Raw genomic sequence first — 57,671 nt, 5'->3', positions numbered from 1 at the left:
AGTGACTGTTTAGGTTTTCTGTCAGGATTGGGCTCTGATGGCGTGCGTGGCAGTTCATCAGCGTGATAGATTATCGTTGGCTCAAGGAAAAAGCTATATCCCTTTCGATAATGTGTTTTTACCACAATCCCTCGCTGCTTGTCTGATTTTAGAATTTTCCTCAGCTCAGACATTGCACGATTTATCGCATTATCATCTACATAGTTTTGGTTCCATACATCATCAACCAAATCTTGCCGTGTGATGATTTGCTCATTATTAATAATCAGGTAACACAACAAACGAAATAATAGCGGTTCCAACTCTCGAGTTACTTCACCGTCGCAAATGTTCTGACGTTTAGGATCAAGTACCCACTCGCCAAACTTTACTTCCTTTACTTGCCTTGAAAATCTCACTTCATTCATGATGACTATTGCGCGAACAGGATCTCTACAAATCACTATTTTACTTAAAGCAATTTTTTACTCAAGCAAATATGTTAACCGTTGTAATGCATCACTCGTATTTATGCAACAAAGTATGTAGGTGATGTCACAACGACATTAATAGTAATTACGTATGAATATTACTTAACTCAACACCACTTACAACAAGTGTAAATTAAGGACGTATTTCAGCTACAAACATAACATAGAAGGGCTAAAAAAAAACAGAGGTAACATGTTCAAAAGTACGGACTTTAAAGTAACATAAAATGAATCGCTGCATGAGGCGCATAAAAAAACCCACATGCTTTTCAGCATGTGGGTTTCAAACCAGATAGGTGGCTGCTTATTTACGCAGCTGGCGAAGTAGTCGTAGCTGAGCAAGTGCTTCTTCAAGCTGCATAGCGGCACGCTGGTAATCCAGCTCGCTTGCAGTACCTGAAGCTAGCTGTGCTTCAGCTTCACGTTTAGCTTCTTCAGCAGCCTGCTCGTCAAGTTCTTCACCACGAATAGCAACGTCCGCTAGAACAGTTACTGTCTTAGGTTGAACTTCAAGCGTACCGCCTGCAACGTAGATGAACTCTTCAGCACCATCTTCTTTAACCAAACGTACCATACCAGGCTTTAGGCCAGTCAGGAGTGGCGCGTGGCCAGGGTGAATACCAAGTTCACCTTCACTACCTGTCACTTGAATTGTAGCCACAGCACCAGAGAATAAATTCTGCTCTGCACTTACTACATCAAGGTGTACTGTCATTGCCATAACAACCTCCTAAATTACATGTTTTTAGCTTTATCAACTGCTTCGTCGATTGAGCCAACCATGTAGAATGCCTGCTCAGGCATGTCATCGTAATCACCGTTTAGGATGCCCTTAAAGCCAGAGATTGTGTCTTTAAGAGATACGTATTTACCAGGTGCACCTGTGAATACCTCAGCAACGAAGAACGGCTGAGATAGGAAACGCTGGATCTTACGTGCACGAGATACAACTTGCTTATCTTCGTCAGATAGCTCGTCCATACCTAGGATCGCGATGATGTCTTTCAGCTCTTTATAACGCTGAAGTACAGTCTGAACGCCACGTGCTGTCTCATAGTGCTCGTTACCGATTACTTGAGGGTCAAGCTGACGTGAAGTTGAATCTAGTGGGTCTACCGCAGGGTAGATACCTAGAGACGCGATATCACGTGAAAGTACAACTGTTGCATCTAAGTGCGCGAACGTTGTAGCTGGTGACGGGTCAGTCAAGTCATCCGCAGGTACGTATACCGCTTGGATTGAAGTGATTGAACCAGTCTTAGTCGATGCGATACGCTCCTGTAGTACACCCATCTCTTCTGCAAGAGTTGGCTGGTAACCTACCGCTGAAGGCATACGACCTAGTAGTGCTGATACCTCAGTACCTGCAAGTGTATAACGGTAGATGTTATCTACAAAGAAAAGTACGTCACGACCTTCGTCACGGAACTTCTCAGCCATCGTTAGACCCGTTAGTGCAACACGTAGACGGTTACCCGGTGGCTCGTTCATCTGACCGTATACTAGCGATACTTTGTCTAGTACGTTTGAGTCGTTCATCTCATGATAGAAGTCATTACCCTCACGTGTACGCTCACCAACACCTGCGAATACTGAGTAACCGCTGTGCTCGATTGCGATGTTACGGATAAGTTCCATCATGTTTACGGTTTTACCAACACCGGCACCACCGAATAGACCAACTTTACCACCTTTAGCGAACGGACATACAAGGTCGATTACCTTGATACCTGTTTCTAGTAGCTCAACTGAACTTGATTGATCTTCGTATGAAGGCGCAGCACGGTGAATTGACATACGCTCTTCTTCACCAATTGGACCTGCTTCATCAATAGGCTGACCTAATACGTCCATGATACGACCTAAGGTCTTTGTACCAACTGGAACCTTGATTGGCTCGCCTGTGCCTTCTACTGAGATACCACGACGTAGACCGTCTGTAGTACCAAGTGCGATACCACGTACCACACCGCCACCTAACTGCTGTTGCACTTCTAGTGTCAAACCAGCTAGGTCGCCTTCTGTAACTTTTAGTGCGTCATATACGGCTGGCACGTTGTCTTGTGGGAACTCGATGTCCACAACGGCGCCGATAATTTGGACGACCTTACCTAAACTCATGTCTATTCCTCTCGTTAAACTTTGCCGAAGCGTTATACAGCAGCCGAACCGCCAACAATCTCACTGATTTCTTGTGTGATTGCAGCCTGACGTGCTTTGTTGTAAACAAGTTGCAGCTCATCCATTAGGTCGCCTGCGTTATCAGTTGCGGCTTTCATCGCAACCATACGGGCAGCCTGTTCAGATGCAGCATTTTCTACTACACCCTGGTACACCTGTGACTCAATGAAACGTACCAGTAGCGTCTCTAGGATCGCTTCTGGGCTTGGCTCATATAAGTAATCCCAAGCGTGGGCTGATACTTCTTCTTCAGCTTTTGGCAAAGGTAATAACTGTTCGATCGTTGGCTCTTGCTTCATTGTGTTCACGAATTTGTTGTACACAACGAACAAGCGGTCAATTTTGCCTTCAGTGAATGCATCTAACATTACTTTTACTGGACCTACTACGTCCTGTACTGAAGGAGCATCTCCAAGACCCGCTTTTTTAGCGAGTAACTCACCGCCAAAACGTTGGAAGAAACCAGCTGCCTTGCTACCTAAAGTAGCAAATTCGGCATCAACGCCTTTTTCCTTCCACGCTTTAACGTCTAGTGTAATTTTCTTAAACTCATTTGAGTTTAAGCCACCACACAGACCACGGTCAGTTGAGATAACAATGTAACCAACTCGCTTCACATCGCGTTCCTCTAGGAACGGATGGTTGAAGTCAAGATTTGCTTGAGCAATACGACCGATCACTTTGCGTAAGTTCTCAGCGTATGGACGGCTTGATGCCACACGGTCTTGCGCCTTCTTCATTTTAGAAGCGGCAACCATTTCCATCGCGCTGGTGATCTTCTGAGTATTCTTAATACTCCCGATCTTGCTTTTTATCTCTTTTCCGCTGGCCATGACTCTCTCTCCGAATCAGTGGTGACCGAAGTCACCATGAATAACTAAATTACCAAGTTTGCGTCGACTTGAACTTCTCTAGAAGTTCTTTAAGTTGCGCTTCAATCTCAGCATTGTAGTTACCAGTTTCGTTGATTTGAGTCATCAGCGCTGCGTATGTGCTGTTTGCGAAACCAATTAGGCCTTCTTCGAAATCACCAATCTTGTTGATTTCGATGTCTTGTAGGAAGCCTTTCTCAGCAGCAAATAGAGACAGAGACATTTCAGCAACAGACATAGGTGCATATTGCTTCTGCTTCATTAGCTCTGTTACACGCTCACCGTGCTCAAGCTGTGCACGCGTTGCATCGTCAAGGTCAGAAGCGAACTGAGAGAACGCCGCTAGTTCACGGTATTGAGCTAGCGCTAGACGGATACCACCACCTAGTTTCTTAACGATTTTAGTTTGCGCTGCACCACCTACACGAGATACCGAGATACCAGCGTTAACAGCTGGACGGATACCTGCGTTGAATAAGTCAGTTTCTAGGAAGATCTGACCATCGGTGATTGAGATAACGTTAGTAGGTACGAATGCAGAAACGTCACCACCTTGAGTTTCAATGATTGGCAATGCCGTCAATGAACCTGTTTTACCTTTCACTTCACCGTTAGTGAACTTCTCAACGTAATCAGCGTTTACACGTGATGCACGCTCTAGAAGACGTGAGTGAAGGTAGAATACGTCACCTGGGTATGCTTCACGGCCTGGTGGACGCTTAAGTAGTAGTGAGATCTGACGGTAAGCAACAGCTTGCTTAGAAAGATCATCATATACGATTAGTGCGTCTTCACCGCGGTCACGGAAGTATTCACCCATAGTACAACCAGCAAATGGCGCTAGGTATTGTAGCGCTGCTGATTCAGAAGCAGATGCAACAACAACGATAGTGTTTTCAAGTGCACCGTGCTCTTCTAATTTACGTACTACGTTTGCGATAGTAGATGCTTTTTGACCAACCGCTACGTACACACACTTAACACCTGTGTCTTTTTGGTTGATGATTGCATCGATTGCAAGTGCAGTTTTACCAGTCTGACGGTCACCGATAACTAGCTCACGCTGACCACGACCAACTGGGATCATCGCATCGATAGACTTATAACCAGTTTGTACTGGCTCGTCTACTGATTGACGCTCGATTACACCTGGTGCAATTTTTTCAACTGGCTCGAAACCATCGTTGTCTAGTGCACCTTTACCATCGATTGGTGCACCTAGTGTGTTAACAACACGACCTAGTAGACCACGGCCTACTGGTACTTCAAGGATACGACCTGTAGATTGTACTTTTACGCCTTCTTTAAGGTCTGCGTAAGGACCCATTACTACTGCACCTACTGAGTCGCGCTCAAGGTTTAGTGCGATAGCATAACGGTTGCCAGGAAGCTCGATCATCTCACCTTGCATACAGTCAGCTAGACCGTGGATGCGGATGATACCGTCAGTAACAGATACGATAGTACCTTCGTTACGTGCTTCACTTACAACTTCAAACTGCTCAATACGCTGCTTGATCAGTGCAGAAATTTCTGTGGAATTAAGTTGCATGCTCTTTTTCCCAATTACGATTGTAGCGACACTGCTAAGCGGTCTAATTTACCGCGTACGCTACCGTCAATTACGGTATCGCCAGCCTTAATAACCAAACCGCTTACTACGGTTTCATCGATGCTACAATTCAGCTTAACTTTGCGTGCGAAACGTTTTTCTAACGCAGCGCCCAATTTATCTTGCTGCTCTTGAGCAAGTTCAGTTGCAGAAACCACACTTACGTCGATCTCTTTGTCATACTCCGCTTTAAATTCAGCGAATAAGTCAGCAACTGCAGGGACTGCAGATAAACGCTCATTTTCGGCCATCAGCTTGATAAGATTTTGACCTTGCTCGTCGAGTTGTTCAGCACATAGCTTGATGATGATTTCAGACTGCTCTGCTTGAGTAGCAAGGCTACCTAGTAGTGTCTGAACCTGTTCATCGCTGGTCACTTGACCGGCGAAGAACAGCATTTCATTCCAAGCTTCAACTGTGCCTTTTTCAACAGCAAGTTCAAAAGCCGCTTTAGCGTATGGGCGAGCGATAGTAGTCAATTCAGACATGCTCATACCCTCCTAATTAAAGCTCAGCAACTAGCTTATCAACGATATCGCTATGTGCGTCTTGATTGATTTCACGCTCTAAAATCTTCTCAGCGCCAACTACGGCAAGAGTTGCTACTTGAGTACGTAGCTCTTCTTTTACGCGGTTACGCTCTGTTTCGATATCAGAGTGTCCTTGAGCAATAATCTTCTCACGCTCTTGTTGACCACGAGTTGTCTCTTCGTCAACGATAAGCGCAGCACGCTTTTTAGCTTGCTCAATGATTTCAGCCGCTTGAGTCTTCGCTTCTTTAAGCTGCTCAGCAGCTTGTTCACGCGCTTGCTCAAGATCTTTTTCAGCTTTATCAGAGGCAGCTAAACCATCTTCAATTTTCTTCTGGCGAGCTTCAATTGCACCATTTAGTGGTGGCCATACGTACTTCATACAGAAGATTACGAATGCCGTAAATGCAATTAATTCACCTATTAGAGTGGCGTTTAAGTTCACGACCGCTCCTCCTTACTTGACAGTTGTTCGATTCAGCTATTGTCTTAAAAATTAAAGCGCGAACAACATGTACATAGCGATACCAACACCGATCATCGCTACCGCATCGATTAGACCAGCTAGGATGAACATTTTAACTTGTAGTGAAGGCGCAAGCTCAGGCTGACGAGCACATGCTTCTAGGAATTTACCACCCATGTTACCGAAGCCGATAGCAGTACCGATTGCACCGAAGCCGATAAGTAAAGCAACAGCGATAAGCTTAAGACCTAATACTAGTTCCATTTTTTTCTCCAAAGTTTCATTTGTAAATTAAAGTTAAAGTTAAAAAATCTTTTAAAAATTATATTCTTAGTGGCTATCTTTAGCACTTGCCATGCTCAGGTATACGATCGTCAGCATCATAAATACGAATGCCTGTAGAACGATAACTAAGATGTGGAAAGTCGCCCAGATAAAGTGCAGCGGTAACTGCATCAAGCCGATTGCACCGATCAAGATGAAGATCATCTCACCCGCGTACAAGTTACCGAACAAACGTAGTGCCAGCGAGAAAGGCTTAGCAAACAACGCAATAGTTTCAAGTAACAAGTTACAAGGGATAAGGAAAACCATACCAAGCTTGTTTTTAGTGCTGAACGGGTGAAGCGTTAGCTCAGCAATAAAACCACCGATGCCTTTGATTTTAATTGAATAACCGATCATCAGAAGGAATACGCCGATTGCTAATGCAGCCGTCATATTTAAGTCAGTTGTCGGTACAATTTTCATGTATACATCGTGTGAGTCCATACCAAATGCAGTTTCGCCAACAAAGCCAGCAAATGCAGGTAGGAAATCAACAGGAATCAAGTCCATTAAGTTCATTAAGAACACCCAAACAAAGATTGTTAGGGCCAGTGGAGCAATTAACTTGCTGTTACCGTGATAAGTATCGCGTACGTTGTCGCCAACGAACTCAACAATCATCTCAATAAAGCACTGAAATTTGCCAGGTACACCAGTAGTGGATTTTTTAGCGGCGCTTCGGAAGATCCATAAAAAAACCAGACCTAAACCGATTGACCATGCGAGGGTATCTACGTGCCATGTCCAGAATCCACTATCCGCACATGCTTTATTGAAGGCAAGACCGGCATCGGTCGAGCACATCTTGGCATTGGTCAAGTGGTGCTGAATATGGCTTGATAGAGTAACTTCTTCTGCAGCCATGTTTTATCCCAAAAGTTAATGATTAAAAAAAATCGGTGCTAGCCACTGCGAGAACATCACGAGTATGTAACAGCAGAAAAATGGCAACGCCATGACACTCAAATGTTTAAACGCCAGTGCAAATATGCAAATGGTTAGCAAAAATTTTAATCCTTTGCCTCGTTTTAACGAGTCATACACTTGATTTGCTTTGCTCGCTCCGACAAATCGAAATGAATACAAAGCAAATACTAGGTTCGGAAACACAATTGCAACGCCGCCAACCAATGCTGACATGCCTGCATGTGCGCCCCAACCTACTAAAACTATTACTGCAGCTACTAATGCTACGATACCCTGAAGCAAGACACCTTTTAATGCGGCGCGTCTATACGGGCCAGCTAACGAATGAGTCACTTTATATTAACCTTAATGACGCTAAAATTTATCAGGGTATAAAAACTGGCGAAATTATACTGATTTCTGCTCAATTTGCAACTTGACGCGACGAAATGCAGCATAATTTAAGCGCGTATTTCGTCGCAATTTTGACCTTTAGGAGGGTTGTTGTAAATCTGGGTGGATCCGCCCAAGAATGCCGTCTAATTCGTCAAGATCAGCATAAGAAATAACCAATTTCCCTTTGCCTTTTTGATTGTAGTTGATCTCAACTTTTGCGCCCAGGTTTTCTGCAAGCTGTTGCTCTAACAGTTTGACATCTGGGTCTTTTTCTTTTGTTTCTTTTTTAACCACAGGTTCTTGCATAGCGCGTACTAACTTTTCAGTTTCACGCACCGTCAACCCTTTCGCCACCGCCGTACGGGCAGCTTCAGATTGAGCTTCGCCTTGTAGTGACAATAAGCATCGAGCATGGCCCATTTCGATATCGCCATGTTCTAACAAGATTTTCACATCATCATTGAGATTGATTAAACGTAACAAGTTAGTCACAGTTGTTCTTGATTTACCAACAGCATCAGCCACTTGCTGGTGGGTTAAATCAAATTCATTGAGTAATCGATCTAGCGCAACCGCCTCTTCCATGGCATTGAGGTCTTCACGTTGAATATTCTCAATCAGTGCAATGGCGACGGCGGCATCATCCTCAACATCTTTGATGATACAAGGCACCACATCTAAGCCAGCAAGTTGTGATGCGCGCCAGCGGCGCTCACCCGCAATAATTTCATATTGCTCACGCCCTAACTGCCTAACCACAATGGGTTGCAATACGCCTTGAGCGCGAATGGAGTTTGCTAATTCTTCTAAGGCTTGTTCAGACATATCTTTACGAGGTTGATATTTGCCTCGTTGTAAGAATTCAATCGGTAGACGCTGTAGCTCTTGATCCGATGCTTCAGATGGCTGACTAACAGGTTCAGATGCGAACTCTTCCGCTGGCGCGTTCGGCTCCACCGGCTGAGCAGTACCTGTTGGTGGTTTAGCAGAGCTCAATAATGCATCTAAACCACGCCCCAATCCTCTTTTTTTCACCGACATGTTGTTATTATCCTCTTATGCTACGGCAGCGGCTTGTTTTTCTTGACGACGCAACATTTCTCCAGCCAGTGCAAGGTAGGCTTTTGCACCACTGGATGCACGATCATAATACATAGCAGGTGCACCAAAACTTGGCGCTTCAGCTAAACGCACATTACGCGGGATCACCGTTCGATATACCTTGTCGCCAAAGTGCTGTTTGAGCTGCTCAGAAACATCGTTTGCCAATCGGTTGCGTGGATCATACATAGTTCGCAAGATCCCTTCAATTTGCAGTTCTGGGTTAACCAACTTAGACAGCTGTGTAATGGTATCCATTAATGCGGTTAAACCTTCAAGTGCATAATATTCACATTGCATAGGTACCATCACTGAGTCTGCCGCAGCCATGGCATTGACAGTCAACATATTTAATGATGGCGGACAATCGATAAAGATAAACTCATAGTCATCTTGCACAGACTCTATGGCGTTGCGCAGGCGTACTTCACGCGCAAACAACTCCATTAACTTGACTTCGGCAGCGGTTACATCGCCATTGGCTGCGATCAAATCATACTCACCTGATGTGTCTGTACAGATCACTTCTTTAATGGGGGTCTCTTCAATGAGTAGATCATAGATGGTGGCCACATCACTATATTTGTCAACGCCACTGCCCATCGTCGCATTGCCTTGTGGATCTAAATCTATCAGCAGTACTTTTCTTTTGGTCGCCGCCATCGAGGCAGCAAGGTTAACCGCAGTGGTTGTTTTACCAACACCACCCTTTTGGTTTGCAATTGCAATGACTTTAGCCACAGTATCCTCGAATTTAGTCTTTAGTAAGAATAATTAAATGGCGCTCACCTTCCAGATCTGGAACCTGTAAAGTGATATTTTGCTCCAAAGAAATGCCTTCAGGCAGACTGTCCAATTCATCTTGCGGATACATTCCTTTTAGTGCAACGAATCGCCCTGATGAGTCAATTAAATGTGTGCACCACTGAACCATGTCCTCTAATGATGCAAATGCGCGACTCAACACACCGTCTAATTTAACACTTGGCTGATATTCTTCAACACGAGACTGGACTGGCGTCACATTTTTTAATCCAAGCGCATGTTTTACCTGGGTTAAAAAACGTACTCTTTTTCCTAGGCTGTCGAGTAATACAAACTCAGTCTCAGGCAAGGCTATCGCTAAGACGATGCCAGGTAGCCCAGGGCCTGTGCCAACATCAATGTAATGTTTACCACTAAGATGTGGTGCAACCACCAAAGAATCGAGAATATGTTTTACCATCATCTCTTTCGGATCTCGCACCGATGTGAGGTTGTAAGCTTTATTCCATTTGTCGAGCAGCTCGACATAATCGACCAGCTGCTGTTTTTGATTTTCAGTCAGTGAAATACTCGTTTCCACTAACAAAGCATTGAGTTGTTCTAGTAACACAGTGTTCCATCGCTGTTACGCTGACTTGCGCAACAGCCCTTGCTTTTTCAGATATACTAATAATAGCGAAATAGCGGCTGGGGTGATACCAGAAATACGTGAAGCTTGGCCAATCGTCTGCGGGCGTGCATCTGTAAGCTTTGCAACCACCTCATTTGATAAACCACTCACTTGGCTATAATCAAACTCTGCTGGCAGCAAAGTTTCTTCGTGGCGCAGTTGCTTATTTATCTCATCTTGTTGACGCGCAATATAACCTGCGTATTTTGTTTGAATTTCAACCTGCTCTAAAGCTTGCCAATTTTCGTGCTCACTCGCTAAGCCATCAATTGTCATCAGTTCGCGATAGCTCACCTCAGGTCGACGGATCAGATCTTCTAAACTTGCCTCTCTGGTGAGTGGCGATTTAAGCAACGCATTGACTTGATCTAACGCTTCATGATCTTTGTGGATCCAGGTAGCACGTAAACGCTGTGACTCTTGCTCCATCACTTCTAATTTGTCGTTAAATGCAGCCCATCGTTCATCATTTACTAATCCTAGTTCGCGGCCTTTTTCAGTCAAACGTAAATCAGCATTGTCTTCACGTAACAATAGGCGGTATTCTGCACGGCTAGTAAACATACGGTACGGTTCTTTTGTACCTAAAGTAGCAAGGTCATCAATTAAAACGCCGGTGTATGCTTCATCTCGGCGCGGCGTCCAAGCTGATTCACCTTTCACTTGTAATGCGGCGTTCATGCCTGCGATCAAACCTTGAGCACCCGCTTCTTCATAACCGGTAGTACCATTAATTTGACCAGCAAAGAACAAGCCACTGATGAACTTAGTTTCTAAAGATTGCTTTAAGTCTCTTGGATCGAAGAAATCATACTCAATGGCATAACCTGGTCGACAGATATGTGCATTTTCAAACCCTTTGATTGAGCGAACAATCTCTAATTGAATATCAAAAGGTAGGCTGGTGGAAATACCATTCGGGTATAATTCATAGGACGTTAGCCCTTCAGGCTCAACAAAGATCTGATGTTTCTCCTTGTCAGCAAAACGCACTATCTTATCTTCAATAGACGGACAGTATCTTGGTCCAATCCCTTCGATCACACCTGCATACATCGGAGATCTATGTAGATTTTCACGGATCACATCATGTGTTTTCTCATTGGTATAAGTGATATAACACGGGATCTGTTGTGGGTGATCTGATTGCTTACCAAGAAATGAAAATACCGGTGTTGGTGTATCACCTGGTTGCTCTTGCATCACTGAAAAATCAACTGTTCTTGCATCAATTCTCGGAGGAGTACCGGTTTTTAATCGGTCTACACGAAATGGTAACTCACGTAAACGATGCGCAAGTGCGATTGAAGGTGGATCGCCAGCTCTTCCGCCTTTGTAATTTTCAAGGCCGATGTGAATTTGTCCACCTAAGAATGTACCTACAGTCAAAACAACTGATTGGGCACTAAAACGTAGTCCCATTTGGGTAACTACACCTTTGACTTGATCTTGTTCAACAATGAGATCATCACAACTTTGTTGGAAAACTTTTAAATTTTCTTGATTTTGCAAAGTATCTTGGATCGCCGCTTTGTAAAGTGCGCGATCAGCTTGTGCTCTGGTTGCTCTTACAGCGGGTCCTTTAGATGAGTTTAATGTTCTAAATTGGATCCCACCTTTGTCAATGGCTTGTGCCATAGCACCACCAAGTGCATCGATCTCTTTAACAAGGTGCCCTTTGCCGATCCCGCCGATCGCTGGGTTACAAGACATTTGGCCTAAAGTATCCATATTGTGAGTTAACAATAAGGTATTCATACCCATACGAGCTGCAGCTAATGCAGCTTCAGTACCAGCATGACCGCCACCAACCACGATTACGTCAAAATGTTCATGATAAATCATTTACGGGATCCTACTTAAAAACAACCAGCAAATTTCGAAAGGGTGCGTATTCTACCTAGAAAAACGCAGAAGTGAAACGATTAAATTTTAACCTAAGCTCAAAATGGATCACTTAAAATATATAAGGATCTTTTTAAAGATCTTTATTGATCTTATATTTAATGAAGCTCAGATCTGTGAATAAGGTTATATTCCTAATATGATCCATAGACTTAAGTCAGATCATATAGTGTGAATTAGATCGGATCTAAGGGCGTATAAGCTTTGATCAAAACGCCTATTTATTCACAGCCACAAAACCGATCAGATTTATCCAATGGATAACTTATGTTAGATCAGCAGTTAGATCAAAGGTTATCCACATATGGATTTTAAAATAACAAAAAATGTGGATATCTTATGAAAAACCGATCTTTATCAGTGGTTTGCTAGTGCTGCGCTTAATTGCGGCAACCATTCTAATGCCGTGTCTTCAGGCAATGCTTCATCTAACACGTCTATTTTTAATGTCGGCAAAAGTATTTTCGCGCCTTTTTCTATTAATAGCTGTTCGCCATTAATCGCGGCATGGTTATACGTATCATAACTAGAGTCCCCGATCCCAATCACAGCAAAGCGAATATGGCTTAGATCGCTTTGCTCATTGAGCTGCGAGATAAAAGGTAATAAGTTTTCTGGGTAATCACCTGCGCCATAGGTAGAAGTCACTAATAACCATATATTGCTTTGGCAGTCCGATAAATCAGGTTGCTCATGCACGTTGCATGTTAAAGATCTGGTGTTTAGATCTTCAGCTAGCTGCTCAGCGACATATTCAGCTGAACCCATTTGACTACCAATGATGATCTCAATATTACTCATTTGTGCTCGTTACTTTACGTTATATGCGGGTCATATTAATCTGGATTGAGCAGAAGTAAAGTGTTACTTAATCCTTGGGATAAAATTAATTAGCTGCTTTTTTAGTCTTTTGTGAATTAAATTTATAAGCTTATGTTTTATAAGTTTTTAATAAATTATTCCTTGCGGTTATGCTCTATATTAATTGTGGATAAGCAGGGGGGAGAATGAGCATGGTTGGGGGGTATTACCGGGATAGGTTTAGGTTTTAATATATAATGCCAAGGTTTTCTAACAATGTGGATAATTACCCGCTGGATAAAGATCTTTTGGAGAGTTGTGATCAGTGTTTTTTAGATCTATAAAGTTAGATCTATATAAGTAAATATTCTAAAAAAATGTGTTTTCACAGCCTCAAATACAAGTTGTAACGGATCTTCACAGCCTGACATGCGTATATTTGCGGTTTTTTCACTAAGATAATTTGGTGGGTAGCGTATGAGTATCTTCATTATGTCCGATACTGAAGTACATAGTGAGGCGAACTTTGACGCATTATCAGTTAATAAACTAGGCATATGAAAGGCTGTTATAGCGCTTAAATACTCGGGTTTCATCCTATGAATGTATATAAGATAAAGTTTGTATAGACGTCAGGTTACAGTATTTAGATGATCGACAGTCACATATCCGTGTAGTGACAATACGGTTCAAATCTGGCGGAAACACACATCTGTTGAGTGTGTTTTTTAGCTAACAAATAGGAAATTAGCAGCACAGTGCGGCCATGTGTAGATTCAGAATGAGTTGAATGTCAGTGCTTCGTGATGACGCATTTTTAATGCTGTGATAGGGGAGTTTGCGGAAACTTTGCCTGCAAAAAGCCCGATGCATAGTGCATCGGGATAGTAAGTTACTTACCAATACAAAATGAGCTAAATATTTTACCCAGTAGGTCATCGGAGGTGAATTCTCCGGTAATTTCATTGAGATATTGCTGAGTTAAACGCAGTTCTTCAGCTAAAATTTCACCGGCGATATGCATTTCAAGTTGTGTCTGACCGATCTCTAAATGCTCAGCTGCACGCTCTAATGCATCTAAATGGCGGCGGCGAGCCATAAAGCCACTTTCGTTCGCACCGGTAAATCCGATACACGCTTTTAAGTGCTCTCTGAGTATATCGACGCCGGTATTGGCTTGCGCACTGAGCCTTAAAACAGGGTAGTCGCCTTGCTGACATAGTCCTTGTTGTTCATCGCATAGATCGATTTTGTTGCGAATGACGGTGATATCCATACCTTTTGGCAGTTTTTCCATAAACTCAGGCCAGATCTTGATTGGATCTGTCTCTAACGTCTCCGTGCCATCGACCATAAATAGCACATGATCGGCACCGCTGATCTCTTCCCACGCACGTTCAATACCGATTTGCTCGACTTTGTCTGGGCTCTCACGCAGGCCTGCTGTATCAATAATATGTAGTGGCATACCATCGATATGAATGTGTTCTCGAAGTACATCGCGGGTGGTGCCCGCAATATCAGTGACAATGGCAGCTTCTCTGCCTGCCAATGCATTGAGTAATGACGATTTTCCTGCGTTTGGACGACCCGCGATGACGACACGCATCCCTTCACGCATAATGCTGCCTTGCTTAGCTTGTTGTCTGACTTCAGCAAGCTGATCTATGATCGCTTGTAAGTCACCAGAGACTTTGCCATCAGATAAAAAATCGATTTCTTCGTCTGGGAAATCAATGGCTGCTTCAACATACATACGTAAGTGGATCACTTGTTCCACCAGCACATTGATGTGCTTTGAAAAGTCGCCTTGTAAAGAGTGTAGGGCACTTTTCGCTGCTTGCTCACTGGTTGCATTGATGAGGTCTGCAATGGCTTCGGCTTGGGTAAGATCGAGCTTATCATTCATGAATGCACGCTCTGAAAACTCACCGGGCTTTGCCAATCTAACCCCGTCAATTTGGCTGATCTCTTTCAAAAGCATGTCAATGACAACTGGCCCACCGTGGCCTTGTAGTTCTAGCACGTCTTCGCCGGTAAAAGAGTTTGGACCTTGGAAAAATAGCGCAATACCTTGATCAAGCTGTTCACCAGCTAAGGTATTAAAAGGTAAGTATTCGGCATATCGCGTTTTTGGGCATTTACCTAATATTTTTTCAGCAACTTGTTTAGCACCCGTACCTGAAATTCGGATGATGCCGACACCACCACGACCTGGGGCGGTTGCCTGAGCTGCTATTGTATCTTGTGCAATCATGATGGCTCTTGCTAAATGAGTGTATTCTGAGCTTAATTGTACAGCAAATGGCATTTCTCAGGTATAGTGGAAGTTAATCAATAGAGTCAATTACGCAAGATATAGAGATAAGGAAACTCTGAGCTGTGTTGTTATTTGGTCCATTTCGTTTTGATGCTGAGCGCTTGGTTTTATACACTGGGCAATCGCAGCAGCTTCTCCGTCCTAAAGTCTTGCAGTTACTGGCTTATTTTCTCACACATCCCAATCAAGTCATTAAGCGTGAAACATTGTTGAGCGCACTGTGGCAGCACGGTGAATATCGAGAAGCCGCACTGACACAAAGTATCAATGAATTACGCCAAGCATTGGGCGATAATGCGCAAAATCCTATTTATATTAGAACGTTACCACAACAAGGTTACCAGTGGATCTGTGAGGTTAACGCCGCAAAGTGTGCAAAAAAACGTGCCAAGCAAATGGGCGTGGCAGTGAGCCTAGCTGCTGTCTTGTTATTTGCGATGGCTAACATGGATGCAATCTGGCCACTCTCATCCAATGAGCAAACTCAGCAAAAACCGGCCTTATTGATTTTACCTTTGCAAAATGAAACGGGGGTCGAGGCCAACGCATGGTGGGGCTACGCCATCGAAAGCGAATTAAAAGTATTGCTGCAAAACCATTATCAATTGAAACCAAAAAGCCAAGCTCCAGAACTACTTGAACTACCAAAAGAGCAACAGCCACATACATTAGCGCTGACACTGAAACCAAGACAGCAGCGTTTTATCCTGCAAATTAGCCTAAATGGACGAACAACAGACGTAATAGTCGAGCAGTTAGGCCATAACTTCAGTGATATTGCCACACGTGTGCTAATGGCTTTAGAAGTGACGTCCGATCATGAAAATAAAACCGCTGCGCCTGTAAAGGACCTCAGTGATTACTACCGTGGTTTGCAAGCATTAAACGAGTATGGTCCCGAGCTTGCGAAGTCGTATTTTGAGGCGGCTTTAGTGCGTGTACCTGAGCATTTACCTTCACAATTGGAGTTGGCGCAGGTCACTTGGCAGCAAGGGGATGTGGCGCAGGCGAAAGCACGCTTTGATAAGATCACATTGGGTGACGCACCTGATGGACTGCAAGCTCGTTATCACCTGTATAAAGGGACATTTGAAAAGGCCCTAGGGGAGTTTGAAGCCGCGCTCAATAGTGCAAAGCTTGGACTGCGAGCGGCACAACAAAGTCAACAAATAGAACTGATCGCCAGTGCTTATCAACTGCAAGCTGATATTTATTGGCATACTTTGCAATGGCAAGATTACACCTTGGCGATGAACGCTGCTTATGCACTTATCGGTAGTCGCTCTTTTGCTTATAGTGAAGCACAGCGCTCATTTTATCTTGCAAACCCACCAGCAGCCGGCCCACAGGAAAAAAATCACCTTAACCTAGTACAAAGTAAGAAAGTACTGAGTCAGGCCATAGACTACTATCGACAGATCTCTGCAAACTTAGAATTGGCAACCAGCTTATTTGCGTACGGGCAAAATTATTTGGTGCCCGTGAATGAAGGGGAGCAGAGTTTATTAGAGGCGCTGGATATTGTTGCTGATAGTGGCAATGAATATGTTAAAGTGCAAGTACTCACTTACTTGGGGTTTTATTATATTCAGCTTCATCAGGGTGAAAAAGCCTTATATTATCTGGATCAAGTCAAAATACATGAGTCTTTTTTGCCAGCTACTGAGCAACTTCGGTTACTTAAGGCGATGGCGTGGATGGATATCGGCTTGGTGAAAAACGATCAAAACGCATTAGATAACGCAAAGCGGCAATATCACCAATTGCTTGAGGCTGACTATATCTCACCACTGACACATGCAAATACGCAACTTATGCTGGCTTGGATTGGGTTAAAGCAGGGGGAGTTAGAGACGGCTCAAACGTTGACTGAGCAGGCTTTACTGGCATATCAACGCTTTAAATTGGCTGATGTGGCGATTTATGCTGAGTACACAAAGATGTATATACATCTTAAGCGAGGTCAACCAGAGCGGGCGTTAGCACTTGCAGATAGCGATAATACCGAGGCGCATCTCATGTTGTTTTATACCTCAGCGGCTGCTCAGATGATAAATAACGATGCCCTTGCTGCCCACTCCAAGGCGAAGTTGAGTGCACTCAGAAACAGCGACGGCTTATTGCAGCAATTAGATGAATTTACACGTTTAGTAGGGCACACAGATAAAAATATTGTGGACTTATTGGATGCGCCCTACAGTGTGTATTGTCAAAGTAAATGGATTTTAGAGTAATTTGATGACTTATTGCGGCACGTTGGTGCCGCGATAAAGGGTATTCCCCTTATTGTCTAATAAAACCCAATAGGGGAGTTCACTGATTTGATATTGTTCAAATAACTGATTATGGGTATCAAAGACAATATCGTGCTTCACCTCAAAGCGCTGTTGGTAATTGAGTGCGCTTTGCTTATCTACATAAAACGGCTTTATCACCGTAAGGACATTCTTATTATATTGAGCGAGCTGATTATTTTGCTCAATGCGTTTTTCACAATCGGGAATATGCTGAAATGGACAGAGGCTGTCACTGAAAAATAGCACCTGATACTGTTGATGTATCCATGCTTTGGAAAGACGCCTGCCTGATAATGTCTGTAACGGCACCTTGGTATTTGAAGTGACTTCTGATGGTTCACTGCTGATAAGTGCTTCTTTTAAGATCACACGTCCCTCGTTTACAACAACCCTTGTCGGGGTCTTGCGGACTTGAAATTTAAACATCAGTTGATTGTTGTGATCGATGTGGATCCCCTGAAATGAAGGGTTGGCTGTGACAAACTGCGTTAAGCTGGGCTCATCAATATTGATATCTGGCTGGATAAAAATGCGCTCTCCTAATGGTTGTGGCAATTGGGTGGATTGATAATATTCATCCCAGATGTTGATAAATACATATTCGGTGGCGGTTGCATGTGCTTTGCAAGTTACCATAAGCAAAGCGAATATTAGGCCAAGTTTTACTTGTATATACATTATTTTCTTCCTTGTAATTTAGTCAGTTTACTTGCTAATTCATCAGTAAATAGCGCACTGCGATAAAGCTCATTGCCTGAGCTATCTAATAAAATATGTTGCGGCGTGCCCAATACCGCATATTGGCGAGTAATACTACCGTCGCTGTCAAAGACAGTAGGAAATTGGTAGTCATGCTTTTTCAGGTAATTCGTGATGCTGCGTTTGCTTTGATTGAACCCAATATTGACGGAAATAACGTGATATCCCGCATTGGCTTGTTGATAGCTCTGCTCAAGTAATGGCATTTCTTCCATACAGTATGCACACCAAGTGGCCCAAAACTTCAAATATGTCACCTGACCTTGGCTTGAAATCGTTTGTCCGTCCAGCGTATTCGCTAACAAAGGCGGGTAGGTGGTTGCGTAAATGTTGGTATGTACAGCGAGTAAGATAAATAGAGGTGCTAAAGACTTCATAATAAATTCCTTGTGGTTACTCTAGCCAGCTTTTTCCAGCTTGAATGAGAAAATATTGCGCCATGATTAAGAGCATGAGTGCGGTGAGGTTATTAATATGACTCAGCCATTTCCCTGATTTGGGCAGAGTTGCGAGTAATCTCGCACTGGTGCCAGCAAGCAACAGCAATGTACTCATGCCCAGCGCAAAGCTAAATAACAGGCTAGCACCGAGCAGAGGTTGCTGTGTTGATGCAACAAATATCAGCAATGCGCCTAGAATAGGTGAGGTACATGGCGCGGCAACTAATGCGCTGATCATGCCCATAATCAGTGGTACGGCACGGGTATTCGTTAGCTTAAATTGCGGAGTCGGTAATGTGATTAAGCCTTTATTGATGGCTGCAAAAAGCAGTAAAACATTGGCAAACCCTAAAAGGACGAGTGGATCACTGGCTACTTGACCAAATAGGCTGCCAGTTGTGGCTGCAATAAAGCCCAGCCCAGCATAAATGAATGCAAAACCAATACAGTAAAGTAGGGGGGCAATGCGAGGGTGTTTTTGCTGTGCAAAGGTGGCAACGGTAATTGGTAAAATAGGATATACACACGGGGTAAGACTGGTAAGTAAGCCGATAAAAAATACGGCGGGAATTTGCCAACCATTGATGTTTGACGCGGTTAATGCCTCTAAAATCGTTTGCTCCATATACCTGCTCTTCTGATGTCGTGAATGAGCAGTTAGAGTGCACGGGCGCGATTATAATCCCTATCAAAGGGGCATCAAATCGATATCAAAATTTATCAAGTGTATGTTTTATTTAATTTTAATTATTGATTTAAGCCCCCTTTAACATACCGATTATATGCTAGGTTTGCTGAATGTGATCGGTTGGCATACCATACGACTGCGCAACGGCTAATTTATCTGACTAAACTTGGATCGGGTCAAAGGCGCATTGAAGTCTCGCCTCTCTCTTTCTGGAACAGCTGTGTATACTTAATATCAAAACTCATTTGTACGGCTTCTTGGGGCGTTATTTTGCTTTCTGATAAAAGGCGCTGAGACAGGGTTATCATTTCATTTGCCGGTATGGCATAGGGCTTGTAACGCTGATCAGATGTGTTTGATAGCTGCTTTTCGCTGTTGCAGAACGTGACCGACTTTTAGCCCTGGTACTCGGCATGATTATGACTGGGTGCGGTGCGTACTGGGTATATAAGTGGGAGAGGTGGGTGTCACTTGTGGCTGTTTGCAATCATCATTTGTTTTTGTCCTGGAGTTGCAAATGGTGTGTGGCGAATATGTCTAAAATAACAGCCAGTTAAATGCCAAGATGTACCGATATGAGGGGGAGTTTCGATAAGTGAATTAGTTGTATGTACAAGATCAAAAACGCCCGCAGAAGCGGGCGTTTTTTTAAGGCGTTTCGACGTTAGTCGCGTACTTTGATGCCTTTTTTCTCCATACCACGGTAGATGATAAGCATCTGTGCAATAGAGATGATATTTGACACTAACCAGTAAAGTACTAGACCTGATGGGAACCAGATGAAGAAAATAGAAAATGCGACTGGCATATATGTCATCATTTTCTGCTGCATTGGATCTGTGATGGTCATTGGTTGTAGCTTTTGCGTTAGGAACATACTCGCACCAAATAGAATCGGTAGCACGTAGTATGGGTCCATCGCTGACAGGTCAGTAAGCCACAAGCCAAACTCCGCGTGGCGTAGTTCAGTCGACTCTAAGAATACATAGAATAACGCTAGGAAAATTGGCATTTGCAGTAACAGTGGGAAACAGCCACCCATCGGGTTCACTTTTTCTTTGCGGTACATTTCCATCATGGCTTGACCAAACTTCTGACGGTCGTCACCGTAGCGCTCTTTTAATTGTTGCATCTTCGGCTGTAATGCACGCATTTTTGCCATTGAGGTGTACTGCGCTTTTGTCAGCGGGTAAAGGATAGTTTTCACGATCACGGTAATACCGATGATAGCTAGACCCCAGTTGCCTAAAATGCCGTATAAGAATTTCAATAGTACTAATAGCGGCTGAGAGATAAACCATAACCAACCGTAATCCACTGTTAGGTCTAAATCTTCGTGAAGCGCTTCTAGTGCGTCAGTATCTTTTGGACCCATATAATAAATGGCTGATAACTTGGCGTCTGAGTTAGCCTGAATATTTACCGGCTCACCCTTAGCACCAATGATACCTTGGTTATTTCTCAGAGAGGTGTAAATAGTATTGTTAGTCTCTTTTTGTGGTACCCATGCACTTACAAAATAGTGTTGGATAAACGCAACATAACCACCTTGGGTATTCTTGTTAAGATTTGCTTCGCGCATTTCGTCAAAAGAATACTTTTCATAGGGCTCATCTTGTGTGCCATATGCTGTCCCCAAATACGTTTGAGTCATGATGCTGTCTTTGTCTTGTGCTGTACGCTTGATTTGTGTGTACAGTTGAACTTGAACAGGGTTTTCTGTTGCGTTGACCACATCATATTCTAGCGCAACGTCATATTGACCTGCTTTGAATACAAATGTTTTTGTAAATTGAACGCCTTTTTTGTCAACAAATGTCAGCGGTACACGCAGTTCATCACCTGATAAGGTATATGACTTTTGCTCGCTTGAATAAACAGGGCGACCTTCACTGGATGCATCTGGACCATTTAGGCCGATCAGACCACTTTGTGAAATATATTGCTTCCCTTCAAATTCACCAAGTAGTAAGTAAGGTGTATCGCTACCATGCGTTTCAGCATGTTGAAGTAGTTTAGCTTCAACAATATCACCACCTTTTGTGTCGATTTTAACATCAAGTACGTCCGTCGTTACTGTAATGACAGAACGGATTGCTTGAGTGCGCGCAACCGGTACGTCCGCTTCGTTAGAAGTCGGAATATCCGCTTGATCGTTATTTGAAGGTGAAGTGGCCACTTGTGTGACAGCACTGGTCTCGGCTTTGCTTTGAGCTTGTTCTTCTTGCCATTCACTAAATAGCAAAAAAGAGACTAAAAGCAATCCGATCAATAAAAACGTGCGTTGCGATTCCATAACAGCTCTTATTTCTCGTGTTGTTTATCTTGATTCGATTTTTCAGGGACGGGGTCATCCCCACCTGCGCTTAAAGGGTGACATTTTAATATGCGTTTAACCGCTAACCAACTCCCTTTTGCAATTCCATGTAAATTAATTGCCTGAATTGCATAACTTGAGCATGTTGGATTAAATCGGCAATGTGGTCCAAGCATGGGACTGATAAATTTTTGATAGGCTTTGATAAGCGAAATCAAAAATAAACGTATTACCGAAAGCGGATAATCCACCAATCGTTTACTCTCGCTTTTTGTCTTTGAGGCGTGTTTCATAGTCGCGAGGTAGACTCGATAAATCAGTGATTAAAAGGTGAGCTAACCTTACCCTAATTCGCTAAAAATTGCCATGTTAGGACAGTTATTGGGGTATAAAAGCGCTGTTATTTTTTAGGCTTGTTATTGGTTGGGCGTTTTTTATGATGTTTTGGTTTTGGCGCACCAGGCTTACAACGTTCGTTGATTTTGCGCCAAAGCTTGTTTAGTTGCTTTGTGAGTTCTTCATTACTTTGTTCATCTACACCGGTTTTGACCATCAAAACGATATCGATGTTGTCTAATTTATGACGATTTAGACGGAAGCTTTCTCTGGCAAGACGCTTAATACGATTGCGTTGACAGGCTTTTTTACAGCGTTTTTTAGCAACGGTTAATCCAAGACGTGGGTGACCTACATCATTAGGTTTTGCTAATAGTGTAAAAACAGGGGTAGCTGCACGAGCTGGCTCTTGAAATATGCGGGAGTAATGCGAGGGAGTTAACAGACGTAACTCCCTGCTGAAGCCTAAACCTTCCACTTAATATTAAGCAGAAAGCTCTTTACGGCCTTTAGCACGACGACGTGCTAGTACTTTACGGCCATTTTTAGTAGCCATGCGAGCACGGAAACCGTGAGTACGCTTGCGTTTAAGTACGCTTGGTTGAAAAGTTCTTTTCATAACTAATCCATCCGATCGGTTAAAGTTAAAACATCCTATGCAGGTCGCGATCCTGGCACAGGTGCCATTGCGAGCGCGAGATATTAAAGCCGACGGGCACGAAAGTCAATCATAATTGTGATAGAAGGCTTAATTTATAGGCAAACTGGTGCAAAATTGACAGAAGCGCGTTCTATTTACCCAAATAAGGTAATTAATTTTATGCTTCCTATATATAGATAAGGGAAGTCATCGTCTTTGCTTATATAGAAGGATCAACTTTTGTGATCTATCTATAATAAGATCGAGATCTTAGCTGTGGATCAAGTTGTTTGATCTTGAGAAGGTTTTCCACAGAGCTTGGGTGAAAATTGGCAACAACCTTTGGAAAACTTAAATTGATCTGATTTTTATGGTGAGATCTTGTGCTTTTTTTGATAAGATCTTTGTAATTAAGTAAAATTAAAATTCCTTTTAAAACATGTGTTTATCTTTTTTGATTGGTGAGATCTTAATTTTTTAAAAAGTCAATATTGATGTTGTGGATAAGATCCCTTCATAATACCCGGCTTCCACCTGTGAATAATTGATAATATACAAACATTTCCGTAGATCTTTGGGTTAGCTGTGAATAACTCTGTTGGTTGTTTTGTGAATGCACGCAAAAAACTGACTTTAATGATGTACGGGAATAATAAATATTTCGGAGTGCAATGTGTATCTGTCGGTTTGGCAAAGTTGTTTATATGTTTTGCAAGATGAATTGCCATCGCAGCAGTTCAATATGTGGGTTAGGCCACTACAAGCAGAAAGTACCGAAGATACTTTAACCATCTATGCACCTAATCGTTTTGTGTTGGATTGGGTTCGAGAAAAGTACTTAAATCGAATTAATGAACTACTGATCGAAATCTGTGGCGATGAAGCACCAGAATTACGTTTTGATGTCGGTAGTAAGCCGATGGCGCAAGTTCAACCTCAGGTTTCAGCAGGCGCGCCTGCTGATGATTTCAATGCGCCTAGTTCGTCACAAGCATCAGCAAAGAGTCAGACGCAAGCGCCTGTTAGTGATGTAAAGGTTGAGCCAGCTCCGAAATCTAGCGTTAAATCTAATATCAAAGAAAATTATACGTTTGATAATTTTGTCGAAGGTAAGTCGAACCAATTAGCAAAGGCTGCGGCAACACAAGTTGCTGACAATCCGGGGTCCGCTTTTAATCCCGTATTTATATATGGCGGTACTGGTTTAGGTAAAACCCATTTATTACATGCTGTGGGAAATGGCATCATTGATAAAAAACCGGATGCAAAAATCGTATATATGCATTCAGAGCGCTTTGTGCAAGATATGGTCAAAGCGCTGCAAAACAATGCCATTGAAGATTTTAAGCGATATTACCGTAGCGTAGATGCGTTGATGATCGATGACATTCAGTTTTTTGCCAATAAAGAGCGTTCTCAAGAAGAGTTTTTTCATACCTTTAATGCACTGTTAGAGGGCAACCAACAGATCATATTGACATCTGATCGCTACCCGAAAGAAATTGAAGGGGTGGAGGATAGATTAAAATCTCGTTTTGGTTGGGGGCTTACTATTGCGATTGAGCCGCCAGAGCTTGAAACGCGCGTTGCGATTTTGATGAAAAAGGCGCAGCAAAGTAATATTAATTTGCCGCATGAAGTCGCATTTTTTATCGCGAAAAAGTTACGTTCAAATGTACGTGAACTTGAAGGGGCGTTAAATCGCGTTATCGCAAATGCCAACTTTACAGGCCGTCCAATCTCGATTGAGTTTGTCAAAGAGGCGCTACGTGACTTGTTAGCACTGCAAGACAAGCTGGTGACAATTGACAATATTCAACGTACCGTTGCCGAGTACTATCGTATTCGTGTGTCAGATTTGTTGTCTAAACGACGTAGCCGCTCAGTTGCGCGACCGAGACAAGTTGCTATGGCATTGTCAAAAGAACTCACCAACCATAGTTTGCCTGAAATAGGTGATGCCTTTGGGGGGGAGAGACCATACGACGGTATTACATGCATGTCGTAAAGTAAAAGAACTTCGTGAGGAAAGCCACGAGGTAAAAGAAGATTATCAAAACTTGATCAGAACATTGTCATCTTAAGGGTTGAGTGATGCAAATAACGATAGTAAGAGAACAATTTTTAAAGCCGTTAATGCAGGTGTCTGGTGCCATAGAGCGCAAACACACCCTTCCTATTTTGTCGAATGTACATTTAGAAGTAAAAAATGGTGTACTGTCAATGACGGGGACTGACCTAGAAATTGAGTTAGTTGCGTCTATTACACTTGATAATGACACTGCAGATACAAAGCTTACATTACCAGCCAAGAAGTTGTTGGATATTTGTAAGAGCCTGCCTGATAATTCAGATTTGCATTTCAGCACACAAGAGCATCAAGTTTTATTGACCAGTGGTAAAAGTCGTTTTTCATTGACGACATTGGCTGCTGAAGACTTTCCTAATTTGGAAGAGTGGCAAGGTGAGGTTGAATTTAAACTCACGCGTTTAGAACTACGTAAGTTGCTTGAAGCAACACATTTTTCGATGGCTAACCAAGATGTGCGTTATTACTTAAATGGTATGTCATTTGAAGTGGATGGTAACGAAATTAAAACTGTGGCGACAGACGGTCATAGGTTGGCCATTGCGCAAAAGCAACTTGAGCAATCACTTGGAGCGCAACGTCAGCTGATCATTCCTCGCAAAGGTGTGTTAGAAATAATGCGCTTACTTCCAGCGGATGATGAAGAGTTGACTATACAATTTGGTGCAAATCATTTCCGTATAATTGATCAAGAAGTTATTTTTACTAGTAAGCTTGTAGATGGGCGCTTCCCAGATTATCGCCGTGTTTTACCTCGCGGTGGTGATAAGCTTGTGACGGCTAATCGTGAATGGCTACGCAGTGCATTTCAACGCGTGTCGATTTTATCAAATGAAAAGTTTCGTGGTGTAAGACTTAATTTAAGTAGCGGCATTTTGAAGATCAGTGCCAACAACCCAGAACAAGAGCAAGCTGAAGAAACGGTAGAAGTAAACTATCAAGGGGATGACCTTGAAGTAGGTTTTAATGTCTCTTATTTACTGGATGTGTTAAACACATTAAAAACAGAGGATGTGCAATTTACGTTAGCGGACTCAAACAGCAGTGCTTTGATTGAAGGCAGTGGCGAGGATGACGCAATGTACGTTGTAATGCCAATGCGCCTATAGAGGGCGCTCAATGAGTTTGACACATATCAGCCTCAATGATTTTCGCAACATTGAGGCAATTTCTCTTTCCCCTTCAAAAGACCTTAACTTAATTCTAGGCCAAAACGGCAGTGGTAAAACTAGCTTGCTTGAGGCGATTTATTTCTTGTCTAGTGGTCGCTCTTTTCGCACAAATAAGCACAAGTTGATGATCCGTAGTAGTCAAGAAAAATGTATTGTTCACGGTAAAAAACAACTACATAACTTGTCTATACCAATTGGAATCAGCAAGGATCAAAGCGGTGATACACAGCTTCGCATTCAAGGGCAAGCAAGTCGACGCATTGCCGAACTAGCACAAATTTTACCTGTTCAAGTCATAACACCAGAAAGCTATGAGTTATTTTTTGGTGGCCCAAAAGAGCGGCGAAAGTTTCTCGATTTGGGTGTGTTCCACGTGGAACATCTATTTTTTGAAGTGTGGAAAAGCTTTAATAAAGTCCTTAAACAACGAAATGCGTTATTAAAAACAAAACCCGCAAATTGCGTTGAGCAAATTAAATTTTGGGACAAACAATTTATTGAATTGGCTGAACAAATAAATATCTATCGAAAAGCGTATATAAGTAGGTTTGAAGGCTATTTTTTTGATAAGATAGGGGGGATTAGCCCTGTTTTTGAAGGCCTTGAAACTCGCTATGATGCGGGTTGGAAAGGGGAACTAAGTGATGTCCTTCAAACACAGCTTGAGCGAGACTTAAAACTCGGATATACAAGTCGAGGTCCTCATAAAGCAGACTTTAACTTTAAAGTGCATGGTCATAATGTTGAAGGGATCATGTCTAGAGGCCAGCTTAAGCTGCTGCTTTATGCGCTCAAGATTACACAGAACAATTTAATTGAACAAGAGACTGAAAAGCAGTCTATTTTGCTAATCGATGATTTACCATCTGAATTGAGTTCTGAGACTTTAGGGTGTGTGGCAAAGCTCCTTACTATTTGCGACTCACAGCTGTTTATCTCAGCAATCAGTTCAGACAGTTTAACGCCTGTTGTGGAACGACTTGATAAAAATATTGAGATGTTCCACGTGGAACATGGTCGTTTAATAACAAATTAATTGGAATTAACCATGTCTGATAATTATGATTCATCCAGTATTAAAGTACTGAAGGGATTGGATGCTGTAAGAAAGCGTCCAGGAATGTATATCGGCGACACTGATGATGGAACTGGATTACATCACATGGTCTTCGAAGTTGTTGATAACTCAATTGATGAAGCATTAGCTGGATACTGTGACGATATTTTTGTGACAATTCATACTGATGGTTCTGTTTCTGTACGCGACAATGGTCGTGGTATACCAACCTCGATTCACCCAGAGGAAGGCGTATCAGCTGCTGAAGTAATCATGACTGTACTACACGCTGGTGGTAAGTTTGATGATAACTCATATAAAGTATCTGGTGGTCTTCATGGTGTAGGTGTTTCTGTTGTTAATGCACTTTCTGAAAAACTACAACTAACTATCCGCCGAGATGGCGAAGTGCATCAACAAAAGTACACTATGGGTGTGCCTGATGCACCTCTTGCCGTGATTGGTGAAGCTGAGTCAACAGGTACTGAACTGAGATTTTGGCCAAGCCCTGAAACGTTCTCTGATATAAATTTCCACTATGACATTCTTGCAAAACGCCTTCGTGAGCTGTCATTCCTCAACTCTGGTGTGAGCATTATCCTCACTGATGAACGTGAAGAAAACAAAAATGACCACTTCAAGTATGAAGGTGGTATCCAAGCGTTTGTTGAATACCTTAACCGTAAGAAAACACCTGTACATCAGCATGTTTTCCACTTTACCACTGAACGTGAAGATGGTATCAGCGTTGAAGTTTCTATGCAGTGGAATGATGGCTTCCAAGAGAATATCTATTGTTTCACGAACAATATTCCACAGCGTGACGGTGGTACCCACCTTGCTGGATTCCGTGCGGCGTTAACAAGAACGCTTAACACCTACATGGAAAAAGAGGGTTTTAATAAGAAGAACAAGACCAGTGCAACCGGTGATGACGCACGTGAAGGTTTGACCGCGGTTGTCAGTGTTAAAGTACCGGATCCTAAATTCTCATCTCAGACTAAAGATAAGCTGGTTTCAAGTGAAGTCAAAGGCGCGGTAGAGCAAGCCATGGCTGAAAAGCTGAATGAATTTTTACTTGAAAATCCGCAAGATGCTAAAACAGTCGTGAATAAAATCGTTGATGCAGCGAGAGCGCGTGAAGCAGCGCGTAAAGCAAGAGAGATGACGCGTCGTAAAGGCGTGATGGATCTTGCTGGCTTACCAGGTAAATTGGCTGACTGCCAAGAAAAAGACCCCGCGCTATCTGAACTATATATAGTGGAGGGCGACTCAGCAGGTGGTTCTGCAAAGCAAGGTCGTAACCGTAAGAACCAAGCGATACTGCCGCTTAAAGGTAAGATCTTAAACGTTGAAAAAGCACGCTTTGATAAGATGTTGTCTTCGCAAGAAGTTGCTACGTTAATTACTGCTCTAGGCTGTGGTATTGGTCGCGACGAATATGACCCAGAGAAGCTGCGTTATCATAGCATCATTATCATGACCGATGCGGACGTGGATGGTTCTCACATTCGTACGCTGCTGCTGACCTTCTTCTATCGTCAAATGCCAGAAATCATTGAACGTGGTTATGTGTATATTGCTCAGCCGCCACTTTACAAAGTGAAAAAAGGCAAACAAGAACGCTATATAAAAGATGACCACGCATTGACTGAGTACCTAACAACATTAGCCCTTGATGGCGCTGCACTGTATTCAAACGAAGGTGCTGATGCGATTGAAGGCAATCGTTTAGAGAATTTAGTCCATGATTATCAAAAGACGGTCGATGTAATTGGACGTTTGCAGCGTAAGTACCCAGCATCAATCATGAATCGTCTTGTCTACCAGTCTGAACTGACTGAAGCAGACTTAAGTGATGAAGCAAAGGTATCAGCTTGGAGTGAAGCGCTTGTTGCTGACCTTATCAAGCATGATGATGATGCGACAATTTTCTCTGCAGCAGTAAGTTATGATGATGAGCGTCACATGTATTATCCAGTGGTGAATATTCGTCAGCATGGCGTTGATAAAGCACACACTCTCAGTTATGACTTTATCACTTCTAAAGATTATACGCGCATTGCAAACACAGGTAAGCAAATTGCGCATATCATCGAAGAAGGTGGCTACATCCAACGTGGTGAGAAGACTCAGCCTGTTAGCAGCTTCGTTGAAGCCCTTGATTGGCTAATCAATGAGTCTAAGCGTGGCTTGTATACACAACGTTATAAAGGGTTGGGTGAGATGAACCCTGACCAGCTTTGGGAAACGACTATGGACCCTGACGCACGCCGCATGCTACGTGTGACTATCGAAGATGCGATTGCTGCAGATCAGCTATTCGCAACCTTGATGGGTGACCAAGTTGAACCACGTCGTGACTTTATTGAGCAGAATGCACTGAGAGTAGTTAACTTAGACGTGTAAGAGTTGTAGTAAAAATGCCACCTTAAGGTGGCATTTTTTTAGGAGTATAGGGATGGAAGAAGAGATTCAGGCTCACATTAATGAATATGAATCTTTAGGATTTACCCTCTTAAAAAAAGCATTACCCCCACATTTACACACTGAACTTATCAATTGTTGCCAACATATACTTCAGTTACATCAAGTAGATTCTGAGCAAATTCAATACGCCCACTTAAACAATAATAGGCAAGTAAATAGATATTTTCCTAGAAGTCACCATATCGACTCAGTTTCTCAGACAATAGATAAAATTATTTGTAATGGACCGTTGAAGTACATACTTTCATCGTTTGATCGAAAACTGAGTATTTCAAAGGATCATACAATCGTCTCATGGATGCCTGAGCACATAAAAAAAGAATTTACCGGGTATCACCAAGATGGTCCTATCGGTGAGCAGATGGATGGCAATTTACATGTTTGGGTGCCAATCACCGACAATAGAAGGACCAATTTCAAAATCATACCTAATACTCATAAAATAGGTAACTTGCCACATTCAATGTTCGGACAGTTTGTGAAAGTGGATGAAACTTACATTGAACCATTTGTACAAGATGCTTTGGCGATTAAAGTGGAGGTGGGTGACATCCTCATTTTTTCTACTCGAGCGTTGCACTGCTTAGAATTGAACAAACAGGATGAAATCTGTTGGTCACTAGAATTCATTTGTGAATAAAATAAATTAATAAATAAAAAGGAAATGCTCTATGTCTAAGAATCATATACCGTTACTTTCGATCTTATATAATGTTGCAAACCACAATACCCTGAGCGCTAAGTTTAAAGTTTGCGAAGAGCTTATCTTTGATCTTTTTTCATTGTCAGAAGAAGACAAAGCGGTTATTCGAAATGAATCAAATAACGACGTGCTGATGGAGAGGTTGAGCAAGGAGGTGTCATCTCTCTCTATGCCAGGTAAAGTTTCTATGCGAGTGGAAGGTGAGCTGTCTCCCTCGCTAGGTTTAATTTATAACCTACTACATAACGAGCAAGTTAAAAGTGATTTTTTAAATAATCGCCGTGTGGAGAATGAAACGGTTAGTGATGAAGCTTACACCTATCGTGATATTGCATTCCATTCATTTAACGTAACAAATCCAGAAGCTCAAAGTAAGTTTGTAGAGTTGCTGTCAGATTCAAAACGAAAGAGTGAAGCAATCGACTACCTTTGTGAAGAAATAAAGAAAGAGTTGAAATCTGCACTTTAACTTAAATATTCATAGGAGCTACGTTCAGTTTGACTGTGGCTCTTAAAAACAAATTACTCCTAACACTAATTCTTTCATATAATGCTTAATTCTGTGCACCGCACACGGTATACTGAGCATAATTTTCAATCATTAAAACTCAATTTTGCGCTATTTGATTTGCCGCTAATTTGAGTCCCATGTACCAAATAAATATAAAAGCCAACTATGCAAAAATATGATATCAAAACCTTTCAAGGGTTGATCCTGGCTTTACAGGACTATTGGGCACAGCAAGGCTGTGTAATTGCACAACCACTAGATATGGAAGTTGGTGCGGGCACATTCCACCCGATGACTTTCCTGAAATCAATTGGTCCAGAGCCAATGTCGAGCGCGTATGTTCAGCCATGTCGTAGACCAACCGATGGTCGCTATGGTGAAAACCCGAACCGCTTACAACACTATTACCAGTTCCAAGTTGTACTAAAGCCATCACCGGATAATATTCAAGAGTTATACCTTGGGTCGTTAGAAGCGCTAGGTATAGACACATTAACGCACGAAGTCCGTTTTGTTGAAGATAACTGGGAGTCACCGACATTAGGTGCTTGGGGTCTTGGTTGGGAAGTTTGGCTAAATGGCATGGAAGTAACCCAGTTTACTTACTTCCAGCAAGTCGGTGGTATTGAGTGCTCTCCGGTCACAGGTGAAATCACTTATGGTTTAGAGCGTTTAGCCATGTATATACAAGGTGTGGATAGCATCTATGACCTAGTATGGACTGATGGTCCTATGGGTCGTGTGACTTATGGTGACGTATTCATGCAAAATGAAATCGAGCAATCGACTTACAATTTTGAGCATGCTGACGTCGACGCGTTATTTAACCAATTCGATCAGTGCGAAAAAGAAAGCCAAAAGTTAATCGAAGCGGGCTTACCATTACCAGCTTATGAGCAAGTAATGAAAGCCTCTCATGCATTCAATTTATTAGATGCGCGTCACGCTATTTCTGTGACAGAGCGTCAGCGTTATATCTTGCGTGTAAGAGCACTATCAAAAGCGTGTGCACAAGCTTATTTTGAAGCGCGTGAAGCACTTGGATTCCCGCTTTGTAAGGACTGATCATGACAACTGAAAATTTATTAGTAGAAATTGGTACTGAAGAATTACCACCAAAAGCACTACGCAAGTTAGCTGAAGCATTTGCTCAAAATACTGCGGCGGAATTAGAAGCGCTAGAGCTTGCGCATCAAGGGGTGAGTTGGTATGCGTCTCCTCGTCGGTTAGGCATTCAAGTAAAGCAACTTGAAACGCAGCAAAAAGACAAAGTCGTTGAAAAACGAGGCCCAGCGATTAAAGCGGCATTTGATGCCGAGGGTAACCCGACAAAAGCAGCGCAAGGTTGGGCACGCGGTTGCGGCATTGATGTGAGCGAAGCAGACAAGTTAGAAACTGAAAAGGGCGCTTGGTTACTTCATAAGGCGACGGTCAAAGGCCAACAGGCAACGGAACTACTGAGCGATGTGATTGCAAAAGCCTTAGCAAAATTACCGATCCCTAAGCCAATGCGTTGGGGGGCGAATAAAACACAATTTATCCGCCCTGTGCACACGGTTGCGGCACTGCTAGGTAATGAGATCATTAAAGGTGAAGTACTGGGCAAACAGATCAGTAATGAACTGCAAGGTCACCGTTTCCATCATCCGGCACGCACGACTTTAGCCCATGCTGATGACATTTTTGATACTTTAAAGAACGCGTATGTCATTGCTGATTACGATGTGCGTAAAGCACAGATCCGCGCTCAGATTGAAGCTGAAGCTGCTAAACTAGGTGCGGTTGTAGCAATGGATGAAGACTTACTTGAAGAAGTAACGTCGTTAGTAGAGTGGCCAGTAACACTGACCGCATCATTTGATGAAGCGTTCTTGTCTGTACCAGATGAAGCGCTCATTTATACGATGAAAGATGACCAGAAGTACTTTCCGTTATTGAATGACAAAGGTGAACTGATCAATAAGTTCTTATTTGTATCAAACATTGAAAGTAAAGATCCAAGTGTGGTTATCTCTGGCAATGAAAAAGTGGTTCGTCCGCGTTTAGCAGATGCACAGTTCTTCTTTGAAACGGATAAGAAGAAAACACTGGAAAGTCGTTTAGAGTCGCTGGGCAGTGTTTTATTCCAAAAGCAACTGGGTACACTGAAAGACAAATCTGAGCGTATTGCTGCATTGGCAGGTTATATTGCAGAGCAACTTGGTGCGGATAAAGCATTAGCAGAGCGTGCAGGCCTTCTGAGTAAAACAGACTTAATGACTGAAATGGTCATGGAGTTTACTGATGTTCAGGGTGTCATGGGTATGCACTATGCGCGAATTGATGGTGAAGCAGAAGAGGTGGCAGTTGCACAAAACGAGCAATATATGCCGCGTTTTGCAGGTGATGCACTACCTTCAAACCCAATTAGTTTTGCCGTCGCATTGGCTGATAAGTTTGACACGCTAGTGGGTATTTTTGGTATTGGCCAAATTCCAAAAGGCGATAAAGACCCATTTGCACTGCGTCGTGCTGCCATTGGTGCATTACGTATCATGGTTGAGAAAGAGCTTCAGTTAGACATTTTAGACATTGTTGCTAAGTCACAAACCTTGTTTGGCGACAAGCTGACCAATGACAAGGTTGCAGATGATGTCTTTGAGTTTATGTTAGGTCGTTTCCGTGCTTGGTATCAAGATGAAGGGATAAGTGTTGATGTGATCCAAGCGGTATTAGCACGTCGCCCAGCACAACCTGTTGATTTCGATCGTCGTGTGAAAGCGGTAAGTCACTTCCGTACATTGGATGAAGCTGAAGCACTTGCTGCTGCTAACAAGCGTGTAAATAATATCTTGGCGAAGAACAATGTGACCAGTGATGCAGCTGTGTCGACTGAGTTACTGATTGAAGATGCTGAGAAACAACTTTCAGAACAAGTTGCGGCATTGACTGAAGAGCTAGCGCCTGTTTATGCACAGGGTGATTATCAGCAAGCATTGACGCGTTTAGCAAGTCTTCGCGAGGCAGTTGATAACTTCTTCGATAACGTGATGGTGATGGCAGATGATGAAGCGGTTAAGAATAATCGTCTCGCATTATTGAGTCAGCTCAGCCGCTTATTCTTGAATACGGCAGATATTTCCGTATTACAAAATTAAGTCAAAACACACTGTACTAAGCCAGCTTTGATGCTGGCTTTTTTATTATTGAAAAGGTGAGACAAATGGACAAAAGAATCGCGTTATCCATTATGGTTTTGTTAGGACTTGTGGGGTGCGCTTCACCAAACGTCAGTGAGCAAACACTCATGGGGGCCAGTGAACCTGATGCAAAAATCATCGATCGTGCTATGTACTTACGCGGTGATTTTAGCTTGTGGGATGCTGAAGGCATATACCAACTTAAGCCCCAGGGAAATGGCACATATACCGTTCGTGCTCGGTTTATGAGTCCCGGTAAAGTATATGAATTTAAAATTGCGGACGAAGCTTGGAGCCAAGGTTATAACTGTGGCTATCGATATACGAGCGCGATTACGTTAGTCAAACCACAGCCCGCAGACTGCAATACCATCTATAACTACTTTAGTTTTACACCAGATAAGAAAGGGTGGTATCGCATAACCCTAGATTATCGAGATGCCAATAATCCGATGGTTATTGTACAAAGAGATTAATGTAGAGCGCTGTTAAGTGTTAAGCCACCTTGAATGGACAAATATATGAATAAATAATGAAAAGGGCTCATCTCCCTTTTTTGATCAAATAGCGATAGGGAGGTTGTGAGACTTCTTGTGCAACTAATGTGTGGTCCATGAATTCGCAAAAGCTAGGTATATCACGGGTCGTTGATGGGTCGTCTGCCACTATTAATAGCGTTTCACCATGATTCATTTTTCGCACCATACCACGGATCATCATAACCGGCTCTGGGCAACGAAGCCCAATCGCATCTAAGGTATGATCAGTATTGTCAAAACTCATAAAATTGCACTTAGCTTTTATTCAAAAAGACATTTTAACTTGGCATGTATGAAAATTTAAAGAGGGTTGGGGTAAATAGTTAGAATAAGGTGTAATTTAAATCGGCAATAAAAAAGGCAAAGCCACACTGGATGACTTTGCCTTGGTTACCAAGTTGAAATTGGCGATGACAACAAGCGTGTTAATTCACGCGTTCAAATACGGTGGCGATACCTTGACCTAAACCAATACACATGGTTGCAAGGCCATATTTGGCATCTTTTTCTTCCATAATATGAATCAGTGACGTACTTATCCTCGAACCAGAGCAACCCAATGGGTGGCCAAGTGCGATTGCGCCGCCATTGAGGTTCACCTTTTCGTCGGCCACGTCTAATAATCCGAGGTCTTTCATTACAGGTAGAGATTGCGCTGCGAATGCTTCATTAAGCTCGACTACATCTAGATCTTCTACTTGAATACCTGCTTGTTTGAGTGCTTTTTGGCTCGCTGGAACAGGGCCATAACCCATGATAGAGGGATCGCAGCCTGCAACCGCCATGGACTTAATGCGCGCTCTGATTGGCAGGCCAAGCTCTTTGGCTTTGCTTTCACTCATCACGAGCATGGCTGACGCGCCATCAGATAATGCGGATGAAGTACCTGCTGTCACAGTGCCACTGGCTGGATTAAACACGGGACGTAATTGACTCAGTCCTTCAAGGCTGGTTTCTGGGCGGATCACTTCATCATGTTCAACCAATACAGGAATACCATGTTCGTCATGGCCCTCTGTCGGTAAAATTTCTTTTGCAAAGCGGCCTTCAACACTGGCTGCGTGAGCGCGTTGGTGTGAACGTACTGCGAATGCATCTTGTTGCTCACGGTTAATACCATGCAGCGTTGCGAGATACTCTGCGGTTAAACCCATTACGCCGGCTGCTTGTGCAACTGAAGTAGACAGACCCGGATGAAAGTCTACACCATGGGTCATCGGGACATGGCCCATATGCTCAACACCGCCAATAAGGTACGTATCGCCTGCGCCTGTCATGATAGCGCGAGCGGCATCATGCAGTGCTTGCATTGAAGAGCCGCACAATCTGTTTACGGTCACCGCCGGAACAGAGTGTGGTATACCAGCGAGAAGAGCGGCGTTACGTGCAACGTTGAACCCTTGTTCAAGCGTTTGCTGAACACAACCCCAATAAATATCATCAATGGACTCTGGGGCAACTTGCGGGTTGCGCTCAAGTAGACCTTTCATTAGGTGTGCACTGAGATCTTCTGCGCGGCGATGCTTAAACACACCGCCTTTGGAACGGCCCATTGGGGTACGAAGACAATCTACGATAACTGCATGTTCCATATTACTGGCCCTCCACTTGATAGAACACTTTACCTTCTGCTGCCCAAGCACGTGTTTGCTCAGAAACTTGGTAGATTTCACCTAAGTCAGCATATTTATCTGCCATAGCAACAAACTCACTCAAACCAATTTGATCTAAGTAACGGAAAGCGCCACCTCTAAATGGCGGGAAGCCAATACCGTAAATGAGTGCCATATCTGCTTCTTGCGGTGAAGCGACAATGCCTTCTTGCAAACAAAGCAGTACTTCATTGATCATCGGTACCATACAGCGCTCAATAATAGTTTGTTTGTCAAACTGCTGCGCGGTATCACAAATCTGACTCAATAGCGTCAATGATTCGGGGTCTTTACTCTTTTTCAAACGACTTTTCTATCTGGCGCATATTGATAAAACCCTTTTTGATTCTTTTGACCAAAACGCTCTGCATTGGCCAATAAGGCGACCGGATCTTTATCTTGGCGGGCCATACGGGTTGGGAAACCATCAGCCATCACGCCTGTGCAATGATTGGCTGTGTCTATACCGACGACGTCAAGCAGGTAAGCTGGACCCATAGGCCAACCAAATACATTTTCCATAACTTTGTCTATTTGACTAAAGTCAGCCCCTTCAACAACGAGCTTACTGAAGCCTGCGAAATAAGGGAATAAGACGCGGTTTACGAAAAAGCCTGGGCAGTCATTAACGACAATTGGCGACTTACCGAGTTTCAGTGCATAGTCAACAACAGCGGCTACTGTGTCATCTGAGGTTTTTTCACCACGAATGATTTCAACCAACGGCATCTTAGGTACTGGGTTAAAGAAGTGCATACCACAGAAATATTCCGGATTTTCAAGCGCAGTTGCTAACTCATCAATACGGATAGTAGAGGTATTTGACGTCAGTACAGTGCCTTTTGGTAACTGCTTTTCTAAATCAGCCAGTACGGCTTTTTTAATTTGTGGGTTTTCGACAACGGCCTCGACAATGATGTCTGAGTTTTCTAAATCACGTTCGTTGAGTGTTGGTTTTATTTTCCCAAGCGTGGCGACCATCTTTTCTGTTTTCATATGGCCGCGTTTTACTTTTTTACCTAGTAGGCTGGCCGCTTCGCCCATGCCTAAATCAAGGGCCGCTTGGTTGATGTCTTTCATGACAATGGGCGTGCCTTTATAAGCAGACTGGTAGGCAATGCCACCACCCATAATACCAGCACCAAGCACAGCCGCTTGCTTAATATCAAGTTGGCTGACTTTAGCTTGTTTTTTCGCTACGCCTTTAATGTACTGATCGGCCAGGAAGATCCCCGTTTGTGCAGCTGCTTCTGCTGTTTTGGCTAATTTTGCAAAGTTGGCATTTTCGATTGCCATTGCCTCGTCACGGGTAAGGTTAGCTGCTGCTTTGATGGTTTTGACTGCCATCACTGGCGCAGGATAATGACCTTTGGTTTTTGCCATGACCATGCCTTCAGCCATCGCAAAACTCATGCCTTGCTCGACACGATTCATTTTTAAAGGCTCAAGTTTAAGCTGACGCTTTGCTTGCCAATCGAGCTTGCCATCGATGGCTTGATCTAGTGTTTTAATGGCAGCATCCATTAATTTATCCGCTGCAACAACGGCATCTAATGCACCGACTTTGAAGGCATCTGGTGCGCGGTTTTCTTGACCTGTTGAAATCCAAGTCATGGCATTATCAGCGCCGATCACACGTGGTAGTCTCACTGTGCCACCAAATCCTGGCATGATCCCAAGTTTAACTTCGGGTAAGCCAATTTTGGCATTCGGCGTTGCAATACGGTAGTCAGTAGCAAGTACCCACTCACATCCACCACCAAGCGCTAGGCCATTGATGGCTGATAGGGTTGGGAAAGGTAAATCTTCAATCGCATCGAAGACGTCCGTGGCATTTTTGATCCAGCTTACGAGTTCTTGCTCTGGGCGATCAAAAGTGGGTAAGAATTCGAAAATATCGGCACCAACGATAAAGTGGTCTTTATCACTGGTAAAAATTAGGCCTTTTACATCATCACGTGCGCTGAGTTCAGCTAGTGCTTTGGCACAGTCTTGCAGGGTTTGCTGAGAGAGTTTGTTGACCGAACCGGGCAGACAAAATTTAAACTCAGCAATATTGCCTTTGCAAAAATCAACTACAAAGGACTCGCTTTTGATTAACATACTTGTTCTCCGTGACACTGGTACGATGAGTTGTCATTTAATTCAGTGTGGCGTCTTTAAATGAAAATTGCAATGAAAAATTTACCGCAGATTTACTGTAAAGCATAAATTGGGATGTTAAGGTGGCTAAGTGCATAGATTGAACTAAGGTGTTTTAAGGTTTGCGCATTCAGTTTATTTAAACCTTCAATCATGCATAACTTGATTATGGGCAGGGCAGACGTGCTGTTCGTGACTGTTTTGAAGCAGTTAAATTAAGGAGAGTACTCAGCCATTGTCTTTAAATCATGATTTTAAAAATAGGCTGGGGCTAGATATACAACGCATTTATGTAAAGTATAGGTCACCATGAAATTACGGATCTCTCGGTTTTTTAGTACGGGTATGTGCGCTTTTTTCACTTTGTTAAGTACCCACGGGTATGCACAAAAACCCCATCAAGATTTTATTCAGGCTGAGCGTATTGCTTGGTCTGGTAATTATAATAAATTTAAACAGGCACTGGATGAGCTTGATCACCCCTTAAAGCCTTATGTTGAGATGACCTTTTATAAACGTCATCCCAAGTTGAAATATGAAAGTGAGATTGCACAGTTCTTATCTGTATATGATCACACACCACTGGATTGGCCCGTACGCAAAAGTTGGCTAAATTATTTAAAAAGGCGAGATAAAAAAGCCCTATTTATTAACCATTTTCAAGAAACGACGAATGCCGATCTCAAGTGCACGTATTTGCAATTTCAGCTTGATTTAGGTGCGCCTAAAAAAGCCATATTAGATCAAGTTGAGCCTTTGTGGGTGGTGGGAAAATCACAGCCTAAAGCATGTGATAAACTGTTTTCACAGTGGCAAAAAGCGGGTTATCGTTCACAAGAATTAATTTGGCAGCGCATTACTAAAGCAGCTCAAGGTGGACAGACTTCGTTAATTAAGTACTTAAAAACGTTACTGCCAAGGCATGAGTCGTATTTAGCAGATTTATATGTAGCGGTACGTAGAGATCCAAGTGCTTCAGCGGGTCTATATCGTTATAAAAAGCGTAGCCAAAAAGAAAGTGAAATTGCGGTATATGGTGTCAGGCGTCTCATATGGCGAGATCCAGCTCTTGCACTGAGAGCATGGGATAAATTGCAGGGCATGTTTGAATTTAGCCAAGCGCAGAAAGACAGTGTAGCTTATCGTTTTGCCTTAGCTTTGGCATCGAAAGGGCATGAGCAAGCGCGTTTTTGGTTAAATAAAGTGCCAGTTGAACTGCAGGATGTAAAGCTGCGTCAGTGGTTGATGAGTAATATGCTCAAAGAACAAGATTGGGAAGGGATCGCGGCACTGTTCACTGGCATGGATAACTTGAGCAATGGACAAACCTATTGGCTTGGCTATAGCTATGATAAGCGTGGAGACAGCAGGAAAGCGACTGCACTTTGGCAACAATTAGCGGGAAAAAGAGATTATTACGGCTTTTTAGCAGCCGCGAGGCTTAATTTGCCACCTTCTATGAATGCGCAGTCATTGGATGTAGATGAGCAAACCTTGGAAACGGTATCACAAGCACCCGGGTTTAAGCGTGCTAAAGCATTGTATGAGCTAGATCGCTTTACTCAAGCCCGCAGAGAGTGGAACTATTTAACCAACACCTCTAGTACTCAAGAAAAATTGGCGGCATCGATATTAGCAGCTGACTTAGACTGGTATGACAGCACCATTTATACCTTAGCGCAAATTAAGGCATGGAATTATGTCGATCTACGTTTCCCTATGGCGTTTGATACCTTATTTGAACGATACAGTGAAAGAAATCGAGTCGATTTGGCGTGGAGCTATGCGGTGGCTCGTCGAGAAAGTAGTTTTGCCCCAGATGCCAGATCATCCGCTGATGCCTATGGTTTGATGCAGATTTTGCCAAGCACGGCACGTTATGTCGCGAAAAAGCGAGTTTCCAAACAACAATTAATGAAGCCTTCAACCAATATTCGTTTAGGAACAGACTATCTAGAATATTTGAAACGTAAAACCAAAGGCAATGAGATATTGGCGACCGCTTCTTATAATGCAGGCTATCACAGAGTGAAGCGCTGGGTACCGGATGAAGCCATGCCTGCTGAACTGTGGATTGAGCTTATTCCCTATCGAGAAACTCGGGACTATGTGAAAAATGTGATGGCGTATCGACAGGTCTACCATACCAAACTTGGTCGAGAGGGGAACGTGTTGGCAGGGATCTTGGATATGAGTATAGGCGGCAACCGCTAATTCAAGGTGGTTGGTACTTTGTTTCAAGGGGTTGGCATGGCATCGTTTTTGAGACGGTGCTATGTTAGACTCAAGTATAATTACATAGATTTAATATGGGTACACTGTGGACACATTAGCAAATTTGTATGCAGAGCATATCACCACGCTTCAGGCACGTACTAAAGCCATCGTTGAGCGCGAAGGCTTAGATGGGTTAGTTATTCATTCAGGCCAAGCTAAACGTCAGTTTTTGGATGATATGTATTATCCATTTAAGGTCAATCCACAATTCAAAGCCTGGTTACCTGTTATCGATAATCCACATTGCTGGCTGGTCGTAAACGGGGCTGATAAACCTAAGCTGATTTTTTATCGTCCAGTCGATTTTTGGCATAAGGTGCCGGATGAACCCAATGATTTTTGGTCGGATCATTTCGATATTACGTTGCTGGTTCACCCTGAGCAGGTTGAAAAATTGCTGCCTTACGACAAAGAAAAGTTTGCTTATATCGGCGAATATTTAGAGGTCGCGCAAGCGCTTGGGTTTGGACAAATGAATCCAGAGCCAGTGATGAACTATCTGCATTATCATCGTGCTTATAAAACACAATATGAGCTGACTTGCTTGCGCGAAGCAAACCGTATCGCAGTGCTTGGCCATAAAGCGGCAAGAGATGAGTTTTATGCTGGTGGTTCTGAGTTTTCTATTCAGCAGGCATATTTGAATGCCACTGCACACATGGAAAATGATACGCCTTACGGCAACATCGTGGCGCTCAATCAGCATTGCTCGATTTTGCACTATACACATTTCGAGCGTCAGGCACCGAGCAAGCATCTCTCATTTTTGATTGATGCTGGTGCTAACTTTAACGGCTATGCATCAGACATTACACGTACTTATGACTTTGCAAAACAAGGTCAGTTTGCGGAAATGGTGGATGCGTTAAACCAGCATCAAATCGCCCTGGGTAACGCACTTGCGCCGGGCAAATTGTATGGTGATTTACATATCGACTGTCATCGTCGTATGGCGCAAATCCTGTCCGATTTTAAAGTGGTTAATTTGGGGGCTGATGAGATTGTCGAGAAGGGCATTTCATCAACGTTCTTCCCGCATGGATTGGGTCATCACATTGGGTTACAGGTGCATGATATGGGTGGCTTTATGGCTGACGAGCAAGGCACGCATCAAGCGCCACCTGAAGGACACCCGTTCTTACGTTGCACAAGGCGCATAGAAGCAGGGCAAGTATTTACCATTGAACCTGGTTTATATTTCATTGATTCGTTACTTGGCGATTTAGCGAAAGGTGAACATGCGCAGCATATCAATTGGGATAAGGTGGACGAGTTTAAGCCTTATGGCGGGATCCGTATTGAAGACAATATTATTGTCCACGAAGACCGTTTAGAGAATATGACGCGTGATCTTAACTTAGATTAATCTGCCAAAGTGGTCGCACAGGTTAAATGCGGCTCAGGTGTTTAAATAAAAGGAGTCGAAAGGCTCCTTTTTTGCCAGAAAGTTGTTTATGTCAGAATATAAAATCCCAACTGAAACCATTTCACACCACGAAGAAATCAAAAAAAGTACGTTTTTGGTGCATGTTGCACATACCCCTACAGTGGACGATGCAAAAGCATTTATTCGCAGTATTAACGACGCCTATCCCGATGCGCGTCATAACTGTTGGGCACATGTAGCAGGCGCACCAGGAGGCAGTCATGTGTTAGGTTTTTCTGATGATGGCGAGCCAAACGGCACAGCAGGTAAACCCATGTTGAATGTCTTGATGGGCTCTGGTATTGGTGAAATTACCGCGGTGACGACACGTTATTTCGGAGGGATTAAGCTCGGAACAGGTGGTTTAGTGCGGGCTTATGGCGGCAGTTTGAATAACGCCTTGAATGTGCTTTCGACAGCAGTCAAAGTACCTTCCGTGTTACTCACTGGCGAGTCGGATTATGCACTGCAAGGGGTCATTGAACAGCATTTAGCGAGTCAATATCAAGTGCTGAATATTCAGCATACGTTTGCAGCGACGATAGGTTGGCAAATTGAAATTGATGCCCGAGAAGCCAAGCTGGCCATTCAGTCGATATTTGATTTGACCCATGGCAGTGTGACAATGAAACTACAAAAGTAATTGCTTTGTGAGGTTATGAGGTTTACTAACGTCTAAGTGTATTAGACAATCAAGTCTAATCATAACAACAAGCGATCTGCGTTATGCAATTTCGTACCATTATAAAAATCCTTGGCCAACTCGTTGCACTGTTCAGTTTGACTATGGTGCCACCAGCACTAGTGTCTTTGATCTACAAAGATGGTGGTGGTGTGCCGTTCGTTTTGGCTTTTATCTTTAGCGTTTTAATTGGCCTGATGGCCTATTATCCAAACCGAAAAGAACGCGGTGAACTCAAAGCCCGAGAAGGCTTTTTGATCGTGGTGTTATTTTGGTTGGTACTGGGATCGTTTGCATCCGTACCACTGATTTTCCTTGATGAACCGAATCTGTCTTTTGCTGATGCGGTATTTGAAGCTTTTTCAGGCCTGACAACCACCGGGGCCACGGTATTAACTGGGATTGAGTATTTACCAAAATCAGTGCTTTTTTATCGTCAACAATTACAGTGGCTTGGCGGCATGGGGATCATTGTACTTGCTGTTGCCGTGCTACCCATGCTTGGCGTTGGTGGGATGCAGTTATATCGTGCTGAAACGCCAGGGCCCGTAAAAGACTCAAAAATGACACCGCGTATTGCCGATACGGCAAAGCACCTTTGGTATATTTATGTGGCCCTGACCGCGGCTTGCACCTTGGCGTATAAGTTTGCTGGGATGGGTTGGTTTGATGCCATTTGTCATGCGTTTGCCACTATTGCAATAGGTGGTTTTTCTACTTATGACGCGTCAATTGGCCATTTTGATAGCCCGATGATTAACTTTATCTGTGTGGTGTTTCTACTCATTGCTGCGATTAATTTCTCGCTGCATTATGCAGCGGTGGCTAGTCGCAGTGTGCGAGCGTATTTACGCGACCCTGAGTTTAAAGTCTTCTTGTTTATTCAACTGGCGCTGGTGGTGATCTGTTTTGCGGTATTGTCTTCAAATCAAGTGTATAGCGACGGTGATGAGACGCTAGATCATGCTTTATTTCAAGCGGTCTCAATCAGTACAACTGCGGGCTTTGCAACCGATAGCTTTTCAGCTTGGCCGCTGTTTTTACCTATTTTACTGATTTTCTCTAGCTTTATTGGCGGGTGCGCCGGTTCTACTGGTGGGGGGATGAAGGTCGTTCGGGTGTTTTTGCTGTACTTACAAGGGATCAGAGAACTGAATCGTTTGGTGCACCCAAGAGCCATCTATTCGATTAAACTGGGTAGAAAAGCGCTGCCAGACAAGGTCGTTGAAGCGGTATGGGGATTTTTCTCTGCCTATGCGTTGGTCTTTGTGATTATTATGATCGCGCTACTGGGCACGGGGCTTGATAATATCACGGCGTTTTCTGCAACGGCCGCTTGCCTCAATAACCTAGGTCCTGGCTTAGGGGATGTGGCGGCGCACTACGGTGATATCACCGATACAGCCAAGTGGATTTTAACGCTGGCTATGGTGTTTGGACGTTTAGAAATATTCACCTTATTGGTGTTGTTCACACCGACGTTTTGGCGAGGATAGCCTTGCAAGTTTTGCGTGTTGAAATATGTACGTGCTCAGAGTAGCACCGAAAGATCTCACTTAATTTATATTCCCTCCAAAAGTCTGATGATGGGTTTTTAAACCCATCATCAAGTGTGAAATGCCGCGCAAAAGTTAAAGTTTTTCTCTATCTAGACGATAATTCATAGTAATTATGCGATGGCGTCATAAACTGGCGCCATACTGCAAAAATACACAGCGCAATAGTTAGGGGTATTTAGCATGACTATACAAGAGTTGGCAGAAAATCGTTTGCAGGTATTACAGATGCGAGCGGGAAGTATTGTCGATATGGAGATTGTACTGCCAGCCAATCGTAAGCGGATCAAAACAGAGTTTGTCGGTGCGCTTGAGAACCAATTTATTATCTTGAACCATCCCAGTCATCAACGTTTGGGCGCGGCCATGGATTATGTCAAAGAGGGCACAGAAGTGATTGTACGTGCCTTACCTGAAGAAGGTGATGGACAAATTATTGCTTTCAAAGAAACCATTAAATCGGTGACTACACACCCAGCCAGGCTTATTTATCTTTATTATCCCAACGAGGTTCAAACATACAAATTACGTGCTCAGACGCGTATTCCTACGCTGATCCCTGCTGTTTTGAGTGTGGAAGGAAAAAGTGAAGTCGGTGTCATTAAAGATATTTCTCTTGCCGGTCTGATGTTTGATGTGCAGAAAACCCACCTGCCAGAAGAGTTAAAAGAGTTATCTTGTGAGATTCTCATTGAAGGCAAAGATGCGAAAAAGCTCACACTTGTTGGTAAGGTATGTAGAGTAAAAGAAAATCAAGAAGATATCGTGTCACTGGGTATTCACTTAGATAGCCAAGATGAACAAGTCCAAGCGATACTCAAAGACTATTTAATTGATATTTCAGTACTGGGTAATGAGTAGCACAGTTTTAGGGAGGAGATGGCATATTAGCCATCTCACTGTGATGTTAGACGAATAAGGCACTGACCTGGAATAATTTTTCAACCACACCAATCTGCTTTTTGTCGATTAAAAACATAATGACATGGTCACCTGACTCAATCACAGTATGATCATGGGCGATCAATACTTCAGAATCCCTCACAATCGCGCCAATCGTCGTGCCATGGGGCAGTTTAATATCTCGGATTGCTCGACCGACCACCTTTGAGGTGTTTTCATCACCATGTGCAACTGCTTCAATCGCTTCTGCTGCACCTTTTCGCAATGAGTATACATTAACGATATCTCCGCGACGCACATGGGTGAGCAGTGCTGAAATGGTGGCTTGTTGCGGTGAAATAGCAATATCAATTTCGCCGCCTTGTACTAAGTCCACATAGGCACTACGCTGGATCAGTACCATGGTTTTTTGCGCACCCATACGCTTTGCAAGCATAGCTGCCATGATGTTGGCTTCGTCGTCATTGGTGACAGCAATAAACACATCTACTTGTTCGATATGTTCTTCAGATAGAAGCTCTTGATCAGAGGCGTCACCACAAAATACAACCGTATTATCAAGCATTTCAGAAAGCTGTGATGCGCGACTGTGATTGCGTTCAATCAGTTTAACACTGTGGTTTTTTTCCAATGAGCGGGCAAGGCCTGCACCGATGTTACCACCACCGGCTATCATGATTTTTTTATACGACTGCTCCAGCTTTTGCAGTTCGTTCATAACAGCACGAATATGTTTCGTTGCTGCGATGAAAAAAACCTCATCATCCGCTTCTATGACGGTTGTACCTAGGGGTTTGATGGCTTTACCTTGGCGATAAATTGCCGCCACGCGAGTGTCGACATTGGGGATATGCTCTTTAAGTGCCGACAATGCATAACCCACTAACAAGCCGCCATAGTAGGCTTTCACTGCAACCAGTGACAGCATGCCATCTGCAAATTGAAGCACTTGTAGCGCACCTGGATAATCAATTAGGCGACGAATATATTTCGTCACCAATTGCTCTGGGGCAATGTAATGATCAACCGGCAGATCGTCATTGTGAAATAGCTTTTCACGGTAATCTAAATATTGCTCGGAGCGGATCCGAGCAATTTTTGTTGGTGTATTGAAAATACTATAGGCGACTTGGCACGCAACCATATTGACTTCATCTGAGCTGGTGACCGCGATGATCATATCGGCATCTTCGGCACCCGCTTGTCTGAGCACTTCTGGGTGTGCGCTATGTCCATTAACGCCTTGCAGATCATATTTATCCTGTAGTTCACGCAAACGTTCACCGTCGATATCGACGACGGTAATTTCGTTTTGCTCACCCACTAAGTTCTCTGCCAGTGTGCCGCCAACTTGTCCAGCGCCTAAAATAATGATTTTCATAGCTTAAACTTACAACGTTTAGAGTTTTTGCAACTTGGCGTAATAGAAGCCATCCGTGATGCCAGGCAATAATTGTAAGCCGGGCTGTTCAACCTTGTCTTGCGCATGCAGTGCAATGTGCTTTGCATCCTCTGTACGTGATAAAAAGGCATTGATTTGCTGATGGTTTTCTTCGGGCAATACAGAGCAGGTTGCATAGACCAAGGTACCGCCTGATTTTAGCAATGGCCAGATGTTATCCAGTATTTTTGCTTGTAATTTCGCTAGCTCGTCAATGTCTGCAGCGCGTCTTAGCCATTTAATATCTGGATGGCGTCGGATCACCCCAGTTGCAGAACAAGGTACGTCTAACAGAATACGATCAAATTGCTCGCCTTGCCACCAGTTATCAGGCTCATCTGCGAGCCCATGCACGCACTGTGCAGTTAATGACAAGCGATTCAGATTATCAGTGACGCGCTCTAAACGCTTTTCGTCAGCATCTAATGCGGTGACTTGGCTATCTGCAAGTTCTAAAATATGACAGGTTTTTCCGCCCGGTGCTGCGCATGCATCTAAGATATTATCTCCGTCTTTCGGTGATAATAAGCGTGCTGCCATTTGTGCCGCTGCATCTTGCACAGAACTTGCGCCCGTTGAGAAGCCCGGTAATTTTGTCACATCTACTGGGTGGTCAAGTAAAATACCATCGGGGTGCGATTCATCCAGAGTATAGTCAATGTCTGCTTGATCTAGTTGCTTAGCGTAGGTATTCGTATCAGTTTGACGTTGATTTACACGCAGCCACATGGGGGCCTGAAGTTGGTTTTCTTCAAGGATATCAGTCCATTTGTCAGGGTAGGCAGCCTGAAGCTTTTTAATAAACCAGCTTGGGTGATTATACTGACAGACCACTATCTCATTTGCACTTTGCTCAAGTGTTGCCTGCTGACGTTGAAAGTTACGTAGTACGGCATTGACTAGACCTTTCATACCCGGCGCACCTAATGACTTAAGTGCATTAACGGTTTCCGCTACTGCTGCATGAGCGGGGACGCGCATATGCTGAAGTTGATAAATACCGACATAAAGCAAAAACTGAAATACGCGACGCTTGCCCCGTAGTGGTTGATCAAGTAACTGCTGACAATAGTTTTCAAGGCTCGGTAAATAGCGCAGCACGCCGTAGCACATTTGCTGCAGCAAGGCACGATCTTTGACTGGTAGCTTTTGGCTAGCATAAGGCAATTGCGCTGTGAGCGACTGGCCTTTATCAACGACTTGAAATAGTGTTTTTGCCGCGAGTGCGCGTACATTGGCCATTAGGCACCTACCTTATTACCAGGTGTTACCCATTCAGCACGGCCATTTAAAAAGTCCTGCGCTGACATTGGCTTTTTGCCCTGCGGTTGTAGTTGGGTGATTTGTACGGCATGGGTGCCACACGCAACGACAATACCATGTTTGTCTGCGCTCAAAACGGTACCCGCTTCACCTTGCTGTTCGATGACGTTTGCTTGCCAAATTTTCACTGTCTGTGCCTGCATCTGTGTAAAACACATCGGCCAAGGGTTGAATGCTCTGATATTGCGCTCGATTTGTTCTGCGTCCATGGTCCAGTCGATATCGGCTTCTTGCTTAGACAGCTTTTTCGCATAGTTTGATTGCGCATCATCCTGAACTTCAGCTGTGATTTTTCCAGCCCCCAGCGCGTCTAATGTTTCCACTAAGGCTGATGGGCCTAACTCGGCAAGCTTGGCATAGAGACTTGCACTGGTTTCGTGAGCGTCTATCTGGCAGGTGGCGATATGTAGCATGTCACCGGTATCTAAGCCTTCATCCATTTGCATAATGGTCACGCCAGTTTCTTTATCTCCGGCCCAAATAGCACGTTGAATAGGGGCTGCGCCACGCCAACGAGGCAAGATAGAACCGTGTACATTGAGACACCCCAATCTAGGCGTTTCAAGAATTGCTTTGGGGAGTAATAAGCCATAGGCGACAACGACCATCACATCAGCGTTTAATTCAGCGAGCTGTTGGGTCGCGTCTTCACTTTTTAATGAAGCGGGTTGGATCACGGGTAGATCATGTTCTAAGGCGAGCGTTTTAACTTCGCTGGCTTTAAGCTTTTTACCGCGACCGGCGGGCTTATCTGGTGTACTGTAGACTGCCACAACCTCATGATGAGAATCGAGCAATGCTTGTAGGTGGCGTGCAGCAAAGTCTGGCGTGCCCGCAAATACTATACGCAAAGGGTTACTCACGAATAAATTATCCAATTAAATAAATTTGATTATGCTTTTGCCGCTAGGCGTGCTTCTTTTTCAATTTTCTTTTTGATACGTTGGCGCTTCAGTGGCGACAAGTAATCAATGAATAGCTTGCCTGCAAGGTGGTCTAGCTCATGTTGCACACAATTAGACAGCAGTTCCTGAGCATCAAATTGGTACTCTTCACCGTGCTCGTTAAGTGCCTTCACGGTGACTTTTTCCGCGCGGTCTACTTTTGCATACGAGTAAGGCACTGATAAACAGCCTTCTTCGCATACCATAGTGCCTTCTGATGAGATGATCTCTGGGTTGATTAAAACATAAGGCTCATTGCGTTCTTCTGACACATCGATGACGACAATGCGTTGATGAATATCAACTTGCGTCGCAGCTAAACCAACACCGTTTTCGTCATACATGGTTTCTAGCATGTCTTTAACGATTTGACGGATTTCATCATTTACTTCTTCCACAGGCTTTGCCACTGTACGCAAACGCTCGTCGGGAAATTTAAGCACTTCTAACTTTGCCATAGATACCTTTTACAGTCGTTATAAATGGGGTAATGTATGGTCTTATTTTAGCCATTCACGTTCCCCTTTAACAGGTTTTGGTGGATAATATCTAAAAATAACTCAAGGAATTCGGAATGAAATCTCAAATTGCAGCCTTGATCATGGCAGCTGCCGCTGTTTTTCCTGCTATTGCCGATACATTAACGGTTAAATCAGACGCACCCAAGCGCTATGTAGTGAAAAAAGGCGACACGCTTTGGGATATTTCGAGTTTATATTTGCATAGTCCATGGAAGTGGCCTCAGTTATGGCAGACAAACCCACAAATTGATAACCCGCACTTGATATACCCTGGCGATATTTTATCACTTGGTTTGGATGAACATGGGAATCCGGTATTAATAATTGATAAGGGGGTAAGAAAACTATCCCCTCATGTGCGTATCATTGCAGAGAAGGGCACTGCGATACCAACGCTTCCTTTAGCTGTTTTGGAGCCGTATTTGAGCTATGACCAAGCGCTTGAAAAAGACGATTTAGCGCAATTTCCCATTGTACTCGGTTCGAATAAGAATTTTAAAATGAGTGTTACAGGCCACTTATTGTATGTGAAAGGAAACCTGTTACAAGGCGGGAATTATGGCATTTACCGCCAGGGCAGTGCATATAAAGATGGGTCACGCACTTTGGCCTATGAAACCATTTTAGTGGGCACTGCTCGCGCGATGAAACCTGGGAATATTGAAAATGGGATACCCAGCACGGTAAAAGTAGAAGCGGTCAAGCGAGAGATTAAAGCGGGCGATTTTTTGATGCCACTGCCTCAGGGGCAAGATCTCAAAGCCACTTTTAAAATGAGTAAGCCGAGCCAAGCGGTGGATGGTGTAATCATTGCCAGTAGTAATCAACATAGTGAATTTGGACCTCTGTCCGTTGTGGTGCTCAATGTTGGCAGTGAACAGCAATTGGTTGAGGGGAGCGTATTAGACATTTTGCGACAGTCTCCTACCGTGGTTGAACGTAATGGCACGCCCAAGTATCTAGAAGACTCGAGCAGCCTCGATAAATTAATTGGTGACATTGGCTCTTGGTTTGGTGAAGAAAACAGTGAAGACAGTACGGTTTGGCATATGCCCAGCGAAAAAGTTGGTGAGCTTATGCTGTTTAAAGTCTATGACAATATCAGTTATGCCATGGTGATGAAGACAACACAACCTATTCAGGTAGGAGATAGCGTAACCGACTAATTCTAAATTGCTCAAGGAGGGAGCATGGAACACTTATCATTGAGAGATGCAGTGGCCTTATACTTGTGCCACGGTATCGGTGTCAGCACGATTATTGCGCTCACACAGAAAATCAAATTACCTGACCTTTTTACTCTGTCTAAATCTGCGCTTTGTCAGTTAGGACTGAATGACAATGTGGCGCAGCAAATACACCGTACCGACTGGGGTAAAGTCGAGCGTATTTTAGTGCATTGTACGACACTCAATATTCAAATCATTCATTACTTTGATGCCTGCTACCCAGAGTTATTGACACATATAAGTAGCCCGCCTTGGTTACTATTTTGTCGAGGAGACAGCACACTCTTACATCAACCACAAATTGCCATTGTTGGCAGTCGCAGTGCGTCGCGAATGGGCATGGATATTGGCTATGATTTTGCTAAGCAATTGGGCGATGCTAATTTTGTTATCACATCAGGCATGGCCAGAGGTATTGATGGGGCAGCGCATAATGGTGCTTTGCACAGCGCCCAAAAAACGATTGCCGTGTTAGGCACTGGTGCTGATGTTATTTATCCTAAACGTCATGATGAACTGTATTGGCGTATTGTGGAGCAAGGTTTGATTGTGAGCGAGTTTTTACCTGGGACAAAACCCCATGGCACTCATTTCCCTAGGCGCAATCGCATTATTTCTGGGCTTTCTCTCGGTGTGTTATTGGTTGAAGCTGAGATAAAAAGTGGCTCATTGGTCACTGCGCGCTATGCCATTGAGCAGAATAAAGAGGTATTTGCGATCCCTGGTTCAATTCGCCATAGTTTATCCGAGGGGTGTCACTTTTTAATAAAACAAGGTGCAAAGCTGACTGAAAATGTCAGTGATATTATCGAAGAGGTGAGCTTTTTACCGGAAAACAGTCTATATATTATAGAAAGTGAGACAAAACAGGAGACTTGCCCCATTTTGCACAATCTCGGCTATGAGGTAACTGACGTCGATACCTTAGCGCAGAGGACCCAGTGGCCAGTAGAGCAGGTACTTGCCAGACTATTGGACTTAGAGCTTGAAGACAAAGTAGAACGTGTATTAAACGGCTACATCAAATTAGCGAGGGGTTAAACATGTTTGATATCCTGATGTATTTATTTGAAAACTATATTCACAGCGAAGCGGATATCTTCGTAGAGCAAAATCAATTAACAGACGAACTTGTCGGCGCAGGTTTTGACCAAGCTGAAATTTATAAAGCGTTAGATTGGTTAGAGCAGCTAGCAGATCTTCAACACAGTGACGAATTTCCTTACCTTAATGCCAAGCCAGACTCAGCGATACGTATTTATACCACTGAAGAATGTAGAGTGCTCGATGTCGAGTGTCGCGGTTTTTTAATGTTTGTTGAGCAAATAGGTGTGATTGATTGTACCACCAGAGAAATGGTGGTTGATCGTATGTTGGCACTTGAAAAGTCATCTATATGCCTTGATGATTTAAAATGGGTGATTTTAATGGTGCTATTCAATGTGCCCGGAAAAGAACATGCCTATGCGCAAATGGAAGACTTAATTTTTGAACAGCCATCAGGATTATTGCATTGATACATCTGCGGCATATTTGAAATATCAAAGTGCCGTAGCCACTGATATTGCCCTCGATTGACAGCACGCCTTTTAAACCATCAGATTGACGAAATGCTTTTCAGAGATACGTATGATTTAACCGCTAATAGAAGAATGCCTCGATGTTGGTGTAATTTTATTGTCCTTATATTGATACACGCAGTAAAATAGCGCAAAGCATGCACAGTGAAGGTGAGAAAAATGAGCAAAATTGATCACTCTCTTTTTAACGCAGATAAACACGCGCTAGAAAAAGAGTACGAGATCTGTCCTAAATGCGGTTCAGAGCTGGTGGTCAAGCACTCCAAAAATGGGGCATTTCTTGGCTGTGCCAATTACCCTACATGCGATTACATGCGTGCTTTTGCTCACCATGAGAGCAATGAAATTAAAGTGTTAGATGATGCACCGTGTCCAGAATGTGGTCGAGCATTAGTGATTAGAAATGGTCGATATGGCATGTTTATAGGCTGTACTGGCTACCCAGAGTGCGACTTCATTGTGCATGAAGAAGAGGAGCAAACAGATACGCTCCCCCCGTGTCCAAAATGTAACAAAGGGCACTTACAAAAAAGACAGAATAAGTACGGCAAGTTTTTTTATGCGTGCGATGCGTATCCTAAATGCAAATATAGTTTAAACCAGTATCCCGTCGCGCATCAGTGTGAGCAGTGCGATTGGCCTGTGATGGTGCAAAAAAAGCGGGCTGGAAAAGCTATGCTACAATGTCCGCAAAAAGCTTGTCAGCATATGATTGAGGATCCCTATGAGTCACAATGAAAATCAAATAGCTAAGCCGCAGTCGGCGATTGAAGCATTGCAGCAAGGTGAGTTGATCTGTTACCCCACTGAGGCCATTTTTGGGTTGGGGTGTGATCCGGATAGTGAAAGCGCAGTGCATAAACTGCTCGCGTTAAAAGAACGACCTATTGAAAAAGGCCTTATCCTAATTGCAGACAATTTTGCTCAATGTTTAGCGTATGTAGATGATGCAAAGATTCCGATGGATAAACGTGCAGAGATTTTTTCTGCATGGCCTGGGCCTGTCACCTGGGTTTTGCCAGCGAAATCGACTACACCAAAATGGTTAACGGGTGAACATACGAGCATTGCCGTTCGTGTGACCGATCACCCTGTCGTTAAGCAGTTATGTCAGGATTTTGGTAAGCCGCTTGTATCTACCAGTGCAAACTTTAGTGGTGAAGAGCCTGCAATGACTATCGATGAAGCAAAAGCCATGTTTAATGAACGTGTTGGCTTTTATCAAGAAGGGGCGCTAGGCGGCCGCACTGCACCGAGTCAAATTCGTGATGCAATGACAGGTAAAGTATTTAGGAGCTAAGCGCGTGAGCAAAGTGAACTTAGAAACGGTCAAGGAATTTTTATTACAATTACAAGACGCGATTTGTGCAGGCCTAGAACAAGCCGACGGCAGTGGCCAATTTGTGGAAGATAAGTGGGAGCGTGCAGAGGGCGGCGGCGGTCGAACGCGAGTGCTTAAAGGGGGAGATGTCATTGAGCAAGGCGGAGTCAATTACTCTCATGTCTTTGGTGCTTCAATGCCAGCATCTGCTACTGCGCACCGACCCGAATTAGCGGGGCGAAGTTTCCATGCCTGTGGTGTCTCTTTGGTGATTCACCCAAAAAACCCACATATTCCAACCAGTCACGCCAATGTGCGTTTTTTCATTGCCGAAAAAGAAGGCGAGGCGCCGATTTGGTGGTTTGGTGGTGGTTTTGATTTAACGCCGTTTTATCCGCAATTAGAAGATGTTAAGCACTGGCATCAAGTTGCAAAAGACCTGTGTGACCCATTTGGTGATGACGTATACCCGCGTTATAAAAAGTGGTGTGATGATTATTTTTACTTAAAGCACCGAGATGAAACCCGTGGTGTCGGTGGATTGTTTTTTGATGACCTGAACGAGTGGGGCTTTGACAAGAGCTTTGCCTTTATGAAAGCCGTTGGCGAAGGTTTTTTACCAGCTTATATTCCCATAATAGAACGCAGAAAGGCTTCTTTTGTGACTGAACAAGCACGCGACTTTCAGCTTTATCGCCGTGGTCGCTATGTTGAGTTTAATCTAGTATGGGACAGAGGCACATTATTTGGTTTGCAAAGTGGTGGTCGTACGGAGTCAATTCTGATGTCTATGCCGCCTCTAGCGCGTTGGGAATATGACTTCACGCCAGAAGCCGGTTCAAATGAAGCTAAACTATATGACCACTTTTTAAAGCCACAAGATTGGTTGAATATAGACGCGCTCTGATAAAAGTGCGGAGATATTAAAAAAAGGAGCGTGATGCTCCTTTTTTAATGGTTAGTCTAATTTGAACCCTCGCACCTGCTCGTCCAAAGAGCGGGCTAGCTCGAGTAGTTCTTCACTGACTCGTTTACTACCGTGGGCATCTTCCAAAGATTGCTCGGCATTATCCCGAATGGCGACGACACTTTGGTTGATCTCTTCAGCAGCTTGATTTTGTTGCTCCGTGGCATCGGCAATTTGCACATTGAGCGCATTGATCTCATGCATTTGAGATGAAATATCCTTTAACGCCTGAGCAACCTGCTGCACTTGCTGTGCGCGATCATCAGCCTCTGCACAGGAAGCCGTCATTGCGTTAACGGTTTGCTGTGCTTCTTGTTGTAATTTATCTATGGTGCGACGTATCTCATCAGTAGAGTCATGAGTACGGGTTGCCAGCGTTCTCACCTCATCAGCAACCACCGCAAACCCTCTGCCAGCTTCTCCTGCGCGTGCGGCTTCTATAGCAGCGTTCAGCGCAAGCAAATTCGTTTGCTCTGCGATACTGCTTATTACTTCTAATACTTTGCCAACGGCCAATGTTTGAGTTTGCAATTGACTGACTTGATTAGCCGCATCTCGAATATCATCGGCCAATTGATTGATACTTTGTTCTGTGGTGTGTGCAATCGACATACTTTGCTCAGCAAGGTGATTGCTACTGTCAGATTTTTCAGAGGCAAAATGGGTGGTGTTTTTTACTTCACTGGACGAGCTCTCTAGTTCATTGATTGCAGCTGCGACCGAATCGGTCCCTTGCTTTTGCGCTTGTATGGCTTCTTCTGTGGTTTCTGCGGCGGTGTATATATGCTCTGCAGAGTGGATCAGAATTTTTGATGACCGGGACACTTCAGCAATACTGTCTTTAAAGGCTGCCATCATTTTATTGAAGTTGGTAGCCAGGCGGCCTAGCTCATCGTCGATATTATCTTCGATACGTAAGCTCAAATCTTGATTGGACGTAGCAAGGCGCATGGTTTTACCAAGCCGCTTTAAGCGAACGATAAATAATTTACGGAACAAGATACCTAAAATGATGAATGCAGTCGCAAAGATTGCACTCAAGAGTGCGGTGCTAAAGACGGTATTGGTATCGACAGTATTATCGATATCGCTCAGAGAGTAGCTGATTTTGACTGCACCCAACACGTCACCTTCTTGCGCTTGATGGCAACCTAAGCAATTTGTGCCTTTGTAATCAGCACTGGCAACCATGGGCTTTAAGTAAGTCATCACTCGCTTATCACCACGCTGCTCAATAACTAATAGCTCTTCACCTTTTAGTGCAGCATGGTCAGCATCCGTTTGTGGAGATTCGTTGGCATTTCCTTGGCCATACAGTTTATTGACTTGATCACCTCGTACGATGTGCGCATCTTCAATATTGTCATGGTTACGAAGTTTTTCCCCGAGAATATGCCGATTAGACATCGTGCCGGTGAGCATCATGGTATTGATAGAGTCGAAGTAATTATCGGCCAGTAACCGAATATTGGTTTCGACAGTTTGTTCGGCGAGTTTTTTTGCTGACTACTATTACTCAGGATACTGGCTATGAGTACTAATACACCAGTAATGGCGAGTAGGGCATATATTTTATGTTGAATAGACTTCACACGCATCGCACCTAATAGAAATTAAGCATCCATTATGCGTGTGAATAACCCCGTACAATTTGACTCAGCGCAAAAGTGACTCCGCTAATGCAAAATGACAAATAGCACGCTAGTCATGGTTAATCATATGTGTCGCTAATTGTGCCAACGACTTTCTTAAGCCTTCACGCAATAGTGGGTTATCAATTTCAGCATCTAACGCTTTATCCATACAATACATCCATTGGTCACGCAGGTCTTGGTTGATAGTAAAAGGCATGTGGCGCATTCTGAGGCGAGGATGGCCATACTTTTCTACAAATAAGTCAGGACCACCCAACCAACCAGACAAGAATTCAAAAAATACCTGACGGATCCTATCAAGTGGCAGTGGGTGCATGTCGTAAAGTGGTTTTGCATAGGGATCGCTTTCCATAACATCATAAAAGCGATTTGCTAGAGCGAGCGCCCCTTTTTCACCACCTATTAATTCATAGGGCGTGCGTTCGGGGTTAGGTGCATGATGATTTTGCGATGTCTTAGGATCTTCACTTGCATCTTTATTAAAGATACGTTTAATTAACTGCTTCATTCACTATCACTATTGTTAGGCTAAAAATGGATAAATACGCGGTTTTTGGTAACCCGATAAAGCATTCTAAATCGCCAGAGATTCATTCGCAATTTGCATCCGAACTTAATGAGCAGATTGACTATACCGCTATATTGGCGCCGGTAGATGGCTTTGTTAGTAGTATCAATGCGTTCTTTGCAGATGGCGGGCTTGGAGCGAATGTCACTTTACCGTTCAAGGAAGAAGCATTTAATTATGCTGATCTGCTCACGGAGCGGGCAAAACTGGCTGGCGCTGTTAATACATTAAAGCGACAAGAGGATGGAACAGTATTAGGTGATAATACGGATGGTGCTGGCCTGGTATCGGATTTACTCAGACATCAAGTGCAATTACAAGATGCTGTCATTTTGCTTTTGGGCGCTGGTGGTGCGGCAAGAGGGTGTATATATCCATTATTGAAGGCAGGCGTTAAACACATCGTAGTAGCAAATCGTACGGTGTCAAAAGCCCAACAATTGGCGAAGCTGTTTGCCCCTTATGGTGAAGTCACTGCTGTGGCACTCAATGAAATCCCACATTTACCTTACACAGGTGTGATAAACTCAACCTCTTCGAGTGTCACCGGTGACATACCGAATATTGCAAGTAATGTCGTGGCGCAGACAAGGTGGGGTTACGATATGTTTTATAGTGATACGCAGACGAGTTTTTTAAACTGGATAGCGACGCATAATTCAAATTGTCAGCTGATTGATGGTATTGGTATGTTAGTTGGTCAAGCGGCTGAAGCGTATACTGTGTGGCGAGGTAAATCTCCAAATATTGAAGCGGTATTGGAAAGGGTAAAATAATAATGAATCAAGCGGTCTTATTTAATGATGATATTCACTTTGACGCTGCGCTTAGTCGATTAGTCTTTACTGCCATGGTTTCTGGCATGATAGTGCCGTGTGTTATTGCGGTACCTGCAACGTTAGAAGAGCCATTGGTGCATTTTAGAAATCATCAGTTTGATTATGA

At 43.5% G+C, this 57,671-nt stretch carries 52 protein-coding genes and 3 pseudogenes (2 of these 55 only partly in view); 23 read left to right on the top strand and 32 right to left on the bottom strand.

Features of this window, described 5'->3' with window-relative positions; all coding sequences use genetic code 11:
• The 16 genes from JF50_RS20040 to mnmE all read right to left on the bottom strand — a co-directional run.
• Positions 1–407, bottom strand: the 5' portion of a protein-coding gene (locus JF50_RS20040) for a winged helix-turn-helix domain-containing protein (protein ID WP_039611159.1). It extends 1,774 nt beyond the left edge of the window; 407 of the gene's 2,181 nt are visible here — the first part of the coding sequence; it begins with the start codon at positions 405–407; the stop codon falls past the left edge of the window.
• 367 nt (positions 408–774) lie between these two features.
• Positions 775–1,191, bottom strand: coding sequence for a F0F1 ATP synthase subunit epsilon (locus JF50_RS20035; protein WP_039611158.1), 417 nt, complete (start codon positions 1,189–1,191; stop codon positions 775–777).
• Positions 1,192–1,205: 14 nt separating this feature from the next.
• The gene (gene atpD / locus JF50_RS20030) at positions 1,206–2,591 is read right to left on the bottom strand and encodes a F0F1 ATP synthase subunit beta (protein ID WP_023400934.1); all 1,386 of its coding nucleotides are present in this window, start codon (positions 2,589–2,591) and stop codon (positions 1,206–1,208) included.
• Positions 2,592–2,623: 32 nt separating this feature from the next.
• On the bottom strand, positions 2,624–3,484 hold the full coding sequence (gene atpG, locus JF50_RS20025) for a F0F1 ATP synthase subunit gamma (RefSeq protein WP_039611157.1): 861 nt from the start codon (positions 3,482–3,484) through the stop codon (positions 2,624–2,626).
• Between the two features lie 49 nt (positions 3,485–3,533).
• A complete protein-coding gene (atpA, locus tag JF50_RS20020) occupies positions 3,534–5,075 on the bottom strand; it encodes a F0F1 ATP synthase subunit alpha (protein WP_023400936.1) in 1,542 nt (513 codons plus the stop codon).
• Between the two features lie 14 nt (positions 5,076–5,089).
• Positions 5,090–5,623 carry a F0F1 ATP synthase subunit delta gene (atpH, locus tag JF50_RS20015; protein WP_039611156.1) on the bottom strand — a complete coding sequence of 178 codons (534 nt, stop codon included), beginning with the start codon at positions 5,621–5,623 and terminating at the stop codon, positions 5,090–5,092.
• A gap of 16 nt (positions 5,624–5,639) precedes the next feature.
• The gene (gene atpF, locus JF50_RS20010) at positions 5,640–6,110 is read right to left on the bottom strand and encodes a F0F1 ATP synthase subunit B (RefSeq protein WP_039611155.1); all 471 of its coding nucleotides are present in this window, start codon (positions 6,108–6,110) and stop codon (positions 5,640–5,642) included.
• Positions 6,111–6,161: 51 nt separating this feature from the next.
• Positions 6,162–6,395, bottom strand: a complete 234-nt coding sequence (gene atpE / locus JF50_RS20005) for a F0F1 ATP synthase subunit C (protein ID WP_023400939.1) — start codon at positions 6,393–6,395, stop codon at positions 6,162–6,164.
• 66 nt (positions 6,396–6,461) lie between these two features.
• Complete coding sequence (gene atpB, locus JF50_RS20000; protein WP_039611154.1) at positions 6,462–7,322, bottom strand: F0F1 ATP synthase subunit A; 861 nt, start codon at positions 7,320–7,322, stop codon at positions 6,462–6,464.
• Positions 7,323–7,337: 15 nt separating this feature from the next.
• A complete protein-coding gene (locus JF50_RS19995; protein WP_039611153.1) occupies positions 7,338–7,718 on the bottom strand; it encodes an ATP synthase subunit I in 381 nt (126 codons plus the stop codon).
• 138 nt (positions 7,719–7,856) lie between these two features.
• On the bottom strand, positions 7,857–8,801 hold the full coding sequence (locus JF50_RS19990; protein ID WP_039611152.1) for a ParB/RepB/Spo0J family partition protein: 945 nt from the start codon (positions 8,799–8,801) through the stop codon (positions 7,857–7,859).
• A gap of 15 nt (positions 8,802–8,816) precedes the next feature.
• A complete protein-coding gene (locus JF50_RS19985; protein ID WP_039611151.1) occupies positions 8,817–9,602 on the bottom strand; it encodes a ParA family protein in 786 nt (261 codons plus the stop codon).
• A gap of 13 nt (positions 9,603–9,615) precedes the next feature.
• Positions 9,616–10,236: a 16S rRNA (guanine(527)-N(7))-methyltransferase RsmG gene (rsmG, locus tag JF50_RS19980; RefSeq protein ID WP_039611150.1), complete on the bottom strand. Its 621-nt coding sequence runs from the start codon at positions 10,234–10,236 to the stop codon at positions 9,616–9,618.
• Between the two features lie 15 nt (positions 10,237–10,251).
• On the bottom strand, positions 10,252–12,141 hold the full coding sequence (gene mnmG / locus JF50_RS19975; RefSeq protein ID WP_039611149.1) for a tRNA uridine-5-carboxymethylaminomethyl(34) synthesis enzyme MnmG: 1,890 nt from the start codon (positions 12,139–12,141) through the stop codon (positions 10,252–10,254).
• A gap of 417 nt (positions 12,142–12,558) precedes the next feature.
• Positions 12,559–13,002, bottom strand: coding sequence for an FMN-binding protein MioC (gene mioC, locus JF50_RS19970; RefSeq protein WP_039611148.1), 444 nt, complete (start codon positions 13,000–13,002; stop codon positions 12,559–12,561).
• 892 nt (positions 13,003–13,894) lie between these two features.
• Positions 13,895–15,259 (bottom strand): tRNA uridine-5-carboxymethylaminomethyl(34) synthesis GTPase MnmE, encoded by a 1,365-nt coding sequence (mnmE, locus tag JF50_RS19965; protein ID WP_039611271.1) that lies wholly within the window; start codon positions 15,257–15,259, stop codon positions 13,895–13,897.
• A gap of 125 nt (positions 15,260–15,384) precedes the next feature.
• Between mnmE and JF50_RS19960 the strand changes: the two genes are divergently transcribed.
• Positions 15,385–17,556, top strand: a complete 2,172-nt coding sequence (locus tag JF50_RS19960; RefSeq protein ID WP_039611147.1) for a winged helix-turn-helix domain-containing protein — start codon at positions 15,385–15,387, stop codon at positions 17,554–17,556.
• Positions 17,557–17,565: 9 nt separating this feature from the next.
• Here the strand turns inward: JF50_RS19960 and JF50_RS19955 are convergent, their stop codons facing one another.
• The 7 genes from JF50_RS19955 to rpmH all read right to left on the bottom strand — a co-directional run bounded on the left by JF50_RS19955 (position 17,566) and on the right by rpmH (position 22,778).
• Positions 17,566–18,297 carry a TlpA family protein disulfide reductase gene (locus JF50_RS19955; RefSeq protein WP_039611146.1) on the bottom strand — a complete coding sequence of 244 codons (732 nt, stop codon included), beginning with the start codon at positions 18,295–18,297 and terminating at the stop codon, positions 17,566–17,568.
• A complete protein-coding gene (locus tag JF50_RS19950; RefSeq protein ID WP_039611145.1) occupies positions 18,297–18,755 on the bottom strand; it encodes a TlpA family protein disulfide reductase in 459 nt (152 codons plus the stop codon). Before JF50_RS19950 ends, JF50_RS19955 begins: the two co-directional genes overlap by 1 nt.
• A gap of 16 nt (positions 18,756–18,771) precedes the next feature.
• Positions 18,772–19,443, bottom strand: coding sequence for a cytochrome c biogenesis protein CcdA (locus JF50_RS19945; RefSeq protein WP_039611144.1), 672 nt, complete (start codon positions 19,441–19,443; stop codon positions 18,772–18,774).
• A 727-nt stretch (positions 19,444–20,170) separates the two neighbouring features.
• The gene (gene yidC, locus JF50_RS19940; RefSeq protein ID WP_039611143.1) at positions 20,171–21,802 is read right to left on the bottom strand and encodes a membrane protein insertase YidC; all 1,632 of its coding nucleotides are present in this window, start codon (positions 21,800–21,802) and stop codon (positions 20,171–20,173) included.
• 8 nt (positions 21,803–21,810) lie between these two features.
• Positions 21,811–22,074 carry a membrane protein insertion efficiency factor YidD gene (gene yidD, locus JF50_RS26825; protein ID WP_419177522.1) on the bottom strand — a complete coding sequence of 88 codons (264 nt, stop codon included), beginning with the start codon at positions 22,072–22,074 and terminating at the stop codon, positions 21,811–21,813.
• Positions 22,075–22,223: 149 nt separating this feature from the next.
• On the bottom strand, positions 22,224–22,637 hold the full coding sequence (gene rnpA / locus JF50_RS19935; RefSeq protein WP_039611142.1) for a ribonuclease P protein component: 414 nt from the start codon (positions 22,635–22,637) through the stop codon (positions 22,224–22,226).
• A 6-nt stretch (positions 22,638–22,643) separates the two neighbouring features.
• Positions 22,644–22,778, bottom strand: a complete 135-nt coding sequence (gene rpmH / locus JF50_RS19930) for a 50S ribosomal protein L34 (protein WP_005492430.1) — start codon at positions 22,776–22,778, stop codon at positions 22,644–22,646.
• 694 nt (positions 22,779–23,472) lie between these two features.
• On the opposite strand from rpmH, the pseudogene dnaA reads away from it, so the two are divergent.
• The 9 genes and pseudogenes from dnaA to JF50_RS19885 all read left to right on the top strand — a co-directional run bounded on the left by dnaA (position 23,473) and on the right by JF50_RS19885 (position 34,476).
• A pseudogene (gene dnaA, locus JF50_RS19925) lies at positions 23,473–24,883 on the top strand (chromosomal replication initiator protein DnaA).
• Between the two features lie 10 nt (positions 24,884–24,893).
• Positions 24,894–25,997, top strand: a complete 1,104-nt coding sequence (dnaN, locus tag JF50_RS19920; RefSeq protein ID WP_039611141.1) for a DNA polymerase III subunit beta — start codon at positions 24,894–24,896, stop codon at positions 25,995–25,997.
• A 10-nt stretch (positions 25,998–26,007) separates the two neighbouring features.
• Positions 26,008–27,096: a DNA replication/repair protein RecF gene (recF, locus tag JF50_RS19915; RefSeq protein WP_039611140.1), complete on the top strand. Its 1,089-nt coding sequence runs from the start codon at positions 26,008–26,010 to the stop codon at positions 27,094–27,096.
• Positions 27,097–27,108: 12 nt separating this feature from the next.
• Entirely contained in the window at positions 27,109–29,526 is a 2,418-nt protein-coding gene (gyrB, locus tag JF50_RS19910) for a DNA topoisomerase (ATP-hydrolyzing) subunit B (protein ID WP_039611139.1), read from the top strand.
• A gap of 52 nt (positions 29,527–29,578) precedes the next feature.
• Complete coding sequence (locus JF50_RS19905) at positions 29,579–30,247, top strand: phytanoyl-CoA dioxygenase family protein (protein ID WP_039611138.1); 669 nt, start codon at positions 29,579–29,581, stop codon at positions 30,245–30,247.
• Positions 30,248–30,278: 31 nt separating this feature from the next.
• Positions 30,279–30,779, top strand: coding sequence for a hypothetical protein (locus JF50_RS19900; RefSeq protein WP_039611137.1), 501 nt, complete (start codon positions 30,279–30,281; stop codon positions 30,777–30,779).
• A gap of 207 nt (positions 30,780–30,986) precedes the next feature.
• Positions 30,987–31,886 (top strand): glycine--tRNA ligase subunit alpha, encoded by a 900-nt coding sequence (glyQ, locus tag JF50_RS19895; protein WP_039611136.1) that lies wholly within the window; start codon positions 30,987–30,989, stop codon positions 31,884–31,886.
• A gap of 2 nt (positions 31,887–31,888) precedes the next feature.
• Complete coding sequence (glyS, locus tag JF50_RS19890) at positions 31,889–33,958, top strand: glycine--tRNA ligase subunit beta (protein ID WP_039611135.1); 2,070 nt, start codon at positions 31,889–31,891, stop codon at positions 33,956–33,958.
• A gap of 65 nt (positions 33,959–34,023) precedes the next feature.
• Positions 34,024–34,476 carry a hypothetical protein gene (locus JF50_RS19885; protein ID WP_052262567.1) on the top strand — a complete coding sequence of 151 codons (453 nt, stop codon included), beginning with the start codon at positions 34,024–34,026 and terminating at the stop codon, positions 34,474–34,476.
• A 67-nt stretch (positions 34,477–34,543) separates the two neighbouring features.
• Here JF50_RS19885 and tusA read toward each other — a convergent pair whose 3' ends face one another.
• The 3 genes and pseudogenes from tusA to fadB form a co-directional block, all read right to left on the bottom strand.
• Positions 34,544–34,783: a sulfurtransferase TusA gene (gene tusA, locus JF50_RS19880; protein ID WP_039611133.1), complete on the bottom strand. Its 240-nt coding sequence runs from the start codon at positions 34,781–34,783 to the stop codon at positions 34,544–34,546.
• 181 nt (positions 34,784–34,964) lie between these two features.
• Positions 34,965–36,131: an acetyl-CoA C-acyltransferase FadA gene (gene fadA, locus JF50_RS19875; RefSeq protein ID WP_039611132.1), complete on the bottom strand. Its 1,167-nt coding sequence runs from the start codon at positions 36,129–36,131 to the stop codon at positions 34,965–34,967.
• A 1-nt stretch (position 36,132) separates the two neighbouring features.
• Positions 36,133–38,294: pseudogene (gene fadB, locus JF50_RS19870) on the bottom strand (fatty acid oxidation complex subunit alpha FadB).
• Between the two features lie 384 nt (positions 38,295–38,678).
• Here fadB and JF50_RS19865 point away from each other — a divergent pair.
• From JF50_RS19865 to JF50_RS19845, 5 genes are all read left to right on the top strand, one after another.
• Positions 38,679–40,547 carry a transglycosylase SLT domain-containing protein gene (locus JF50_RS19865; RefSeq protein WP_052262565.1) on the top strand — a complete coding sequence of 623 codons (1,869 nt, stop codon included), beginning with the start codon at positions 38,679–38,681 and terminating at the stop codon, positions 40,545–40,547.
• Between the two features lie 106 nt (positions 40,548–40,653).
• Complete coding sequence (gene pepQ / locus JF50_RS19860; protein WP_039611130.1) at positions 40,654–41,976, top strand: Xaa-Pro dipeptidase; 1,323 nt, start codon at positions 40,654–40,656, stop codon at positions 41,974–41,976.
• An 88-nt stretch (positions 41,977–42,064) separates the two neighbouring features.
• Positions 42,065–42,679 (top strand): YigZ family protein, encoded by a 615-nt coding sequence (locus JF50_RS19855; RefSeq protein ID WP_039611129.1) that lies wholly within the window; start codon positions 42,065–42,067, stop codon positions 42,677–42,679.
• 83 nt (positions 42,680–42,762) lie between these two features.
• Positions 42,763–44,214, top strand: a complete 1,452-nt coding sequence (locus tag JF50_RS19850) for a TrkH family potassium uptake protein (RefSeq protein ID WP_039611128.1) — start codon at positions 42,763–42,765, stop codon at positions 44,212–44,214.
• A gap of 243 nt (positions 44,215–44,457) precedes the next feature.
• Positions 44,458–45,135, top strand: a complete 678-nt coding sequence (locus tag JF50_RS19845) for a flagellar brake domain-containing protein (protein ID WP_039611127.1) — start codon at positions 44,458–44,460, stop codon at positions 45,133–45,135.
• A 46-nt stretch (positions 45,136–45,181) separates the two neighbouring features.
• Here the strand turns inward: JF50_RS19845 and trkA are convergent, their stop codons facing one another.
• The 4 genes from trkA to def are packed head-to-tail and all read right to left on the bottom strand — an operon-like array spanning position 45,182 to position 49,343.
• A complete protein-coding gene (gene trkA / locus JF50_RS19840; protein ID WP_039611126.1) occupies positions 45,182–46,558 on the bottom strand; it encodes a Trk system potassium transporter TrkA in 1,377 nt (458 codons plus the stop codon).
• Positions 46,559–46,576: 18 nt separating this feature from the next.
• Positions 46,577–47,860, bottom strand: a complete 1,284-nt coding sequence (rsmB, locus tag JF50_RS19835) for a 16S rRNA (cytosine(967)-C(5))-methyltransferase RsmB (RefSeq protein ID WP_039611125.1) — start codon at positions 47,858–47,860, stop codon at positions 46,577–46,579.
• Positions 47,860–48,804, bottom strand: a complete 945-nt coding sequence (gene fmt, locus JF50_RS19830) for a methionyl-tRNA formyltransferase (protein WP_039611124.1) — start codon at positions 48,802–48,804, stop codon at positions 47,860–47,862. The genes rsmB and fmt overlap by 1 nt, the downstream gene beginning before the upstream one ends.
• 29 nt (positions 48,805–48,833) lie before the next feature.
• Positions 48,834–49,343, bottom strand: a complete 510-nt coding sequence (gene def, locus JF50_RS19825) for a peptide deformylase (RefSeq protein ID WP_039611123.1) — start codon at positions 49,341–49,343, stop codon at positions 48,834–48,836.
• 116 nt (positions 49,344–49,459) lie between these two features.
• Between def and JF50_RS19820 the strand changes: the two genes are divergently transcribed.
• The 6 genes from JF50_RS19820 to hemF all read left to right on the top strand — a co-directional run bounded on the left by JF50_RS19820 (position 49,460) and on the right by hemF (position 54,443).
• Positions 49,460–50,572: a LysM peptidoglycan-binding domain-containing protein gene (locus JF50_RS19820; RefSeq protein WP_039611122.1), complete on the top strand. Its 1,113-nt coding sequence runs from the start codon at positions 49,460–49,462 to the stop codon at positions 50,570–50,572.
• Positions 50,573–50,596: 24 nt separating this feature from the next.
• Positions 50,597–51,676: a DNA-processing protein DprA gene (gene dprA / locus JF50_RS19815; protein ID WP_039611121.1), complete on the top strand. Its 1,080-nt coding sequence runs from the start codon at positions 50,597–50,599 to the stop codon at positions 51,674–51,676.
• A 2-nt stretch (positions 51,677–51,678) separates the two neighbouring features.
• On the top strand, positions 51,679–52,152 hold the full coding sequence (locus JF50_RS19810) for a DUF494 family protein (protein WP_039611120.1): 474 nt from the start codon (positions 51,679–51,681) through the stop codon (positions 52,150–52,152).
• A gap of 222 nt (positions 52,153–52,374) precedes the next feature.
• Positions 52,375–52,953 (top strand): type I DNA topoisomerase, encoded by a 579-nt coding sequence (locus JF50_RS19805; RefSeq protein ID WP_039611119.1) that lies wholly within the window; start codon positions 52,375–52,377, stop codon positions 52,951–52,953.
• Entirely contained in the window at positions 52,940–53,515 is a 576-nt protein-coding gene (locus JF50_RS19800) for a Sua5/YciO/YrdC/YwlC family protein (protein ID WP_039611118.1), read from the top strand. Before JF50_RS19805 ends, JF50_RS19800 begins: the two co-directional genes overlap by 14 nt.
• A 4-nt stretch (positions 53,516–53,519) precedes the next feature.
• On the top strand, positions 53,520–54,443 hold the full coding sequence (gene hemF, locus JF50_RS19795; RefSeq protein WP_039611117.1) for an oxygen-dependent coproporphyrinogen oxidase: 924 nt from the start codon (positions 53,520–53,522) through the stop codon (positions 54,441–54,443).
• Positions 54,444–54,494: 51 nt separating this feature from the next.
• Here hemF and JF50_RS19790 read toward each other — a convergent pair.
• Together JF50_RS19790 and JF50_RS19785 are read right to left on the bottom strand one after the other, a co-directional pair.
• A pseudogene (locus JF50_RS19790) lies at positions 54,495–56,101 on the bottom strand (methyl-accepting chemotaxis protein).
• 103 nt (positions 56,102–56,204) lie between these two features.
• Complete coding sequence (locus JF50_RS19785; RefSeq protein ID WP_039611116.1) at positions 56,205–56,666, bottom strand: group II truncated hemoglobin; 462 nt, start codon at positions 56,664–56,666, stop codon at positions 56,205–56,207.
• A 26-nt stretch (positions 56,667–56,692) separates the two neighbouring features.
• Between JF50_RS19785 and aroE the strand changes: the two genes are divergently transcribed.
• Together aroE and JF50_RS19775 are read left to right on the top strand one after the other, a co-directional pair.
• Positions 56,693–57,502 carry a shikimate dehydrogenase gene (gene aroE, locus JF50_RS19780; protein WP_039611115.1) on the top strand — a complete coding sequence of 270 codons (810 nt, stop codon included), beginning with the start codon at positions 56,693–56,695 and terminating at the stop codon, positions 57,500–57,502.
• A 2-nt stretch (positions 57,503–57,504) separates the two neighbouring features.
• Positions 57,505–57,671, top strand: partial view of a DUF1488 domain-containing protein gene (locus JF50_RS19775; RefSeq protein ID WP_039611114.1) — the 5' portion only. Its footprint extends 73 nt past the window's final position; only the first 167 of its 240 coding nucleotides appear in the window; its start codon is at positions 57,505–57,507; the stop codon falls past the right edge of the window.

It is taken from the genome of Pseudoalteromonas luteoviolacea, from assembly GCF_000814765.1.
Classification (GTDB): domain Bacteria; phylum Pseudomonadota; class Gammaproteobacteria; order Enterobacterales; family Alteromonadaceae; genus Pseudoalteromonas; species Pseudoalteromonas luteoviolacea_H.
The sequence above is the reverse complement of the archived record's forward strand: the minus strand, read 5'-3'. Positions and strand labels throughout refer to the sequence as shown.

Coding starts and splice junctions, on each gene's coding strand:
- JF50_RS19850 (WP_039611128.1), top strand. CDS start 42,763: ATGCAATTTCGTACCATTATAAAAATCCTTGGCCAACTCGTTGCACTG.
- atpH (WP_039611156.1), bottom strand. CDS start 5,623: ATGTCTGAATTGACTACTATCGCTCGCCCATACGCTAAAGCGGCTTTT.
- JF50_RS19905 (WP_039611138.1), top strand. CDS start 29,579: ATGGAAGAAGAGATTCAGGCTCACATTAATGAATATGAATCTTTAGGA.
- mnmG (WP_039611149.1), bottom strand. CDS start 12,141: ATGATTTATCATGAACATTTTGACGTAATCGTGGTTGGTGGCGGTCAT.
- JF50_RS19865 (WP_052262565.1), top strand. CDS start 38,679: ATGTGCGCTTTTTTCACTTTGTTAAGTACCCACGGGTATGCACAAAAA.
- aroE (WP_039611115.1), top strand. CDS start 56,693: ATGGATAAATACGCGGTTTTTGGTAACCCGATAAAGCATTCTAAATCG.
- tusA (WP_039611133.1), bottom strand. CDS start 34,783: ATGAGTTTTGACAATACTGATCATACCTTAGATGCGATTGGGCTTCGT.
- trkA (WP_039611126.1), bottom strand. CDS start 46,558: ATGAAAATCATTATTTTAGGCGCTGGACAAGTTGGCGGCACACTGGCA.
- JF50_RS19955 (WP_039611146.1), bottom strand. CDS start 18,297: ATGTATATACAAGTAAAACTTGGCCTAATATTCGCTTTGCTTATGGTA.
- atpA (WP_023400936.1), bottom strand. CDS start 5,075: ATGCAACTTAATTCCACAGAAATTTCTGCACTGATCAAGCAGCGTATT.
- yidC (WP_039611143.1), bottom strand. CDS start 21,802: ATGGAATCGCAACGCACGTTTTTATTGATCGGATTGCTTTTAGTCTCT.
- recF (WP_039611140.1), top strand. CDS start 26,008: ATGAGTTTGACACATATCAGCCTCAATGATTTTCGCAACATTGAGGCA.
- JF50_RS19800 (WP_039611118.1), top strand. CDS start 52,940: ATGAGTCACAATGAAAATCAAATAGCTAAGCCGCAGTCGGCGATTGAA.
- glyQ (WP_039611136.1), top strand. CDS start 30,987: ATGCAAAAATATGATATCAAAACCTTTCAAGGGTTGATCCTGGCTTTA.
- JF50_RS19845 (WP_039611127.1), top strand. CDS start 44,458: ATGACTATACAAGAGTTGGCAGAAAATCGTTTGCAGGTATTACAGATG.
- JF50_RS19855 (WP_039611129.1), top strand. CDS start 42,065: ATGTCAGAATATAAAATCCCAACTGAAACCATTTCACACCACGAAGAA.
- rsmB (WP_039611125.1), bottom strand. CDS start 47,860: ATGGCCAATGTACGCGCACTCGCGGCAAAAACACTATTTCAAGTCGTT.
- JF50_RS19805 (WP_039611119.1), top strand. CDS start 52,375: ATGAGCAAAATTGATCACTCTCTTTTTAACGCAGATAAACACGCGCTA.
- def (WP_039611123.1), bottom strand. CDS start 49,343: ATGGCAAAGTTAGAAGTGCTTAAATTTCCCGACGAGCGTTTGCGTACA.
- JF50_RS19820 (WP_039611122.1), top strand. CDS start 49,460: ATGAAATCTCAAATTGCAGCCTTGATCATGGCAGCTGCCGCTGTTTTT.
- atpD (WP_023400934.1), bottom strand. CDS start 2,591: ATGAGTTTAGGTAAGGTCGTCCAAATTATCGGCGCCGTTGTGGACATC.
- JF50_RS19785 (WP_039611116.1), bottom strand. CDS start 56,666: ATGAAGCAGTTAATTAAACGTATCTTTAATAAAGATGCAAGTGAAGAT.
- rpmH (WP_005492430.1), bottom strand. CDS start 22,778: ATGAAAAGAACTTTTCAACCAAGCGTACTTAAACGCAAGCGTACTCAC.
- atpB (WP_039611154.1), bottom strand. CDS start 7,322: ATGGCTGCAGAAGAAGTTACTCTATCAAGCCATATTCAGCACCACTTG.
- mioC (WP_039611148.1), bottom strand. CDS start 13,002: ATGAGTAATATTGAGATCATCATTGGTAGTCAAATGGGTTCAGCTGAA.
- JF50_RS19885 (WP_052262567.1), top strand. CDS start 34,024: ATGGACAAAAGAATCGCGTTATCCATTATGGTTTTGTTAGGACTTGTG.
- atpG (WP_039611157.1), bottom strand. CDS start 3,484: ATGGCCAGCGGAAAAGAGATAAAAAGCAAGATCGGGAGTATTAAGAAT.
- mnmE (WP_039611271.1), bottom strand. CDS start 15,259: ATGATTGCACAAGATACAATAGCAGCTCAGGCAACCGCCCCAGGTCGT.
- dnaN (WP_039611141.1), top strand. CDS start 24,894: ATGCAAATAACGATAGTAAGAGAACAATTTTTAAAGCCGTTAATGCAG.
- gyrB (WP_039611139.1), top strand. CDS start 27,109: ATGTCTGATAATTATGATTCATCCAGTATTAAAGTACTGAAGGGATTG.
- atpE (WP_023400939.1), bottom strand. CDS start 6,395: ATGGAACTAGTATTAGGTCTTAAGCTTATCGCTGTTGCTTTACTTATC.
- JF50_RS19810 (WP_039611120.1), top strand. CDS start 51,679: ATGTTTGATATCCTGATGTATTTATTTGAAAACTATATTCACAGCGAA.
- JF50_RS19950 (WP_039611145.1), bottom strand. CDS start 18,755: ATGAAGTCTTTAGCACCTCTATTTATCTTACTCGCTGTACATACCAAC.
- JF50_RS19900 (WP_039611137.1), top strand. CDS start 30,279: ATGTCTAAGAATCATATACCGTTACTTTCGATCTTATATAATGTTGCA.
- fadA (WP_039611132.1), bottom strand. CDS start 36,131: ATGGAACATGCAGTTATCGTAGATTGTCTTCGTACCCCAATGGGCCGT.
- JF50_RS20035 (WP_039611158.1), bottom strand. CDS start 1,191: ATGGCAATGACAGTACACCTTGATGTAGTAAGTGCAGAGCAGAATTTA.
- glyS (WP_039611135.1), top strand. CDS start 31,889: ATGACAACTGAAAATTTATTAGTAGAAATTGGTACTGAAGAATTACCA.
- JF50_RS19945 (WP_039611144.1), bottom strand. CDS start 19,443: ATGGAGCAAACGATTTTAGAGGCATTAACCGCGTCAAACATCAATGGT.
- JF50_RS19990 (WP_039611152.1), bottom strand. CDS start 8,801: ATGTCGGTGAAAAAAAGAGGATTGGGGCGTGGTTTAGATGCATTATTG.
- dprA (WP_039611121.1), top strand. CDS start 50,597: ATGGAACACTTATCATTGAGAGATGCAGTGGCCTTATACTTGTGCCAC.